The 56,166-nt window shown below is 67.5% G+C and carries 54 protein-coding genes (2 of these 54 cut by a window edge); 30 read left to right on the forward strand and 24 right to left on the reverse strand.

The features are described 5' to 3' along the window. From ACWF4Z_RS22390 to ACWF4Z_RS22420, 7 genes are all read right to left on the reverse strand, one after another. On the reverse strand, positions 1-16 hold the beginning of the coding sequence (locus tag ACWF4Z_RS22390; protein ID WP_452245053.1) for an alpha/beta fold hydrolase. Its footprint begins 809 nt before the window's first position; 16 of the gene's 825 nt are visible here — the first part of the coding sequence; its start codon is at positions 14-16; its stop codon lies off the left edge, out of view. Positions 17-816: 800 nt separating this feature from the next. Next, on the reverse strand, positions 817-1,869 hold the full coding sequence (locus ACWF4Z_RS22395) for an ABC transporter ATP-binding protein (RefSeq protein ID WP_452245054.1): 1,053 nt from the start codon (positions 1,867-1,869) through the stop codon (positions 817-819). Beyond that, positions 1,866-2,891: an ABC transporter ATP-binding protein gene (locus ACWF4Z_RS22400; protein WP_452245055.1), complete on the reverse strand. Its 1,026-nt coding sequence runs from the start codon at positions 2,889-2,891 to the stop codon at positions 1,866-1,868. Before ACWF4Z_RS22400 ends, ACWF4Z_RS22395 begins: the two co-directional genes overlap by 4 nt. After that, on the reverse strand, positions 2,872-3,804 hold the full coding sequence (locus ACWF4Z_RS22405; RefSeq protein ID WP_452245056.1) for an ABC transporter permease: 933 nt from the start codon (positions 3,802-3,804) through the stop codon (positions 2,872-2,874). Before ACWF4Z_RS22405 ends, ACWF4Z_RS22400 begins: the two co-directional genes overlap by 20 nt. Positions 3,805-3,807: 3 nt before the next feature. After that, on the reverse strand, positions 3,808-4,806 hold the full coding sequence (locus tag ACWF4Z_RS22410; protein WP_452245057.1) for an ABC transporter permease: 999 nt from the start codon (positions 4,804-4,806) through the stop codon (positions 3,808-3,810). A gap of 42 nt (positions 4,807-4,848) precedes the next feature. Next, positions 4,849-6,567 carry an ABC transporter substrate-binding protein gene (locus tag ACWF4Z_RS22415; protein ID WP_452245058.1) on the reverse strand — a complete coding sequence of 573 codons (1,719 nt, stop codon included), beginning with the start codon at positions 6,565-6,567 and terminating at the stop codon, positions 4,849-4,851. Next, positions 6,564-7,532, reverse strand: coding sequence for an ROK family protein (locus ACWF4Z_RS22420; RefSeq protein ID WP_452245059.1), 969 nt, complete (start codon positions 7,530-7,532; stop codon positions 6,564-6,566). The genes ACWF4Z_RS22415 and ACWF4Z_RS22420 overlap by 4 nt, the downstream gene beginning before the upstream one ends. Before the next feature lie 132 nt (positions 7,533-7,664). Between ACWF4Z_RS22420 and ACWF4Z_RS22425 the strand changes: the two genes are divergently transcribed. From ACWF4Z_RS22425 to ACWF4Z_RS22440, 4 genes are read left to right on the forward strand one after another with little or no spacing between them, the layout of a single operon-like run. After that, positions 7,665-8,867, forward strand: a complete 1,203-nt coding sequence (locus tag ACWF4Z_RS22425) for an ROK family transcriptional regulator (RefSeq protein ID WP_452245060.1) — start codon at positions 7,665-7,667, stop codon at positions 8,865-8,867. 59 nt (positions 8,868-8,926) lie between these two features. After that, on the forward strand, positions 8,927-9,526 hold the full coding sequence (locus ACWF4Z_RS22430) for a hypothetical protein (RefSeq protein ID WP_452245061.1): 600 nt from the start codon (positions 8,927-8,929) through the stop codon (positions 9,524-9,526). 27 nt (positions 9,527-9,553) lie between these two features. After that, positions 9,554-9,913: a VOC family protein gene (locus ACWF4Z_RS22435; protein WP_452245062.1), complete on the forward strand. Its 360-nt coding sequence runs from the start codon at positions 9,554-9,556 to the stop codon at positions 9,911-9,913. Between the two features lie 3 nt (positions 9,914-9,916). Beyond that, positions 9,917-10,324 carry a hypothetical protein gene (locus tag ACWF4Z_RS22440; protein WP_452245063.1) on the forward strand — a complete coding sequence of 136 codons (408 nt, stop codon included), beginning with the start codon at positions 9,917-9,919 and terminating at the stop codon, positions 10,322-10,324. On the opposite strand, the gene ACWF4Z_RS22445 is transcribed toward ACWF4Z_RS22440, so the two are convergent. Continuing rightward, the gene (locus ACWF4Z_RS22445; RefSeq protein WP_452245064.1) at positions 10,313-10,807 is read right to left on the reverse strand and encodes a winged helix-turn-helix transcriptional regulator; all 495 of its coding nucleotides are present in this window, start codon (positions 10,805-10,807) and stop codon (positions 10,313-10,315) included. The genes ACWF4Z_RS22440 and ACWF4Z_RS22445 overlap by 12 nt on opposite strands. A gap of 75 nt (positions 10,808-10,882) precedes the next feature. On the opposite strand from ACWF4Z_RS22445, the gene ACWF4Z_RS22450 reads away from it, so the two are divergent. The 3 genes from ACWF4Z_RS22450 (at position 10,883) to ACWF4Z_RS22460 (ending at position 15,017) form a co-directional block, all read left to right on the forward strand. Next, entirely contained in the window at positions 10,883-11,335 is a 453-nt protein-coding gene (locus ACWF4Z_RS22450; RefSeq protein ID WP_452245065.1) for a nuclear transport factor 2 family protein, read from the forward strand. Between the two features lie 96 nt (positions 11,336-11,431). Then, a complete protein-coding gene (locus tag ACWF4Z_RS22455) occupies positions 11,432-13,243 on the forward strand; it encodes an ABC transporter ATP-binding protein (protein ID WP_452245066.1) in 1,812 nt (603 codons plus the stop codon). Then, positions 13,236-15,017: an ABC transporter ATP-binding protein gene (locus ACWF4Z_RS22460; RefSeq protein WP_452245067.1), complete on the forward strand. Its 1,782-nt coding sequence runs from the start codon at positions 13,236-13,238 to the stop codon at positions 15,015-15,017. The genes ACWF4Z_RS22455 and ACWF4Z_RS22460 overlap by 8 nt, the downstream gene beginning before the upstream one ends. Here the strand turns inward: ACWF4Z_RS22460 and ACWF4Z_RS22465 are convergent. Then, positions 15,008-15,589 carry a TetR/AcrR family transcriptional regulator gene (locus ACWF4Z_RS22465; RefSeq protein WP_452245068.1) on the reverse strand — a complete coding sequence of 194 codons (582 nt, stop codon included), beginning with the start codon at positions 15,587-15,589 and terminating at the stop codon, positions 15,008-15,010. The two genes, ACWF4Z_RS22460 and ACWF4Z_RS22465, sit on opposite strands and share 10 nt — an antisense overlap. Before the next feature lie 94 nt (positions 15,590-15,683). Here ACWF4Z_RS22465 and ACWF4Z_RS22470 point away from each other — a divergent pair, with 94 nt between their 5' ends. From ACWF4Z_RS22470 to ACWF4Z_RS22485, 4 genes are all read left to right on the forward strand, one after another. Continuing rightward, positions 15,684-16,640, forward strand: coding sequence for an NADP-dependent oxidoreductase (locus ACWF4Z_RS22470; protein WP_452245069.1), 957 nt, complete (start codon positions 15,684-15,686; stop codon positions 16,638-16,640). A gap of 273 nt (positions 16,641-16,913) precedes the next feature. After that, entirely contained in the window at positions 16,914-17,585 is a 672-nt protein-coding gene (locus ACWF4Z_RS22475) for a DNA/RNA non-specific endonuclease (protein ID WP_452245070.1), read from the forward strand. Between the two features lie 5 nt (positions 17,586-17,590). After that, positions 17,591-18,004 carry a hypothetical protein gene (locus tag ACWF4Z_RS22480; RefSeq protein WP_452245071.1) on the forward strand — a complete coding sequence of 138 codons (414 nt, stop codon included), beginning with the start codon at positions 17,591-17,593 and terminating at the stop codon, positions 18,002-18,004. Positions 18,005-18,129: 125 nt separating this feature from the next. Further along, positions 18,130-20,166: a HelD family protein gene (locus ACWF4Z_RS22485; RefSeq protein ID WP_452245072.1), complete on the forward strand. Its 2,037-nt coding sequence runs from the start codon at positions 18,130-18,132 to the stop codon at positions 20,164-20,166. Positions 20,167-20,447: 281 nt separating this feature from the next. Here the strand turns inward: ACWF4Z_RS22485 and ACWF4Z_RS22490 are convergent, their stop codons facing one another. Continuing rightward, positions 20,448-21,047, reverse strand: coding sequence for a dihydrofolate reductase family protein (locus ACWF4Z_RS22490; protein ID WP_452245073.1), 600 nt, complete (start codon positions 21,045-21,047; stop codon positions 20,448-20,450). 119 nt (positions 21,048-21,166) lie between these two features. Here ACWF4Z_RS22490 and ACWF4Z_RS22495 point away from each other — a divergent pair, with 119 nt between their 5' ends. The 5 genes from ACWF4Z_RS22495 (at position 21,167) to ACWF4Z_RS22515 (ending at position 27,248) form a co-directional block, all read left to right on the forward strand. Further along, complete coding sequence (locus ACWF4Z_RS22495; protein WP_452245074.1) at positions 21,167-23,974, forward strand: ATP-binding protein; 2,808 nt, start codon at positions 21,167-21,169, stop codon at positions 23,972-23,974. 40 nt (positions 23,975-24,014) lie between these two features. Then, positions 24,015-25,298, forward strand: coding sequence for a DUF3137 domain-containing protein (locus ACWF4Z_RS22500; protein WP_452245118.1), 1,284 nt, complete (start codon positions 24,015-24,017; stop codon positions 25,296-25,298). After that, positions 25,295-25,726: a VOC family protein gene (locus ACWF4Z_RS22505; protein WP_452245075.1), complete on the forward strand. Its 432-nt coding sequence runs from the start codon at positions 25,295-25,297 to the stop codon at positions 25,724-25,726. Before ACWF4Z_RS22500 ends, ACWF4Z_RS22505 begins: the two co-directional genes overlap by 4 nt. Positions 25,727-25,885: 159 nt before the next feature. After that, positions 25,886-26,218 carry a hypothetical protein gene (locus tag ACWF4Z_RS22510; protein WP_452245076.1) on the forward strand — a complete coding sequence of 111 codons (333 nt, stop codon included), beginning with the start codon at positions 25,886-25,888 and terminating at the stop codon, positions 26,216-26,218. Between the two features lie 40 nt (positions 26,219-26,258). Continuing rightward, positions 26,259-27,248, forward strand: a complete 990-nt coding sequence (locus ACWF4Z_RS22515) for a methyltransferase (protein ID WP_452245077.1) — start codon at positions 26,259-26,261, stop codon at positions 27,246-27,248. Here the strand turns inward: ACWF4Z_RS22515 and ACWF4Z_RS22520 are convergent, their stop codons facing one another. Next, positions 27,249-28,301, reverse strand: a complete 1,053-nt coding sequence (locus tag ACWF4Z_RS22520) for a hypothetical protein (protein ID WP_452245078.1) — start codon at positions 28,299-28,301, stop codon at positions 27,249-27,251. 148 nt (positions 28,302-28,449) lie between these two features. On the opposite strand from ACWF4Z_RS22520, the gene ACWF4Z_RS22525 reads away from it, so the two are divergent. The 3 genes from ACWF4Z_RS22525 to ACWF4Z_RS22535 are packed head-to-tail and all read left to right on the forward strand — an operon-like array spanning position 28,450 to position 31,636. After that, on the forward strand, positions 28,450-29,568 hold the full coding sequence (locus ACWF4Z_RS22525) for a sugar ABC transporter substrate-binding protein (protein WP_452245079.1): 1,119 nt from the start codon (positions 28,450-28,452) through the stop codon (positions 29,566-29,568). Further along, positions 29,568-30,353, forward strand: coding sequence for an ATP-binding cassette domain-containing protein (locus ACWF4Z_RS22530; RefSeq protein WP_452245080.1), 786 nt, complete (start codon positions 29,568-29,570; stop codon positions 30,351-30,353). The genes ACWF4Z_RS22525 and ACWF4Z_RS22530 overlap by 1 nt, the downstream gene beginning before the upstream one ends. Beyond that, positions 30,350-31,636, forward strand: coding sequence for a sugar ABC transporter permease (locus tag ACWF4Z_RS22535; RefSeq protein WP_452245081.1), 1,287 nt, complete (start codon positions 30,350-30,352; stop codon positions 31,634-31,636). Before ACWF4Z_RS22530 ends, ACWF4Z_RS22535 begins: the two co-directional genes overlap by 4 nt. Here ACWF4Z_RS22535 and ACWF4Z_RS22540 read toward each other — a convergent pair. The 4 genes from ACWF4Z_RS22540 to ACWF4Z_RS22555 all read right to left on the reverse strand — a co-directional run bounded on the left by ACWF4Z_RS22540 (position 31,628) and on the right by ACWF4Z_RS22555 (position 34,862). Next, complete coding sequence (locus ACWF4Z_RS22540) at positions 31,628-33,037, reverse strand: CHASE3 domain-containing protein (protein WP_452245082.1); 1,410 nt, start codon at positions 33,035-33,037, stop codon at positions 31,628-31,630. The two genes, ACWF4Z_RS22535 and ACWF4Z_RS22540, sit on opposite strands and share 9 nt — an antisense overlap. A gap of 23 nt (positions 33,038-33,060) precedes the next feature. Next, entirely contained in the window at positions 33,061-33,441 is a 381-nt protein-coding gene (locus ACWF4Z_RS22545; protein ID WP_452245083.1) for a response regulator transcription factor, read from the reverse strand. A gap of 12 nt (positions 33,442-33,453) precedes the next feature. Beyond that, positions 33,454-34,071: a signal peptidase II gene (locus tag ACWF4Z_RS22550; RefSeq protein ID WP_452245084.1), complete on the reverse strand. Its 618-nt coding sequence runs from the start codon at positions 34,069-34,071 to the stop codon at positions 33,454-33,456. Between the two features lie 137 nt (positions 34,072-34,208). Beyond that, positions 34,209-34,862, reverse strand: a complete 654-nt coding sequence (locus ACWF4Z_RS22555) for a response regulator transcription factor (RefSeq protein ID WP_452245085.1) — start codon at positions 34,860-34,862, stop codon at positions 34,209-34,211. Between the two features lie 195 nt (positions 34,863-35,057). On the opposite strand from ACWF4Z_RS22555, the gene ACWF4Z_RS22560 reads away from it, so the two are divergent. Further along, the gene (locus tag ACWF4Z_RS22560) at positions 35,058-35,579 is read left to right on the forward strand and encodes a hypothetical protein (RefSeq protein WP_452245086.1); all 522 of its coding nucleotides are present in this window, start codon (positions 35,058-35,060) and stop codon (positions 35,577-35,579) included. A 7-nt stretch (positions 35,580-35,586) separates the two neighbouring features. Here the strand turns inward: ACWF4Z_RS22560 and ACWF4Z_RS22565 are convergent, their stop codons facing one another. The 6 genes from ACWF4Z_RS22565 to ACWF4Z_RS22590 form a co-directional block, all read right to left on the reverse strand. Next, positions 35,587-36,024, reverse strand: a complete 438-nt coding sequence (locus tag ACWF4Z_RS22565) for a universal stress protein (protein ID WP_452245087.1) — start codon at positions 36,022-36,024, stop codon at positions 35,587-35,589. Positions 36,025-36,241: 217 nt separating this feature from the next. Next, the gene (locus tag ACWF4Z_RS22570; protein ID WP_452245088.1) at positions 36,242-37,201 is read right to left on the reverse strand and encodes a D-2-hydroxyacid dehydrogenase; all 960 of its coding nucleotides are present in this window, start codon (positions 37,199-37,201) and stop codon (positions 36,242-36,244) included. Further along, a complete protein-coding gene (locus ACWF4Z_RS22575) occupies positions 37,198-38,340 on the reverse strand; it encodes a hypothetical protein (protein WP_452245089.1) in 1,143 nt (380 codons plus the stop codon). Before ACWF4Z_RS22575 ends, ACWF4Z_RS22570 begins: the two co-directional genes overlap by 4 nt. A 4-nt stretch (positions 38,341-38,344) precedes the next feature. Next, entirely contained in the window at positions 38,345-39,181 is an 837-nt protein-coding gene (locus tag ACWF4Z_RS22580) for a carbohydrate ABC transporter permease (protein ID WP_452245090.1), read from the reverse strand. Beyond that, a complete protein-coding gene (locus tag ACWF4Z_RS22585) occupies positions 39,181-40,179 on the reverse strand; it encodes a carbohydrate ABC transporter permease (RefSeq protein ID WP_452245091.1) in 999 nt (332 codons plus the stop codon). Before ACWF4Z_RS22585 ends, ACWF4Z_RS22580 begins: the two co-directional genes overlap by 1 nt. Continuing rightward, a complete protein-coding gene (locus ACWF4Z_RS22590; protein ID WP_452245092.1) occupies positions 40,176-41,672 on the reverse strand; it encodes an ABC transporter substrate-binding protein in 1,497 nt (498 codons plus the stop codon). Before ACWF4Z_RS22590 ends, ACWF4Z_RS22585 begins: the two co-directional genes overlap by 4 nt. A gap of 291 nt (positions 41,673-41,963) precedes the next feature. Between ACWF4Z_RS22590 and ACWF4Z_RS22595 the strand changes: the two genes are divergently transcribed. The 3 genes from ACWF4Z_RS22595 to ACWF4Z_RS22605 all read left to right on the forward strand — a co-directional run bounded on the left by ACWF4Z_RS22595 (position 41,964) and on the right by ACWF4Z_RS22605 (position 43,853). Next, complete coding sequence (locus ACWF4Z_RS22595; RefSeq protein ID WP_452245093.1) at positions 41,964-42,278, forward strand: hypothetical protein; 315 nt, start codon at positions 41,964-41,966, stop codon at positions 42,276-42,278. Next, positions 42,275-42,835, forward strand: a complete 561-nt coding sequence (locus tag ACWF4Z_RS22600) for an HD domain-containing protein (RefSeq protein ID WP_452245094.1) — start codon at positions 42,275-42,277, stop codon at positions 42,833-42,835. The genes ACWF4Z_RS22595 and ACWF4Z_RS22600 overlap by 4 nt, the downstream gene beginning before the upstream one ends. A gap of 283 nt (positions 42,836-43,118) precedes the next feature. Continuing rightward, positions 43,119-43,853 (forward strand): sigma-70 family RNA polymerase sigma factor, encoded by a 735-nt coding sequence (locus ACWF4Z_RS22605; protein ID WP_452245095.1) that lies wholly within the window; start codon positions 43,119-43,121, stop codon positions 43,851-43,853. 72 nt (positions 43,854-43,925) lie between these two features. On the opposite strand, the gene ACWF4Z_RS22610 is transcribed toward ACWF4Z_RS22605, so the two are convergent. Next, positions 43,926-44,924, reverse strand: coding sequence for an SDR family oxidoreductase (locus ACWF4Z_RS22610; RefSeq protein ID WP_452245096.1), 999 nt, complete (start codon positions 44,922-44,924; stop codon positions 43,926-43,928). A gap of 87 nt (positions 44,925-45,011) precedes the next feature. On the opposite strand from ACWF4Z_RS22610, the gene ACWF4Z_RS22615 reads away from it, so the two are divergent. The 3 genes from ACWF4Z_RS22615 (at position 45,012) to ACWF4Z_RS22625 (ending at position 50,006) form a co-directional block, all read left to right on the forward strand. Beyond that, positions 45,012-46,685, forward strand: coding sequence for an alpha-amylase family protein (locus tag ACWF4Z_RS22615; RefSeq protein ID WP_452245097.1), 1,674 nt, complete (start codon positions 45,012-45,014; stop codon positions 46,683-46,685). Positions 46,686-46,758: 73 nt separating this feature from the next. After that, positions 46,759-47,511: an ANTAR domain-containing protein gene (locus ACWF4Z_RS22620; RefSeq protein ID WP_452245098.1), complete on the forward strand. Its 753-nt coding sequence runs from the start codon at positions 46,759-46,761 to the stop codon at positions 47,509-47,511. Positions 47,512-47,795: 284 nt separating this feature from the next. Continuing rightward, on the forward strand, positions 47,796-50,006 hold the full coding sequence (locus ACWF4Z_RS22625; protein ID WP_452245099.1) for a carbohydrate-binding protein: 2,211 nt from the start codon (positions 47,796-47,798) through the stop codon (positions 50,004-50,006). Here ACWF4Z_RS22625 and ACWF4Z_RS22630 read toward each other — a convergent pair. Together ACWF4Z_RS22630 and ACWF4Z_RS22635 are read right to left on the reverse strand one after the other, a co-directional pair. Next, a complete protein-coding gene (locus tag ACWF4Z_RS22630) occupies positions 49,978-50,538 on the reverse strand; it encodes a DUF305 domain-containing protein (protein ID WP_452245100.1) in 561 nt (186 codons plus the stop codon). The genes ACWF4Z_RS22625 and ACWF4Z_RS22630 overlap by 29 nt on opposite strands. Positions 50,539-50,611: 73 nt before the next feature. Continuing rightward, complete coding sequence (locus ACWF4Z_RS22635) at positions 50,612-51,541, reverse strand: DUF1996 domain-containing protein (RefSeq protein ID WP_452245101.1); 930 nt, start codon at positions 51,539-51,541, stop codon at positions 50,612-50,614. 252 nt (positions 51,542-51,793) lie between these two features. Between ACWF4Z_RS22635 and ACWF4Z_RS22640 the strand changes: the two genes are divergently transcribed. The 4 genes from ACWF4Z_RS22640 to ACWF4Z_RS22655 all read left to right on the forward strand — a co-directional run. After that, positions 51,794-52,174, forward strand: a complete 381-nt coding sequence (locus tag ACWF4Z_RS22640) for a discoidin domain-containing protein (RefSeq protein ID WP_452245102.1) — start codon at positions 51,794-51,796, stop codon at positions 52,172-52,174. Between the two features lie 10 nt (positions 52,175-52,184). Next, on the forward strand, positions 52,185-53,939 hold the full coding sequence (locus ACWF4Z_RS22645; RefSeq protein WP_452245103.1) for a discoidin domain-containing protein: 1,755 nt from the start codon (positions 52,185-52,187) through the stop codon (positions 53,937-53,939). Positions 53,940-53,950: 11 nt separating this feature from the next. After that, positions 53,951-54,979 carry a LacI family DNA-binding transcriptional regulator gene (locus tag ACWF4Z_RS22650; RefSeq protein WP_452245104.1) on the forward strand — a complete coding sequence of 343 codons (1,029 nt, stop codon included), beginning with the start codon at positions 53,951-53,953 and terminating at the stop codon, positions 54,977-54,979. A 142-nt stretch (positions 54,980-55,121) separates the two neighbouring features. Beyond that, positions 55,122-56,166, forward strand: partial view of a discoidin domain-containing protein gene (locus tag ACWF4Z_RS22655; protein ID WP_452245105.1) — the 5' portion only. The gene runs 1,154 nt beyond the window's last position; only the first 1,045 of its 2,199 coding nucleotides appear in the window; it begins with the start codon at positions 55,122-55,124; its stop codon lies off the right edge, out of view.

The following is a 56,166-nucleotide window of genomic DNA, read 5'->3' on the forward strand; positions in this document are numbered from 1 at the left end:
TTGCGATCGTTCCCACTGTCACCACCTCCGCGTCACTCTAACTCCGCACCCGCGCGCCGCGGAACCCGCGATTTCAGCCTCAGGTGGGGTGTGTGGAGCCGACACGAACACCGCCTCGCGGCGGCTCGGGTCGGCACCGGCTGTTCCCGGCCCGGAATCCCGCCACCCGGACAATCCCGGCCACATCACGAGACCGACCGACCCAGCGCGGCATCTCCGGAAACTTCTGGTCGATATCCGCAGATTTTCTTCCGGAGACCGGCGCGGCCGGACCCCAGCCACTCACCAACCACCGACCCGGCCCTGCCGGGCGAGGTCGTGAGCGTGGACAGGCGTTCGACGGTCTGATTGGTGAGTGATGCAGGTCCGCTCACCAACCAGGCGACGCCCGGCGCCACCACCCCGGCTCCCCCACCCGTCAGCCTCACCACAGCCCACCACCGTGAACACACCGGCGACCCACCCACACCGCCCGTCAGCCTCACCACAACCCACCACCGTGAACACGGCGGCGACCCACCCGGACCCGGCTCGTCAGCCTCACCACAGTCCAGCACCGTGATCGCACCCAGCACGCGACCACTCGGGTCAGCGGCTCCGGAATAGCTGCCGATTTCCCTGGTCGCGGTGGTGTGGGTCAAGGGTCGAAGATCGCGCAGCGACGCCGAAGGCGCCCTTGACGCACGCCGCCGCGACTGGCACGATCACGCAGCCCGGAGACCGCGCCACCACATCCCCGACGCGCAAACCGGACGAGCGGCGTACCAGCACTTCGCGCCCCCGCCGAAGGCGGCAGGAGTCAGCGGTGGCCGATGTTCAGGCGTCTACCTCGGGTGGTGTGCGGAAGCCGGGGTCGGGGTCGGCGACGTGGCAGGCGGCGTCGTGGGCTTCGCCGAGGAGCCGGCGGGTCGGCGTGATCTGGTGGCACTTGTCGATGACGAGCGGGCAGCGCCAGCGGAACCGGCAGCCGGGGGTCGGGTCGATGACCTTCGGTGGTTCGCCGGTGTCACCCTCGACGGCCGGGGACAGCGGCGCCCGGGGATCGGGCACGGCTCCGAGCAGCAGGTCCGTGTACGGGTGCTTGGGATTGGCGAGCACCGACTCGACCGGGCCGGCCTCGACCAGGTGACCGGCGTACATGATCATCAGCCGGTCGGCGACGTACCGGGCGCTGGCGATGTCGTGGGTGATGTAGAGGAACGAGACGCCCTCGGACTCGCGCAGCTCGGCCATCAGGTTGAGCAGCCCGATCCGGATCGACACGTCGAGCATTGAGACCGGCTCGTCGGCCAGGATGAGCTTGGGTTTGTGCGCCAGCGCCTGGGCGAAGCCGATCCGCTGGCGTTGGCCACCGCTCAGCTCGTAGGGATAGCGGTTCATCACGTCCCCGGCGGGAGTGAGGCCGACGGCTTCGATCACCCGCTCGGCTTCGGCGTACCGGTCGGCGCGCGTCGTGAGGTCGGGTCGGTGCAGCTTGAGGCTGCGCAGGACGCCGTGGGAGACCCGGAACGCCGGATTCAGCGAGCTGAAGGGGTCCTGGAAGACCATCGGTACGTCGGCACGGTAGGACAACTGATCGCGCCGGGAACGCCGTTCGACCAGCGACTTGCCCTGGTAGAGGATGTCGCCGGTGGTCGGCTTGTAGACCCCGGCGAGCAGCCGCGCGATCGTGCTCTTGCCGCTCCCGCTCTCGCCGGCGAGAGCGACGATCTCCTGCCGGCCGATGGTGAAGTCGACGTCGTCCACCGCGTGCAGCAGCTTGGGGGAGAAGCCACGGCCGACCCGGAAGTGCTTGGTCAGCTTCTTCGTCTCGATCAACGGCGCGGTGTCCACCGGGGGAGCGGTCCGATCCACATCGGCAGTCGTCATGAGGAGACCTCCCGCAGCTTCTCGGCCGGCTTGTGGTCAGGGGCGTGCAGCAGGCAGCGGGCCTGGACGGCTCCGACCTGGTAGAGGTCGGGCTCGATCTTCGGGCAGTCCTCGAACGCCTTCGGGCAGCGTGGCTGGAAGCGGCAGCCGCTCGGTGGGTTCGCGAGGTTCGGTGGGCTGCCGGGGATGCCGGTCAGCGGCACCTTCGGCCCGCGGATCGACGGGAACGCGTCGAGCAGGCCGGAGCTGTACGGATGGGCGGGATGGTCGAAGACCGCCCGGGTCGCGCCGAACTCGACGACCTGACCGGCGTACATCACGACGAGCTTGTCGGAGAAGTGACTGACCAGCGACATGTCGTGCGTGACGAAGATGACCGCGAAGCCGAGCCGCCGCTGCAGTTCCTTGATCTGGACCATCAGCGAGCGCTGCGCCACCACGTCGAGCGCCGAGGTCGGCTCGTCCATGATGATCAGGTCGGGCGTGAACAGCAGCGCCATCGCGATCATTGCCCGCTGCCGCATCCCGCCGCTGAGCTGGTGCGGATAGCTGTTCAGGTGGATCGGGTCGATGCCGACCAGCCGCAGCACCTCGGCGGGACGGTCGGCGGCGACCGCCTCGTCGTGCGCCATGATCGCGTCCTTGAACTGGGCGCCGATGCTCTTGACCGGGTTGAGGGCGTTCATCGCGCTCTGCATCACGACGGAGAAGTTCACCCAGCGCATCGCGGCGAGCTTCTTCTCGTTCATCGCGACGAGTTCCTGCCCGTTGAACTTCACGCTTCCGCCGGTGATCGCGGCCGGCGAGCTCAGCAGTTGGGCGATGGCGAACAGCAGCGTCGACTTGCCGCAGCCGGACTCGCCGACCACTCCGACGAACTCACCGGCGTGAACGTCGAGGTCCACCTTGTCGACCGCGACCACCGGCCGGTCGCCGGTGTCGTACTCGACGGTGAGATTGCGGACCTCGAGAATCGGCCGGTCCTCAAATCGTGGCTGGTCCTCAGACTGATGACTTGGCACGTCGCCTCCGAACCGGCCGCAGTGCGGGGTTGCTGATCTCGTCGAACGCATAGTTGAGCAGGGCAAACGAAACACCGAGCAGCGCGACCGCCAGACCCGGCGACAGCGCCCACGCGGGCAGGCCGTTCACGAGGGCGCCTTGGTTCTGTGCCCAGTAGAGCATCGTTCCCCAGCTCAGCGAGTTGGGATCGCCGAGGCCGAGGAACTGCAGGCCGGCAGCGGTGAGCACCGAGTACAGCGCGGCCCCGAGGAAGTTGGCCACGATCAGCGAGATCATCGTCGGCAGGACCTCGACGACGATGATGTACGACGACCGCTCACCACGGACCCGGGCCGACTCGAGGAAGTCCCGGTTCCGTAGCGACAACGCCTGCGCCCGCATCTGTCTGGCGCCGTACGACCACCCGGTGAGAATCAGCACGATGATGATCACCGTCAAGTTGCCCTTACCGGCGTACGTCGCCAGCACGATGATCAGCGGGAACGTCGGAAGGACCAGGAAGATGTCCGTGAACATCGACAACACGTCGTCGGCGAACCCGCCGAGATAGGCGGCCGAGACCCCGATGATCACCGACAGGATGGTTGCTCCGAGTCCGGCGACCACCGCGATGACGAGTGACTCACGCGTGCTGTAGACGAGCTCGGCGTACACGTCCTGGCCGAGTCCCGTCGTACCGAGCCAGTGCTTGCCGGAGGGATGCGCCAGCGGGGTGTCGCCGATCGCCCGGGGATCGCCGTGCAGCCACGGTACGAACAGATGCGGGAACGCCGCCAGCAGGATGAACAGGAGCAGCAGGGCCGCACCCACCATGGCCTTGCGGTTGCGCAGGACGGCCCGCAGCAGTCCACCCCGCGGGCGTCGGGTCGTGGTCGCGACGGGCGCGGCGGTGCCGGCAACGATAGCGCTCATCGTCTATCCCTTCGTCCGGGCTCGTGGGTCGAGCAGGAACACCGCGAAGTCGCAGAGCAGGACACAGATCAGCACGGCCAGTGTCACCAGCAGGAAGAGTGCCTGCAGCAACGGATAGTCCGTACTCACGGTGGCGTTGTAGAACATGTAGCCCAGGCCTGGGTAGTTGAAGACGTATTCGACCAAGATCGTCCCGGAGATGACGAAACCGAGCGACATCGCGAAACCGGACAGGTTCGGCAGGAACGCGTTCCGGCCGGCGTAGCCGAACATGATCCGCCGGTTCGGGATGCCTTTCGCGCGGGCCATCCGGACGTAGTCCTCGGCCAGCGTGGTCACCATGTTGTTCCGCATGGTCAGGATCCATCCACCGACCGCGGTGATCAGGATCGTCGCGGCCGGCAGGATGCCGTGCTTGAGGACGCTGAGGACGAACTCGCCGCTGAACCCCGGCGTCAGTCCCTGGTCGTAGTTGAAGTCGTTCGGGAGCACCGGATTGTTGCCGATCGCAAACAACGAGATCAGCAACAGCGCCACCCAGAAGTACGGCAGCGCTGAGGTGACGATGAAGACCGGCGGCACGATCCCGTCGATCAGACCACCCCGCCGCCAGCCCGCGACGGTGCCGATCAGCGTGCCGATGACGAAGGCCAGGATCGTCGCGATCCCCACCAGCCCTAGCGTCCACGGCAGCGCGTCCCCGATGAGCTGGGTCACCGGGACACCGAGGCTGCTGCCGATCGACACCCCCCAGTGCCCCGTGACCATCGCCTTCAGGTACTCGACGTACTGCAACATGATGTTCTTGCCCGGGTCGAACCCGAACTCGGCCAGCACCGTGCGCAGCTGGTCCGGCGAGACCACCGAACCACCCTTGCTGAACCGCTCCCGCAGCGCCTCCTCGGGGCTGCCGGGCATCAGCCGCGGGATGAAGAAGTTCAGCGTCATCGCTGCCCAGAGAGTGAGCACGAAGAACCCGAGACGACGGATCAGGTACCGCACGACAACCCCCTCGTGCCTACTCTCCTCACAGCTGCCCTTCCCTTACTTCTGCGCGGACTTCGAGTACAGGTTGGCCAGCACCTGACCGACATCGGGGATGTTGTACGGCGCGGGCTGCGCGTAGGGATCGTCCTGCGTCGGCCAGCCCTCGAGGTCCTTGGTGTTGTACTGGTACCAGTCGACCGACTCGGTGGTCGGGATGATCGGTACGTCCTTGAGCATGAACGACGAGATCTGCTTGATCAGCTTGACCTGCGTGTCCGCGTCGGCGGCGGCGTACTGGTCGAACAGCTTGTCGACGTCGGGGTTGAGGTAGCGCGAATAGTTGCTGTTGGCCTGCTTGCCGATCGGGGCGCTGTTCTTCGAGTACAGCAGTTGCCGCAGCTCGTAGTACGGCGAGGGCCCGCCGGAGAGGTTCGAGTACGCCAGGTCGTAGTCACCGGTGTAGAGCTTCTGGTTGTACGACTGCTGCTGCAGGTCCTGGATCGTCAACTCGATGCCGACGGCGGCAAGCTGCTGCTTGACGACCGCGAGCGAGGCATCCCAGTCGGTGTAGCCGGTGACCGTGATGACGTCGAGCTTCAGCGGGTTGGACGACGAGTAGCCGGCGCTTTGCAGGAGTTGCTTGGCCTTGTCCGGGTTCGGCTTGTCGTACCCGGAGGCGGTCAGCGCGTCCTTGTCGAAGTACTTGTCGAACGTCGGACTGACCACGCCGGTCTGGTTCGCGGCCGGCTGGTAGCCGCTCTCACCGATCTTCGAGATCTGCTCCCGGTCGAGCGCGTAGGCGATCGCCTGCCGGATCGCGAGGTTGCTGGTCACCTTGTGCGACGGGTCGTTGTTCGCCACGATCGCGACGTTGGCGGTCGGTGGGAACCAGTAGTTGTTCTGCGGCGACTTGGCCTTGTAGAAGTTGTCGATGTTCGGGATGTACTGGCCACCCCACTGCGCCTTGCCGCTGGCCAGGTCGAGGTTGGCCGGGTTGTTGTCCAGGTACGCCGGGTACTGCACCTTGGCGACGTACGGCTTGCCCGGCTGCCAGTAGTTGCCATTGGCAACGTAAGAGATGTTGTTCGCGGTGCAGGACTCGACCGTGAACGGTCCGGTCCCGACCGGCTTGGTGTCGGCCCAGGTGGCCGGCTTGGAGGCCGCCTCGCCGCTGGACCAGATGTGCTTGGGGACGATGCCGATCTGGTTGGCGAAGTTGAAGAAGTACGGCTCGGCGGCCGACTTGAACTTCAGGGTGACCTTGTTCCCGGCGGCGGTGACGCTGGTCAGGCCGGCGCCGGTCCACAGCGAGTAGAGGTCGAGGGCGGGCTCTTCCTTCATCCGCGTGAACGTGTAGACGACGTCGTCCGCGCTGAACGGCTGGCCGTCGCTCCACTTCACGCCGTCGCGGATGGTGAAGACGATCGAGTCCTTCTTCGGCGACCAGGCGAAGTCGGTCGCCAGCATCGGCGTGGTCGCGCCGCTCTTGAGCACGTTGACGAAGGTCAGTGGCTCGTAGACGAACCCGAGGGCGACCTGGTTGACCGACGGGTTGAACGGGTTGAACTGGCACGGCCAGGTCTGACCGCCGACGTTGGCGATCGTGACGGTGCCGCCCTTCTTGTAGGCCCCCGCGCCCTGGCCGGTACTGCTGCTCGTCGAGGACGCCGGGTTGCTCGACGCCGCCCCGATCGGCTTGTCGCCGCCGCCACACCCCGCGACGGCCAGCAGGCCGATCGCCACGGCGGTGACGCCGAATCGTTTGATGCCCCTCATCGGCTCTGCCTTTCACTGCTCGAACTCAGGATTCCTGCGAATGCCTCGTCGCCCAGGGCCGCGCCTGCGGCCTCGACGCCGAGGGCTAATGCCCCCACCAGCGGTGCGTCCGATGGGAAGCGGGCCACCATCAACTCCGGCGGGAAGGGAACTGCTACGTCCAGTGCCCGGCGCAGCTCGGGTTCGATCCGATCCCAGGCTCCGACCAGGCCGCCACCGGCGACGATCCGGGCCGGATCGATGGCGATCGTGAGGTTGACGAGGTGCATCGCCAGTTCGCGAGTGAACTCGTCGGTGAGGACGGCGGCGTCCGCCTGGGTGCGCGCCATCGTGAAGACGTCCGCCGCCGTCACCGGTCGCCCCAGCCGGGTGCTACCGGTGGTCTCGAGTGCCTGGCCACTGACGACATGTTCCAGGATGGTGCGCTCATCGGCGCAGATCCAAACGTCTCCGGCGGCGCGCAGGTTGTAACCGATCTCGCCGGAGGCGCCGTGCGCCCCGGAGATAACAGTGCCGCCGGCAACGATCGCGACGGCCAGACCGGTGCCGAGGTTGAGATAGATGCCCGGATCGCAGCCGGTCAGTGCACCCCAGCGTTGCTCGGCCGCCGCGGCGGCCTTCACATCGGTCCCGAACCGGACCGGAACGGTCGGAAAGGCAGCGCGGATCAACTGTCCGAACGGCAGCTCGCCCCAACCGGGGAAGGTGGGTGCGAGTTCGACGCGGTCGTCGTACGGAATGCCCAGGGTGGCCGCGCCGACCCCCGCGAGCTCCTGATCCGGTGCCACCTCGGCGAGCAACTGCTGGGCCGCGGCCAGGCCGCGATCCATCGCCGCGCGCGCTCCGGCCTCGGCCAGACTGTGAACGACACTGTCACCGAGACGGCGACCGGTGACGTCACCGACGGCGACGGCGATCTTCGTCCCACCGAAGTCGAGACCGAGAACAACCGGCGTACGGGTCATCGACTGGCACCTCCACGTGCCGTCCAATAGAATCGATAGGAAACTAACTTAACAATCACCGCGGGCACAAGGGCTAACTGTGACTGCTGTTCGAAGCGTTATCCGAAGAGACACGAACGCAAGGAGATCGACGTGACGGTTGTCGCCGGAGGTGCCTCCGCGGCGCGCCCACAACTGATCCGCTCGATCAACGAGCAGGTCTTGCTGGACCACATCAGGCGGTCCGGACCGGTATCGCGCACCGAGCTGGCCACCCTGACCGGATTGTCGAAGCCGACGGTGTCGGCGGCGCTGAGCAGTCTGGAGCGGTCCGGGCTCGTGCATGCCAGCGGTGCGCGGACGGGTGTGCCGGGCCCGGCTGCGGCGCTGTACGAGGTGCGGCCGGAGGCGGGCTTCGTGCTCGGGCTGGATGTCGGGCGCCAGTTCTTGCGGGGCGCGATCGCGGATCTGGCCGGCACCGTTCGCGCCCGGTTGAGTGTGCGGGCGAAGGCCGGCGACGCGATGGATCGAATCCAGCAGCTGTCGGACCTCGCGTCGACGCTCGCGGCCGAAGCAGGCATCACGGCAGAGCAGCTCACGCAGACCGTGCTGGGCAGTCCCGGTGTCTACGATCCCCGGGTCGACGCGCTGACGTTGACGGGACGGTTGTCCGGCTGGGATTCGCCGGCGACGCTGTCGGCGCTGCGTGATCGCTTCGGTCCGTCCTTGATGATCGAGAACGACGTGGACGCGGCGGCGCTTGCCGAGCGGGTGCACGGACATGGTCGCGATGTCGCCAGCTTCGCGTTCGTCTCGGTCGGTACCGGGCTCGGGATGGGGCTGGTGCTCGACGGCAAGCTGCGGCACGGATCGCACGGAGTCGCGGGGGAGATCGGATATCTGCCGTTCACCGAGGGCAGCGGCAGCGATCCACGCGATGCCCGCAAGCGCGGCGGTTTCGACGCATCGGCGTCGGCGGCCGCTGTGGTCCGCGCCGCGCGGCGAGCCGGGGTGCGTGGCGGGACGACGGCCGAAAAGGTGTTCGCGGCTGCCGCTCGGGGTGATGCGACCGCGGCCGCGGTCGTCGCGGAGGAGGCACTGCTGGTGGCCAAGGCGGTCTGCAGCGTGATCGCAGTGGTGGACCCGGAGCTGATCGTGCTCGGCGGTGGTATCGGCCAGGCGCCGGGGTTCCTGGAGGCCGTCGTCCGCGAACTCCGGCCGCTGGCTCCGGTCATGCCGGACGTCCGCGTCACCCAGTTGGGCGCCGAGACGGTCGTCGCCGGCTGCATCTCCGCCGGACTCGACCGAGCCTGGCAGGACCTCGTCGTCCGGGTTGGTTCTGCCGGCGTGATTTAAGGATGTCTGAAGGATCCCGGTCAGAGTGCTGATGGCAACTATCTGACCTGGGAGGCGCTATGAAGGCGAGCAGGATAGTCAGCGGGGGACTGTTGGTGGGCGGGATGCTGGTGGGTGGCGGGATCGCGACCGCGATTCCTTCGGCGGACGGCGTCGTACACGGTTGTTACACGGGGTCTGGGACGCTGCTCGGGCCGTTGAAGGGGACGCTGCGCGTCGTCGACACCGGTGAGCGGTGCCGGGCGAACGAGAAAGAGCTCACCTGGAACCAGACCGGACCGGCCGGACCACGCGGCGCAGCTGGTCCACAGGGCGCGACTGGTCCGCAGGGCGCAACCGGTCCGCAGGGCGCAGCTGGGGCGCCTGGGGCGCCTGGTGTGTCGGGGTATTCGTATGTGGAGGGCGAGCGGATCACGGCGACCAAGCAGGAGGACGGGTCGTGGTTGGCCGACGCGGATGCCAACTGCCCGGCGGGCAAGCATGCGACCGGCGGTGGGTATCGGACGGTGCAGTTCCAGGGTGGGTTGCCGAAGCTCGCACTGGCCTACGCGAACACGCCGACCGCGTTCGACGACGGCGGTCCGACGAACTGGCACGTGAGTGCGGTTGCCGACCGGGAGTTTGTGGCGGTGGCGTACGCGTTGTGCGCGAGTTCGTGAAAATGCCCGCGCTGTAGGGTGCGGGACATGGCGATTGCTCGGACTCCGACGTTTGTTTTCGACTGCCCGGACGAGGGTGTGCTGGCGGCGTTCTACGGCGAGTTGTTGGGGTGGAAGGCCGAGGGCAAGGACGGGTGGACGGAGCTCCGGCCGGAGGATCGTAGTAGCTGTATCTACTTCCAGAAAGTGGACGACTACAAGGCGCCGATCTGGCCGGGGCAGGAGGTGCCGCAGCAGGTCCACATGGACGTGGTGGTCGAGGATCTCGATGCCGGCGAGGCTGCTGTGCTCGAGCTGGGTGCGACCAAGGCGGAGTATCAGCCGGGGACGACGTTCAGAGTGTTTCTCGACCCGGCGGGACATCCGTTCTGCTTGTGCCTGAGCTGAGCTATGAGTTGGGCTGAAGAACGACGCGAGGCGGCCGCCGCGCATGCGGCCGCGCTCGAGCAGCGGAAGGCCGGCGAGACCGCCAAGGCTCGAGAGTTGCTGGTCGGGTTCATCGCCGAGCTGAAGGCGCGCGGCGTGGAGCCTGAGGAGTTGCGGGCGCAGGTGGTCGGCTCGTCCGCGAGCTACCGGACCGGAGTGCCGGGCTGGTACCTGCGGAAGAATCGTTCGCTGGGTGTCGATGCCGACGCGAACTTCTACATCCTCGGGGTCCCGGCCAGCTTGAAGTCCCGGTTGACCGGCGTACGCATCACGCCGTCCGATCCTCCGCTCGTCGTCGGCCAAGGCGCCCGCGACGGCGAATCCATGCCGCTTGCACAGTTGCTCAGCCTGCGGCTCGACTCAATGCCCTAACACCGACGCGATCAGTGCTGTCCCGGGCGCGGTCCTGCCCCCTGGACCGGCGGAGGCCGCAACCTCTTCCGCGGTCAGTGCATCACCACATTCCGAGCAGCAGACGGTTGCCGTGGTGACCTTTCCGCAGATCGTATGCGTGAACCGCATCGGCTGACCCGCCGGCGGCGTCGCCCATCGATCACCCCACGCCGTCAGCGTAAGCAGGATCGGCACGAGCTCGCGACCCGCGTCGGTCAGCTCGTAGGTGTACCGCACCGGATTCTCCTGGTACGGCGTCCGTACGACGAGCCCGCCGTCCATCAGGGTGTTCAGCCGGTCGGTCAGGAGGTTGCGGGAGATGCCGAGGTCCGTGACGAACTGGTCGAAGCGGTCCAGTCCGAGGTAGAGATCCCGCAGCACCAGGGGAGTCCACCAGTCACCGATGAGTTCGAGCGACTGGGCGAGCGAGCAGTGCATCGAGGCGAAGCTGGTGTTCCGCATGTCACCACTCTAGTCAGTTGCGTCATTGAACTCACTCTCCCTAGGGTGGTGACATCAGCCGACGAGGGGAGTCCCATGTATCACCGGATCGTGGCGGCACAGGTACGGAAGGCGTTCCGGGAGATCAGCGCCGGCAACTGGGAGGCGATGGTCGCGGGGATGGCGCCCGCGTTCACCTACCGGTTCTACGGCGACCACGCGTTGTCCGGTGAGCGGCACACCCACGACGCGCTGCGGCGCTGGTGGGAGCGGTGTTTCCGCCTGCTGCCCGACACCCGCTTCGACGTCCAGGACATCGTGGTCAACGGCTGGCCGTGGAACACGCGGGTCGCCACCGCGGTCACTGTCCACGTGGGTGTCGTCGACGGTTCGCAGTACGAGAACGTCGTACATCAGTTCTTGACGATCCGTTGGGGGAAGATCACCGAGGTGCGGACGCTCGAGGACACCGCCGTACTGGAGAAGACGCTCGATCGGCTCGCGGCCGCCGGGTACGCCGAGGCACACGCGGCACCGATCACCGACTGACCATTGCGGTGCTGACCATTGCGGTGCTGACCGAAAACCCTGCAGCTTCTGGAAACTCGGTACTTTTTGTCGGTCGGGGTCGTTACGGTCTCTGGAATGGTGACTCTTCTGCGGTACGCGTGGCGGGTGACACCTGGGAGCACGATCCTGACTGTGGGCGTTGCGATCCTCGGCGCGGTGCTGGGGATGGGCGTGACGCTGCTGACCGGACAGGTCGTCGGAGCGGTCCCGGGTGTGATCGACGCTGCCCCGGGAGCGATGTCGTTCACCGCATTCTGCTGGTTGCTCGGCGGACTGCTGACCGTGTTCGTGGTGCAGAGCCTGGTTCCGGCGGTTCAGCGGGTCTCCTCGCTGGTGATGGATGCGGCGCTCACGCGGGAGATCGGCACCGGGATCACCGAGCCGCTGCTGACTCCGCGCCGGATCGCCCATCTCGAGGACACCGAGGTGCTGGACGTCCAGGAGCGAGCCAAAGGTAAAGGCGGCTTCCATCTCGCCCAAGGACTGGGGAATCTGCCCTTCCTGCTGGGCAGCCGGGTGACGCTGATCGGCTCGGCCGTGATCGTCGGCGTGATGTTCTCCTGGTGGATCGCCGCGATGCTGGTCGCCGTCACCGCACTGCTGGAGTGGTACGGCGGGCGCCTGATCGAGCGCGAGATCGACGTGTGGTGGGGCAACACCGAGGAGCAGCGGCGAGCCAACTACCTTTTCGATCTCGGCATGCGTGACGCGCCCAAGGAGTTGCGCGTGTTCGGTCTGCACACCTGGTTGGTCGAGCGGTACGTGCGGGAGTGGACCGCGGCGTACCAGGTGGTGTGGGACCGGCGCCGGAACAACGTGAAGTGGTCGATCGCGATGGGTGGCCTGCATCTGGCCGCGAACGCGGTCGCGATCCTGTTCGTCGGCCGGGCCGCACTGAACGGCGACCTCCCGCTGACCCAGGTCGCGACCACGGTCCCGGCCATCCTTGCCGTCGCGGTGTCGATGAACTCGTACGGCGTGGTCCAGGTGCGGCGCGGGTTGTCGGCGCTGCGCGCGATGAAGGAGTTGCCGGATCGGATCGCCGAGCGGCATCCCGAGGTCGAGGCGGCCGGGGTCCACCGCGTCGAGACGATGCCGGCGCGTGAGATCCGCTTCGAGAACGTGAGCTTCCGCTATCCGGGCTCGGACGTCGACGTACTGCGCGGTCTCGACCTCACCATCCATGCGCACGAGGCACTCGCGCTCGTCGGCATCAACGGCGCCGGGAAGTCCACGCTGGTGAAGTTGCTCGGCGGTGCGTACCGGCCGACCGAAGGCCGGATCACCGTCGACGGCGTCGATCTCGCCGAGCTCGACCTGGCCGCGTGGCAGCGGCGCATCGCCGCGATCGTGCAGGACTTCCTGCGGTTCCCGCTGTCGGTCACGGACAACGTCGTGTACGGCGCGATCGAGCGCGCGGACGATGAGATCACGCTCGCCAAAGTCGCCCGGGAGGCGGGGATCGACGAGGTGGTGCGGGGGCTGCCGGCCGGGTGGGACACCGTGCTCGACAAGACGTTCGACGGAGGTGTCGACCTGTCCGGCGGTGAATGGCAGCGGATCGCGCTGGCGCGGGCGTTGTTCGCCGTACACGCGGGGGCCGGTGTGCTCGTGCTGGACGAGCCGGCGGCGGCGCTCGACGTACGGGCTGAGGCCGAGCTGGTCGAGCGGTATCTGGAGCTCACGGCCGGGGTCGCGTCGCTGATCATCTCGCACCGCTTCTCGGTGGTTCGGCATGCGAACCGGATCTGCGTGCTCGACGGCGGGCGGATCGTCGAGGACGGTACGCACGAGGAGTTGCTGGCCCGGGACGGGACGTATGCGTCGATGTTCCGATTACAAGCCGAGCGGTACGTGACAGCGCCGGAGGACCCGATCGATGCGTAGCTTCCGGATTCTCTGGTTGTGGCTGGCGACGTCGTTCCGGGCGGCGCCGCTGTTGATGGCGGTGTCGACCGTGCTCGTCGCGGTGCGCGCGATCACGGCACCGGCCTCGACGTACGGCGTGAGCCGTTTGGTCGAGGGGATTGCGTCGGACTCGTCCCGCACGATCGGGTGGGGGATCGGCATCATCGTCGGTGGTCTGGCGGTGACGTTCCTCGCAGATGTGGTCGGCTGGCCGCTCCAGGACACCGCGCAGGATCGCATGGCCGGTCGGGTGCACGCCGACCTGCTCGACGTGACCACCGGGATACCGGGGCTGTCGCATCACGAGCGGCCCGATGTCGCGGACCGGCTGGAGCTCGTCCGCGAGCGCGCGTGGCGGATGGGTCTTGGGGCCGAGGTCCTGCTCTGGGTGTTCGCGACCGTGACCAACACCGCGACGGTGTTGACGCTGCTCGGGTCCGTGCATCCATTGCTGTTGATTCTGCCGTTGCTCGGTGCCGCGCGGATCTGGTCGGCGTACCTGAGCAGCACGCGGCAGCAGAAGGCCTGGGAGGACTCACTCGAGCAGGAGCGCTTGGTCGATCGGTTGATCGAGGTGGCGAAGGATCCGCGGACGGGGTTGGAGCTGCGGGTGTTCGGGCTCGGGAAGGTCTTGCTGGACAAGATCTTCTCGTTGCAGACCGAGCGGTTCCGGCGCCGGGTCGAGGCGGCCCGATGGGGTGGAAAGGTGGACGGCTCGGTCCGCCTGGTGTTCGGGCTCGCGTACGCCGCGGCCGTCGTGTGGATCGTCTATCGGGCCCGGAACGGGCAGCAGTCGGCGGGCGACGTCGTACTCGTGCTGTTGCTGGCACCGCAGGTGGATCAGATGACGGGCGGGATCGCGCAGAACGTGTACTGGGTCGGTGAGGTCGTGCGGAGCTTCAGCCGGTACGACTGGCTGCGCGAGTACGCGAAGGCGAACTCGTGGAAGGCGAGCGTGACACCCGCACCTGCACGGCTGACGTCGGGGATCGAGTTGCGGAACGTCGGATTCTCCTACCCTGGTTCGGATTCCGCCGTACTGACCGGGATCGATCTCAGGGTGCCGGCCGGGTCGGCGGTGGCGTTGGTGGGGGAGAACGGCGCCGGCAAGACCACGCTGGTCAAGCTGCTCGCGCGGATGTACGACCCGACGACCGGGCGGATCCTGGTCGACGGGGTGGACCTCGCCACGCTCGTTCCGGAGCAGTGGCGATCACAGTCGTCGGCCGGGTTCCAGGACTTCGTGAAGTTCGAGCTGACGGCGCGCGAGGTGGTCGGGCTCGGCGACATCAAGCGGGCGTCGGACGAAGGTGCGGTGCTCGCGGCGGTGGCTCGGGGTGACGCGGGCTCGGTGATCGCGGGGCTGCCGCGTGGGCTGGATACTCAGCTGGGCAAGAAGTTCACCGATGGGGTCGAGCTGTCGGGTGGCCAGTGGCAGCGGCTCGCGCTGGCGCGCGCGTTCATGCGTGAGCGGCCGTTGTTGTTGCTGCTGGACGAGCCGACCGCCGCGCTCGATCCGGAGGCCGAGCATCGGCTGTACGAGCAGTACGCGACGGCGGCCAAGATCGCGGCCGCGGAGACCGGTGGCATCACGATCCTGGTTTCGCACCGCTTCTCCACGGTCCGGATGGCCGATCTCATCGTCGTCATGCACCAAGGCCGCGTCGAAGAGGTCGGCAGCCACGAACAACTCCTGGCGAACGGCGCCCGCTACGCGGAACTCTTCGAACTCCAGGCCCGCGCCTACCGCTGAGCCGGCCAGGGCCTGAGGCCGTCCATCAAGAGGTTGAGCAGGCGACCGGCCGTGGCTTCGCGGTCGGGCCGGGGGGCCACGGTGAAGATGCCGATCAGAGCTGCGGCGATGTCGTCGGCGGTGACGTCGGAGCGGAGGTCGCCCGCCGCGTGGCCGGCATCGAGAATCGTCGTGATGGCCGTCAGCAGTTCGGTGCGGGCCTGCCCATGGGAGATCTCGCCCGACTCGATCATCGCCACCAGCGTGTCGAGCATGCCGTTCTTGGTCGCGACCCAGTCTCCGAACAAGTCCATCCAGTGCCGCAGTGCCGTCGCCGGTGGCATCCGGCCGAGCAGTTCGCGGGCGCCGGTCGTCAACCGCACCACCTGGTCGCGGTAGACCGCGTCGACCAGCGACTCGCGGGTCGGGAAGTGCCGGTAGAGCGTGGCGATCCCGACTCCGGCCTCGCGGGCGATCGAACGCATCGACGGCTCGGTGTCAGCCGACGCGAAGACGCGGGTCGCCACCGCGAGCAGTTGGCCGCGGTTGCGGGCCGCGTCGGCCCGTGGTGCGCGCAGCTCTGCGTCGGTCAAAACGGATCACGCTCCGGCTGTGCTACGGTTGTCCATGTAACCGGAGCATAGTCCGTTTCAAGGTATTCCCTCAGCTCCTAGGAGACAGGCGCACATGCAGCAACTCAGCGATCAATCGCCGGCCGGCCAGAGCAGGGCAGTCCGGCTCGATGCGTTCGGCGGACCTGAGGTCCTCGATCTTCGTGAGGTTCCCGCTCCGGAGGCCGGCCCGGGACAGGTCCGGGTGCGGGTCACCGCGGCCGGCCTGAATCCGATGGACTGGATCATCACCGCCGACGCGGACACCGCCGCTCGGTTCGGACTGAGCCTTCCCACCGGGTTCGGGACCGACTACGCGGGCGTGGTCGACCAGATCGGTGCCGGGGTGACCGGCTTCGCTCCCGGCGACCGGGTGTTCGGGGGCGCCCTGTCCCGCGCGGTCGCCGACTATGTGGTCGTCGACGTGGCGGTGGCAACCGCGGCCGATGAAGCCCATCACACCCCCGACGGCGTCGACGACCGTACCGCCGCCACCCTCGCCATCGCCGGTCGCGCGGCATCCGCCGCCCTTGCCGCGGCCGCTCTCGGCCCCGACGACACAGTTCTGATCGGCGGCGCGGCGGGCGGGGTGGGGGTGTTCGTGGTCCAGATGGCCCGGATGACAGGAGCACGGGTGATCGGGACGGGATCACCCGCGTCGTTCGAGTTCCTGCGCGATCTCGGAGCCGAGCCGGTCGCCTACGGCGAGGGCCTGGTCGACCGGGTCCGGGCCCTCGCTCCCGGCGGTGTCACCGCCGCCATCGACCTGTATGGGGTGGAGACAGTGCAGGCCGCACGGCAGCTCGGAGTCCCGGACGGCCGCATCTGCACCATCGCCGCGCAAGTCGACGGCGTGCCGAGAGCCAACGGCGGGAGCGCGGCTCCGGGTGCCTTGGAAGAGGTCGCCCGCCTGGTCGCGGCGGGTGAACTCCAGGTGCCCATCGCAGCGAGCTTCCCGGTCGGGCAGATCCGCCGCGCGGCCGAGCTACAGGCCGGTCGGCACGTGCACGGCAAGGTCGTCATCGACCTCTAGCGATGTCGATCAGGCCCGCGGGTTGCTCTACCTGTTGGAGGAGAGCTTCAACGGCAGCCCGGCGACGCTCCGGGACGCCGTTTGCTCGATGTACGGAGTGAAGGCGGAGGCATTGAGCCTGCTCCAGCTGCCGGGCGGCGCCGGTATGAGGTTCGCGTACGTCGCCCCGAGGACCGTCGCTGATCGGAGCTGTCGACACGCTCCCCGGCGTTCCGGGTGGAGCCGGGTTTCTCTTAGGCTGTGTAGACCACTTGACTGCCGCGAAGGGGGGCCATGGCCAGCACGCCGGGATTTCAGCCGGAGCAGCCTGCTCACCCGAAGGACGTCGCGGCGGTCGGGTACGGGCCGAACGACGATCCGGTCGTGCCGGCGAAGTACGCCGAGCTTCCGGTCTTCCACGAGGACTCGGGGAAGAAGGACGCCTGGAACGCGAACCTCAGCAACCCGAAGGCGTCCTCGGTCTATGTCGTCGACAAGCGGTACATCTTCGTGACCGACGAGGCCGCGCGGCTCAAGCACGTCGAGGGCTGGCTGGACAGGTTGCCCTCGAAGGAGAACGCCGAGCGCCGTAACGAGTACGCTCAGCGGCAGGCCGGGGTGCCGGATCGGCTGCCCGGCGACAACGGCGGCCACGCTGTGCCGACCCAGTTCAGAGGCCCTGGCGAGAAGATCAACCTCACGGCCCAGGCGAGCGACCAGAATCTTGCGAAGCGGGGAGACAAGTCGAACTGGCGCAAGATGGAACAAGCCTGGCACGCGATGCGCAAGTCCGGCATCCAGGTGCATGCGTCCATCGATATCGCCTATCCGAATCGTCCGGACGACGGGTCGGACCGCCCCGCCTTGCGCCCGTCGCAACGAACGGCGGTCCACCGGCACGAGGGCAGACGATCACCGCGCCAGATCTACTCCGACAACCGACAACGAACAGGCCGGGAGACTTGACCGAGATGGCCAACGAGATGGAAACGCTCGACACGATCGGCCGGGCTCTGGTGGCCGACCTGCCGAGCGGGTGGCGATCGGTGACCGCGACGTACCTGGCGACCGCGACGTACGCCGAGTTCGACGCGGACCTGATCGGTGCCGACGGGGTGGCCGACCAGGTCGATCCGCTGCCCGAAGGGCTGGAGGACGGGTTCGAGACGCTGCGGCGACAGATGTACCAACCGGGGAAGGGCGCGTGGCTGACCGCGCGGCTGACGATCACGCCGGACGGGCATTTCGAGACCGACTTCGACTACGACCACGAGCCGGCCTGGTCGATGCCGGTCGACGACGACATCTACGCGGCCGATCTGGCCGAGTTCCCGCGTGAGGACCAGTACATCCCGGGCTGGCTGCGCGCCAAGCTCGGCAATTAATTCAGTGGCGAGGCCGGGGACACGGGTGGTAGCGTCCCCGGCCTGTCTTTTCGGGATCGAATCGAACCGGATGGGTTGACTCCGGGGCGGGACCCTGTCCATCCGCTGATTCGAGGGGTCCTCTCATGGCCGAACCAGAACTCGCGACCGAACGCGCCTTTCTCGCCACCGCCCGCGCCGCGCTGCGCCGGATGCATCAAGACGTCGAGGTCCGCGACGTACCGATCATCGGTGGCGAGGACAACGACGAACGGTTCACGAACGAGGCGAACCAACGCGCCAAGGAGCAACGCACGCAGGCGCTGCTCGACCTGCCCGACGTGCCACTGTTCTTCGGCCGGCTGAACTACGAGGCCGGTACGGTCGAGGACCACGACGAGATCTACATCGGTCGCCGCCATGTGCACGACGGCAGCGGGGTCCCGCTGGTGATCGACTGGCGTGCGCCGGTGTCGGTGCCCTTCTATCGCGCCACCCGCAGCGATCGGCAGCGGGTCCTGTTGCGGCGCCGGTACGGGTTCTCCGACGCGGCCGAGCTGACGGGCTTCGAGGACGAGCCGATGATCGGGGCCGTCGACAACAATCAGGCCGACACCTTCCTGCGGGCCGAGATCGAACGGCCTCGCACCGGTCCCATGCGTGACATCGTCGCCACGATCCAGCCCGAACAGGACGATCTCGTCCGGGCGCCGCTGCACCCGAGCGTCTGCGTGCAGGGCGCACCCGGCACCGGCAAGACCGCGGTCGGTCTGCACCGCGTCGCCTACCTGCTCTACACCGAGCGCCAGCGGCTGAGCCGCGGCGGGGTGGTGATCGTCGGGCCGAACCGCTCGTTCCTGTCGTACATCCGCAAGGTCCTGCCCGCGCTCGGCGAGGTCGACGTACGGCAGATCACGATCGAGGAGCTGATCACTCGGCCTGCCACGGTCGTTGACGAGCCGGAGGCCGAGCGGCTCAAGGGTGATGCCCGGATGGCCGGGGTGTTGCGGCGGGCGTTGTGGTCGTACGTCGGGACGCCGACCGACGGAATCCTTTACAGCAAGGGATCCCGGCGCTACCGGGTGCACGACTACGAGGTGGTCGACATCGTCTCGGACCTGCGCGAGTCGACCAGGTATGCGCCCGGGCGGAATGCACTCGCGCAGCGGCTTGCGCACAAGGTCCTGGTTCGGATGGAGGAGCGGGCCGAGTCGCCGGACGATCGGGTCCAGAACGCCGTCGCCCGCTCCAAACCGGTGAAGGATCTCCTCGACGCGGTCTGGCCCCGCGTCGTACCCGAGCAGGTCCTGCACCGGCTGTGGTCCGATCCCGAGTTCCTGGCGCAGGTCGGCGGCGATGAGCTGACGGAGGACGACCGTACGGCGCTCTTGTGGCAGAAGCCGGCGCGGTCGTGGAAGTCGGCGAAGTGGTCGTTCGCGGATACGGTTCTGCTCGACGAGCTCGAGGATCTGATCGAACGGCGTACCGGGTCGCTCGGTCACCTCGTGCTGGATGAGGCGCAGGACCTGTCGGCGATGCAGTTGCGGGCGCTGGGGCGTCGGTGTCGGACCGGTTCAACCACGATCCTCGGCGATCTGGCTCAGGCGACAACCGCGTGGGCCGCGGGTCCGTGGGAGCGGGTGCTAGAGCACCTCGACAAGTCGGACGCGCTCGTGGCCGAGCTCGACCGGGGTTTCCGGGTGCCGGCGCAGATCATCAACTTCGCGGCCCGGCTGCTGCCGGCGATCGCACCGACGCTTGGGGTTCCCACCGGCATCCGTACGGTCGCCGACGCACTCGCGATCGTCGAGACCGACGAGTCGACGTACGCGGACGCGGTCGTCGCCGCATGCAAGTCCGCGCTAGCCGGCGAGGGCTCGGTAGCCCTGATCGCCGCCGACTCGGAGATCGCAGGCCTACGAGACACGCTAACCGCGGCCGCCCTCCAGCCAAGCCTCCTAGGCGAGACCGACGACGAGCTGGACGCGACCCGCCTGGTCTGCGTCCCAGCCACCCTGGCCAAAGGCCTCGAATTCGACACAGTAATAGTCGCCGAACCCGCCCAAATAGTAGCCGCCGAACCCCGAGGCCTCCACCGCCTCTACGTAACCCTCACCCGAGCCGTAACCCGCCTACACATCATCCACGCCCACCCCCTCCCCCCAGCCCTAACCTCCAACTAGCCAGAAGAAAGAAGCCGCCGAACAGCAGCGCCGCCCACCCAACGTCCGCGGTCACGTCGACCAGCCCCGGCCCGCCCGACGTCCGTGGTTCCGCCGACTTTGTGCATGGGATCCGTGTTCTGGAGCGCCGTTCGTACGGATCTGGTGCACAAAGTCGAATCAGGTGGGCGGTGGGGTGGGGCGGGCGGGCTGGGGCTGGGGTGGGGCTTGGGCCGGGGCTGGGGCGGGGGCTGGGGCGGGGGTCGGGGTGGGGGTGGGGGTGGGGCGGGGGTCGGGATGGGTTAGCGGGTTCGGTTGTAGAGGAGGCAGAGGGCTCCGCTTTCGGTGGGGGTGGAGTGGGTGAGGGTCCAGGAGGTGGCGGGGAGGGTGTCGTCGAAGAGGCGGGAGCCGCCGCCTACCAGTTCTGGGGCGAGGGTGATCGAGAGTTGGTCCAGTTCGTCGGCGGCGAGGAGGGCTCGGATGATGCTGGAGCTGGCCAGGACGATGATGTCGCCGCCCTCTTCGCGGCGCAGGTCCTTGACCGTCGTGGCTGGGTCGGTTGTCGCGATGCGGCTGTTCTGCCAGGGGGCCTCGGTCAACGTCGCGGAGAAGACGACCTTGTCGACCTCGTTGAGCCAGCGGGAGAACGTCCGGCTCTCCTCGGGTGCGTGCTCGTCGTCGGCGACCGTGGGCCAGTAGCCGCCGAATCCCTCGTAGTTCTTCCGGCCGAGCAGGGCCGTGGTCGCCGGCGAGGTCACGCGGATCATGTGTGCGAGCGACCCGGGGGTGACCGCGTGCGGCCCGATCCAGCTCATGTCGTAGTCGCCACCCGGCCCGTTGAAGCGTCCGTCCAGGGACAGGGTGAGGTTGCCGACCACGGTCCGGTTGCTGTTCTTGCTCATCTCGTTGCTCCGTATCTGTCGAATCGCTGTGGTCCAACCCTCGTCGTCGACGCCGGTCCCGGTCGTCACCAGATCTGATGACATCTCGACCGGGACCCCGGTGATGCGAGGATGACGGCATGCCGACCGCCGTCGTCAGCCCGGTGCTGATCAGCCGTGAGTCCGAGCTCGCTGCGCTGCGTACGGCGTACTCGCGGGTGGAGTCGGGTCAGTCGGTGACCGTGCTGGTGTCGGGGGAGGCCGGGATCGGGAAGTCCCGGCTCGTCTCGACCGCGGTCGGCGACATCGGCGGGACGCCGTTGGTCCTGACCGGTGACTGTCTCGAGCTCGGCGCGGACGGCACGCCCTGGGTTCCGTTCGTGGCGATCCTCCGGAATCTGCTGCGGGAGTGGGGCCCGGACCGGCTTCGCGCCGCGCTGCCGGTCGGCGGCTCGGCCCTCGCGGGCTGGCTGCCTGAGCTCTCGCTCCCCGAGGCTCCCGGCGGACACCTGAGGTTGTTCGGTGAGGTGCTCGCCCTCCTCCTACAGGCGGCCGCGGAGCGTCCCCTGGTCCTGGTGGTCGAGGACCTGCACTGGGCGGATGCGTCCAGTCGAGAGCTGTTCGTGTATCTGGTCCGCAATCTCGATGCACACGCCGTGCTGCTGATCGGGACCGTCCGGACCGGCGAGCTGCCGTCCGGGCATCCGACTCGGCAGTTGCTGGCGGAGATCGGTCGCCGGGCCGAGGTGGTGCGGCTCGACCTCGCGCCGCTCGGTCGGCAAGAGGTGAGCGCCTTACTGGCGGCGATCGAGGGACGGCCGCCGGACCCGGTTGCGAGCAGCGCGATTCATCGCCGCAGCAACGGGAACCCGCTGTTCGTCGAGGCGCTTCGCGCAGCCGGTACGGCGAACTCCGACGGACTCACCACCCTGCTCCTTGACCGCGTAGCCGACCTGTCTCCGTCGGCCCGGAAGGTGCTCGCAACGATCGCGGTCGCGGGTGGCACGGTGTCCGACGAACTGCTGGCCGAGGTGTCCGGTGAGCCGGTGGACGACGCCGTACGCGAGCTGATCGAACGTCATCAGGTCGCGGTCCACGACGACGGTTACGCGATCCGGCACGACCTGATCCGCGAGGCCGTGTACGGCGCGTTGCTGCCGGGGGAGCGGCGACGCCTGCACTCCCGGTACGCCGAGGCGATCGCGGCTGGATCGGATTCGTCCGCCGCGCTGGCCGAGCACTGGACAGTCGCCGGTGAGCCGGCCAAGGCCCTCGTCGCGGCTTGGCAGGCGGCCGCAGCCGCGGAGCGGCAATACGCGTACGACGAACACCTCAACCTGCTCGACCGCGTCCTGTCCCTCTGGACCGCCGAATCCGCCGAACTCATCGGAGTCTCCCGAGCAACTGTGCAGGAGCTGGCCACCGAGGCATCGTTCACGACCGGCCGCTCGGTGGCCGGCGTCGAGCATGCGTCCGCTGCGCTCGCCGACATCGACGCGGTCAAGGAACCCCTGCGGAGGGCAGCATTGCTGCGGCTGCGCGGCCTGCTGCAGTGCCGCATCGACGGCGGCGGAACCGATGACCTGCTGCGCGCGCTCGAGCTGGTTCCGGAAGGGACCGCTGACGCGTTGCGTGGCCGGTTGCTGGCCGGGCTGGCGTTCACCGAGTTCGTCGGATCTCCTGGGACCGCGGCACGGCAGCATGCGAAGCAGGCGCTGGAGTTGGCCGAGCGGGTCGGCGACCTTCAGGTGCTGGCCGACGCGAAGCTGATCCTCGGAGGTGTCCTCCTGCACGAAGGCGGCCCGGTCAAGGTCGCGGAACTTCTCCAGGAGGCACGGGCAGCCGCGGCGGCCGTTGGCGATCAGCACACCCAGCTGACCTCGCTGCAGTGGGAAGGCCTCGCGATGAACCTGAACGGCGAGCTCGAGCAGGCGGTCGCGTTGCTCGAGGAGGCCGAACGCCTCGCCGAGAGCTGGGGCCGGATGCGGGCCCGGGGATCGATGCTCGCGCAGAACCGGGCAACAGCCCTGATCCTGCTTGGCCGCTGGGACGAAGCCCTGAGCCTGCTCGACACCGCGCTCGCCGCCGGTCCTCCCGCCTGGTACGACGCGTCGCTGCGGCTGCTCGTGGCCGACATAGCCGCACGGCGCGGCGAGTACGACCACGCGGCCGAACAGTTCGCGTTGATGCCTGTGTCGCCCGGCACGGCCACAGAGCTGTGGCGGCAGTCTGTGCCGGTCCGGATCATGCTCGAGATCGGTCGAGGCGATCTCGCCGCGGCCGACCGGCTGCTGGCCGACCTGTTGGCCGTCCTGCCGGAGTACCTGGACGTCGATTCGACCGGGCCTGGGGTGTACCTGGCGGCGAGCCGACTGGAGTATGCCGCTCGCGGCAAGCAGCAGTTGACCGTGCGCGCCGAGGATTTCAGGCGGAAGATTCCCGTGTCGGAGCCGCAATGGCTCGATGTCGAGGCAGTCTTGCGGAGCGGTGATGCCCTCGCCGATGGATCGCTCGCCGCGTGGGACTCGGCGGTCGAGGCGTGGCGCCGGCGTGGTGACGTGTACGAGATCGCGCTGGCGTTGACGAGTGCCGCCAAGGCGGCGCTCGGGTCGAACAACAAGTCCGGTGCGCGGCGGCGGCTCGAGGAGGCACGGGCGATCGCGGCCGGGTTGTCCGCCGTACCGTTGCTCGCAGAGATCGACGGACTTTCGGAACGTGCCGGCCTGTCCGACGACGTACCGGCTTCCGCTCTCGGGCTGACGGCGCGCGAGGTCGTCGTACTGAAGACCCTGGCTCGCGGGTTGTCGAACGCCGAGATCGCGCGGGAGCTGTTCGTCTCGCCGAACACCGTCGCCACCCACGTGGCCCGGATCCTGCGCAAGCTGGAGGTGACCACGCGCACGGAGGCGGCTGCGGTCGCGCATCGGTTCGGGCTCGTCGCTCCGTGAGTCTGAACCGCCGGTGTGGTTGAGTTTCCTGGTGAACCCGATGGTTGGAGTGGCCGGCGAGGCGACGTGGATCATCGCCGCCTCTGTAGTGGGTGGCGGTGGGCTGCTGTGGGGGATCATCGCGATCGTCCGGCGGCAGCGGTACATCAAGTCGCTGCGGGACCGCGGATGGACGTTCGTGAACAGTCCGACGTTCGATGCGGTCGCGCGACTCGGGAATCCGCCGTTCGGGATCGGCTTCGCGCGTCAGCCCGACGATCAGATCACCGGGCTGACCAGCCTCGGCCGTCCGTTCCAGGTGATCGAGTACAAGTCCGACCACTGGTCCGGCTGGATCGGGATGGCCGGTCTGTCCCGGCACCTTCCGGAGCTGTGGATCACGGCCGGCGAGACGCGTCCCCGGTACGGCGTGGAGGCGACGATCATCGCGTCACCCGCGCAACTGGGACCGGGCTGGCAGATCGGCGCGGCGGACCCCGAGTTCGCGGCGGCCGTGCTCACGCCGCAGGTGTGCGAGCGGCTGAGCGCTGTCGCCGCCGGCTACACCGGTGTGAATATCAGCATCGACGGCGATCAGCTGACGTCGCTGGGTCCGCCGCACAAGGACCCGGAGTTGCTCGCGCCCTGGCTGGAGCTGCTCGGCAGTGTCGCCGCCGCGATCGATGCCGCGCCGGTCGATCGGTGGATCCAGCCGCCGCTGCCGCCGCGACTGCATTTCTACCATCACCCGGACTGGTACTGGGTCGGTGTCGACGACAGCCTGCTCGAGCTCACGGCGGTGACGCGGGGCGGGCACGATCACTCCACGAGTGAGGTGATTCGGGGTCGCGACGGTGACGGGCCGCCGTTCGTCGCGTTCACGCATCGCTGGAAGACCACCCGCACCGAGACCTATACCGACAGCGAAGGCCGGAGCCAGACCCGGACGGTGACCGACAACCACAGCGAGCCGATCCTCGGGTTCCAGTTGCCGGTCCAGATGCCGCCGCTTCAGGTCGCGCGCCGCGGGCGCGGGATCACGTTCGAGAGCCAGCAGTTCAACGAGAAGTTCTCCGTGCGCGCGCAGGACCAGAAATATGCGTACGACGTGATCCATCCGCGGCAGATGGAGTACCTGATGGCCAGCTCGCCGGCCGAGTTCAGCATCGCCGGAGAGTGGGCGTGGTTCTCGGCGGGTGTCCACAACCATCCGACGATCGCTCATCATTCCCTGTTCCTGCGGGGATTCCTGGCCCGGATCCCGCGGTTCGTCTGGCGCAACATCGGTCTGCCGGAATCGCCGTACCCACCGCTGGAAGCAACTCCTCAGGAAGGACGTAGATGACTGTTCTGGACTCACCGATCCCGAGGTTCCACCTGGCCATGCCGGTCGACGATCTGGAGGCGGCGCGACGCTTCTACGGCGAGGTGCTCGGGCTGGAGCAGGGCCGCAGCTCGGAGACGTGGATCGACTGGAATCTGCGCGGGCACCAGTTCGTGACGCATGTGGCGCCGGAGCGGACCCGGGCGATCCACAATCCCGTCGACGGTCACGCCGTACCGGTGCCGCACTTCGGATTGATCCTGAGCGTGCCCGAGTTCCAGCAGTTGGCCGAGCGGTTGCGGGCGGCGGAGGCCGAGTTCGTCATCGAGCCGTACGTGCGGTTCGAGGGGCAGACCGGTGAGCAGTGGACGATGTTCTTCCTCGATCCGGCCGGAAATGCGCTCGAGTTCAAGGCGTTCGCGGATGACTCACAGGTGTTCGCCGTCTGAATCCTGGTTGAACCGGGCGTTGTCAGTGATGGTCACGATTCGTCCACGCCTCGCGCCGACCGCTTGCAACTCAGGCCGTGGTCTGGTGGCGTTGCGCCTTGACTCCCACTGCGGAGCACTCCTACCGCTGAGCAGGTTGACGGGAGAGGACGGCGGCCGGTGTCGGAGAGCGCGGAAGACTCGTTACAGGAGGCGAGCGCGGCGTTGCGGCGCGCGGTCGAGGTGTCGAGGCGCCGCCCGGCCGATGATGTGGCGGCCAAAGCGCTGGTGGCGGAGTTCCACGAGCTCCGGACGCTGATGTCGACCGCGACGCTCCTGATGAGCTCGTTCGGGCTGCCCCGGTTCGCCGGCGTCATCCAGTCCCGCACCGATGCCGACCCCGGCGATGTCCTGGATCAGGCCGACGGCGAACTGGCCGCCGCGTCGGACCACCTGAGCCAAGCCGCCGCCCGGCTGACCGCCGCGAGACAGCACCTCGACAACCTGACCTGAGCCCCTCCTTTTCCGGGCGATCGGGCGCATCATCGGCGGTATGGATGATGGGGTGGATCTGCAGGAAATGGTGACGGGGTTCCGCTTGTCCGCGGCGCTCAGCGTCGCGGCCGAGCTGGGGGTATCGGACGCGCTGGCAGGGTCAGGGCGGACCGTCTCAGAGTTGGCGGCTGTGGTGACGGCGGACGAGGAGACGCTGGGACGGTTGCTGCGGGCTCTGGTGGCTGTCGGGGTGTACGCCGTACAGGACGGGGTGTACTCGAATACGTCGCTGGGGGAGCGGCTGCGTTCCGACGTACCGGGGACGCTGCGGCCGTTGGCCCGGATGATGCAGGATCCCGGGCTGTGGGCGGCGTGGGGGAATCTGGCGCACAGCGTGCGGACGGGCGAGAACGCGTTCGAGGCGGTGCACGGTGTCGATGTCTGGACTTATCGGGAGACTCGACCCGAATACAACGAAATCTTCAACGCCAACATGACCGGACTCAGTTGGTACGTCGGGACGGCGGTGGCCTCGGCGTACGACTTCTCGAAGGTCAACACCGTCGTGGATGTCGGCGGTGGTCAGGGAATTCTGCTGGATGCGGTGCTCAATCAGCACGATCACGTCGAGGGCGTCGTCTTCGACCTTCCGCATGTCGTGGCCAAGCAGCCAATGACCGAAGCGGTGGCGCCGCGGTGGTCATCGATGACCGGCGACTTCTTCGAGTCCGTCCCGCCGGCCGACGCCTATCTGATCAAGTCGATCCTCCACGACTGGCCGGACGACCGTTGCACCCAGATCCTCCGGACCTGCGCAGCCTCCCTCAACCCCGGCGGCGTCGTCCTGGTCGTCGAACAAATCCTCGACCGCCCCGGCCGCGAAGCCCAAGCAGCCTTGTCCGACCTCAACATGCTCGTCATGCCCGGCGGCCGAGAACGCACCACCTCCGCCTACGCTGCCCTCTTCAACACCGCCAACCTGCACCTCACCGAGGTCATCGAAACGAACACCCCATTCAGCGTCATCGAAGCCACCGCGATCACCTGACTAGGTGGTTGAGGGTTTGGGGCCGGTGGAGCGGAGGGTGTTGAGGCGGGAAAGGGTGTCGAACCAGAATCGGGCGCCGGGAACCACGGCGAGGATCATAAGCGCCCAGCCCAGCAGGATGACGAGGAAATAGGGGATGTCGTGGGACAGGCCTTTGTCGGGGTTGGCCAGACCATATCTTTCCAGCCAATTGCAGTGGGTGGGGGCGGCGCAGGTGGGGACGGTGCCCCAGCCTAGGGGGAGGCCGGAGGTCCTGACTTCGCGGATTTCCTTCTGGAGGTCGTTGAGGCAGACGGCGGGATCTTTGGTACCGCAGTCGGATGAATTCACGGCCTGGGTGACGACCGAGGCGCGGAGGGCCTGGTCGGAGTAGAGGGACCGGGTCACCTCTACGGCGTTGACGTTGAAGGCCAGGATGACGATCGTCGCGAACGCCAGGGAAATCCAGCGGACGTGGCGTTTGTACCACCCGGAGACCCTCGCCATGTGGTCGTCGTACCACTCCTCGACGCCCTGACGGAATGCCACCAGATTGTCCCCGGCCTCGGCGAGAAGGCCGAGAAGAGGTTGTTTCAGCGGATTGTCCGCAGCCATTTCCTGCACTTTGACCGAGATGTCGTCGATCGTCGTCCGGCCGGACATGTCTGGCACCAGCACCCCGATCAACGCCCGCGCGAACGAACGCCCCGAGACGTACGACGGAAGCCGCCGCCGGTCCTTCGCGCTGAGTTTCGCGTTGCCCGCGTTGGCCGGCGCTGCACCCTTGTCCGCCGACCGCGACACCATCGGCTGCGAGACGATCTTCGTGACCATCGGGTCCTGGGTCTCACCCGCTCGGGTGGCGGGTGCCTCGGACGTACGCCGAAGCAGGTCCCTCCACCGCAGTTCGAACGCGCTCTCCCCGTCGACCAGGGAGCGGATTCCGCGCAGCAGATACTCACCGCGCAGACCGATGAATCGAGCGGCCGCTTCGGTCAGCACCGAGACCAGGGCCGCGAACGCCGCGAAGACGAAGATGAGTCCGATGGCCGTCTGGAGGATCAAGCTGTCCATGAATCCCTCACAGTGTCCCTCACACCCAGCAAGGTAGCGGCCCGCAATCCCTCCAGCTACCCGGTACGGCGTCCTTCTGGCTAGCCGGTAGACCAAGATAGGCGCTCGCCAGGATGAACGACGGTCCGGCGAGGCGGAGCCTGTCCCTATGAAGGCTCCCTGGGACATGCGTAGAACTCTCCGCACCACCGTAGCCATGACCGGAGTCGCCGCTGCGATGACGGCCGGGCTGGTCGGTTGCGGCAACAACAAGACGACCTCGACGGGCAGTGCACCGCCGGCGAACACGAAGGTCGGCATCCTGCTGCCCGACACGGCGTCGTCGCCGCGCTGGGTCTCGGCCGACCCGACCGAGCTGAAGAAGCAGTGCGACGCCAACAAGCTCACCTGCTACATCGACAACGCCAACAACAGCGCGACCACCCAGCAGTCGCAGGCTCAGGCTCTGATCAATCAGGGCGTGGGCGTTCTCCTGGTGGTGAACCTGGACTCGGGCTCGGGTAAGGCGATCGAGGCTCTGGCCCAGCAGCACAACGTCGTCACGATCGACTACGACCGGCTGACCGCCGGCGGCACCGCGTCGTACTACGTCTCCTACGACAACGTGAAGGTCGGCGAGGACCAAGGCACCGCGCTGACCCAGGCCGCGGAGGTCAAGGGCAAGAGCGCGGTCAACTACGTCGAGATCGACGGAGCGCCGACCGACAACAACGCGACGTTGTTTGCCCAGGGCTACAACTCGGTCCTGTCCAAGCAACCGGGCTGGACGAAGCTCGCCGACCAGACCGGCAACTGGGACGCCGCGACCGCGCAGACCGTGTTCACCACGATGCTCGGCCAGCACCCCAACATCAACGCCGTGATGGTCGCCAACGACACGATGGCGCAGTCGGTCATCAACGTCCTGAAGGCCCAGGGCCTGGCCGGCAAGGTCGCGGTCTCGGGTCAGGACGCCACCGCCGGCGGTCTCGACAACGTCATGGCCGGCACGCAGGCGTTCACGATCTACAAGCCGGTCGCGGGTGAGGCCGATGTCGCGATCAAGCTCGCGGCCCAGATCCTCAGCGGCCAGAAGCCGACCGCGCCGACCACGGTCAAGGACCCGACGAGCGGCCGCGAGGTCCCGTCGTACCTGGCCGACCCGACCGTCATCACGAAGGCGAACGTCGCCCTCCCGGTGACCGATGGTTACGTGCCGGCCTCCGCGGTCTGCCCCACCCCCGCGCTCGTGACGCTCTGCGCGGCCAACGGCATCAAGCTGCCCTGATGGGCGACCAACCCACCCTGGAACTGCGGGGTGTCGACAAGTCCTTCGGCCCGGTCCACGTCCTGCAGTCGGTGAACTTCACCGCCTACAGCGGCGAGGTGACCGCGCTGGTGGGGGACAACGGCGCGGGCAAGTCGACGATGGTGAAATGCATCGGCGGTACGTATCGCGTCGACGCCGGTGAACTGCTCTTCGACGGTGTGCCGCACGTGGTGACCGGACCGAGGGACGCGGCGCAGCTCGGGGTCGAGATCGTGTACCAGGACCTCGCGCTCGCCGACAACCTCGACGTGGTCGAGAACATGTTCCTCGGCCGCGAGAAGACGACCAGGTTCCGCACGCTCGACGAGAACGAGATGGAGAAGCTGGCTCGCCAGGCATTGACCTCGCTGTCGGTGCGGACGGTCCGCTCGGTGCGGCAACGCGTCGCCAGCCTCTCGGGCGGCCAGCGCCAGACCGTGGCGATCGCCAAGTCGGTGCTCTGGCAGTCGAAGATCGTCATCCTCGACGAGCCGACGGCCGCGCTCGGCGTCGCGCAGACCGAGCAGGTTCTCGAGCTGGTCCGGCGCCTGGCCGAACAAGGCGTCGCGGTGATCCTGGTGTCGCACAACATGAACGACGTGATGAAGGTCGCCGACTCCATCGGCGTCCTGTTCCTCGGCCGGATGGCGGCGCAGGTCAGACGCGCCGACGTGACCCAGACCCAGGTGGTCGAGCTGATCACCGCGGGCCGGTCGGGCGACCTCGGCCTGTCGCGCGAAGAGTCGACCGGAGCGGCGGTATGAGCGCCTCGACCGACGACCTCGTCAAGCAGGACGAACCCCGTAAGGACGCACCCGCTGCGGGGGTAGGGGCCCTGGGCAACTACATCAAGGACTACGTCGGGCGCGTGCGTGGTGGCGAGCTCGGATCCCTGCCGGCACTGGCAGGCCTGGTCGTCATCACGGCCGTCTTCTCCCTGGTCCACCAGGGATTCCTGAGCGCCTACAACTTCGAGGCGCTGGTGATCCAGGCCGCGCCGATCATCGTGATGGCGATGGGGCTGGTCTTCGTCCTGCTCCTCGGCGAGATCGACCTCTCGGCCGGTACGACGGGCGGCCTCTGCTCGGCCATCACCGCAGTACTGATCCTGCGGCACGGGCAGACCTGGTGGCTGGCGGTCGTGGTCGGCCTGGTCGTGGGCTTGCTGATCGGCTTCGGGATGGGCTGGTTGCGGGCGCGGGTCGGAATCCCGTCGTTCGTGATCACGCTGGCGACGTTCCTCGCGTTCCAGGGCATCACGCTGATCCTGATCGGCGGCCAGGGGTCGGTGATCCTGCCGGACAACTCGCCGATCATCAAGCTCGAGAACAGCTTCGTGCCGATCTGGCTCGGCTGGGTGCTGCTCGCGGTGGTGGTCGTCGGCTATGCGGCGGTCAAGCTCAACGACGCCCGCGGGCGCGATCGGTCCGGGCTGTCCCGGCCGCCGTTCGTCGTGATCGCGGTGAAGGTCATCGTGCTTGCGCTGCTCGGTGCGGGCTTCACGTACGAGATGGGCGTCAACCGCAACCTGACCACGAACGCGTTCTTCAGCAACAAGGCCCAGGGCATGCCGTGGGTCGTCGTCCTGCTGATGATCCTGTTCGTGGTGTGGAACTTCCTGCTCAGCCGGACGAAGTACGGCCGGCACCTGTACGCCGTCGGCGGCAACGAGGAGGCCTCCCGGCGGGCCGGCATCGTCGTCTCCCGGGTCCGGATCTCGGTCTTCGTGATCTGCTCCGGCATGGCGGCCATCTCCGGCCTGATCGCGGCGTCACTCCTGCAGTCGGTCCAGTCGAACGCGGGCGCGGGCAACACGCTGCTGCTGGCGGTCGGTGCGGCGGTCATCGGCGGTACGTCGCTGTTCGGCGGACATGGCCGGATCATCGACGCCGTACTCGGTGGCCTGGTCGTCGCGGTCATCATCAACGGCATGAGCGACCTGATCCAAGGCTCGAACTCGGCCGGTTACGAATGGGTCGTCACCGGTGCCGTGCTGCTGCTGGCGGCCGGATTCGACGCCGTCGTACGACGGGCCCGGTCAAGCTGAGGTGTGCCCGGCGAGGGGAAGAACCACTTCCAGCGTGGTGCCCTCGCCGGGCGGGCTGGTCACCGACATCGTGCCGCCCAGCGCCTCGACGCGGTCGACCAGCCCGATCAACCCGGACCCCCGGGCGGGATCGGCACCGCCCTTGCCGTCGTCGCGGACCGACACGTCCAAGCCGTCGGCCGTGACCGCGGCGTTGATCCACACGACCGATGCCGCCGCGTGCTTGGCGGCGTTGGCGAGCGCCTCGGACACGACGTAGTACGCGCACACCTCGACCGGCTCGCGGAGTCTGGCCGGGATGTCCACGGTGACCTCGGCGGCCACGCTGCTGCGGCGAGCGAGCGCCTTGAGGGCCGGGGCGAGGCCGCCTTCGGTCAGGATCGCGGGGTGGATGCCGCGGGAGAACTCGCGCAGTTCGTCGAGCGCGACCGTGAGCTCACGCGCGGCGCTCTCGAGTTGTTTGCGCAGCTCCGGCTGCTCCGGCGGCACGGTCTCCTCGATTGCGCGAAGCTGCAGGGCCAGTGCGACGAGCCGTTGCTGGGTACCGTCGTGCAGGTCGCGCTCGATCCGCCGACGGGCCCGGTCGGAGGCTGTGACGATCCGGATGCGTGACCCGGCGAGCTCCCGCCGGCTTTGCTGGACGGCCGCGGCCATCGTGTTGAAGCTCCGCTGCAGCACTCCCAGCTCGCCCACCCCGTGCTCGGAGACGCGCGCGCCCAGATCGCCTGCGGCGAGCCGACCGGCCATCGTGGCGGTACGACGAATCGGGTGCAGGATGCTCCGGTTCAGAATCCAGGTGTACAGCGCTACCAGCAGGACCGATCCGGTCAGGCCGCCGGCGGCGGCGATCATCGCCCGGTTCTCGACGTCGTCCGCGCGGTCCTGCCGCTCCATCGCCAGCCGGTGCTCAGCGGTCAGTAGCTGACCGAACTGCGTGCGCATCGCGTCGATCCGCCGCTTTCCCTCCGCTGTCGCCGACTGGATGTCGATGGACGCCCTGTTCCGCTGGGCGGCTGCGACGAGAGGGATGGAGTAGTCATTCAGGTACGAGTTGCCTGCCTTGGTGAGAGCGACAGCCAGGGCGTGCTGCTGAGCGCTGCCGGCCACGAGGCCTTCCAGCGCGGTCGCCTGCTCCGGGAACTCTGTCCGGCCGACCTCCCAGGGCTGGAGGAACTGATCGGATCCGGTCAGCAGGAAGCCGCGCTGGCCGTCCTCCATGTCGACGATGACGCCTTCGAGCCGGTTCGTCGCGACCAAGACGTCCTCGGACTGCTTCGCGCGTTGCTCCAGACCCCGCAGCTCGGTGACGGACGAGAACAGCACGGCGAACGCGGCTCCGATGATCACGGCGAGCAGCGCGCTCGCGATGATGTTACGGCCGCTGAGGCCGACCCGTTTCATCCGTCCTCCGGTCGCTGGAGCAGTCACCGCCCGGTTGGCTCGGCGGCGCCACCCAGCGTCGCTCTGATGGCCGCACCCGACAAGGCGGTCTTCGGCAGGAACCCGAGAGCGGGACTCGCGGCGACCAACTCAGCGTAGTCCTCCTCCGAATGCGTCGAGATCATGATCATCGGTGTCGACGATCCGCCGTCCTGTTCGGCCAGGCGCGCTGCCAGCCGGAGTCCGCTCTCGCCGCCGAGATCGATGTCGACCAGCGTCACGTCCGGGCGTAGCCGCGCGACCAGGGCCAACGCCTCCGCGCCGTTCGACGCGGTACCGACCACGTCGATACCGTCGCGCTCCAGCAGGACCCGGGCGACCTCGAGGAAGCGGGTGCTGTCGTCAACAATGATGCAGCGAAGCATGGCCTCAGCATTTCAGCGATGTGATCCAACGGCATTCCGGCTACCTGCACTCCTCGTCATCGCTGCGATCACCCTGCGTCGTTGCAGTGCGATCTCACGGGCGGAGCGGAGGCGACGATACAGCGCAGTGGTGGTCAAGCACGCGATCGCCAGGCCGAGGACGAGCGTCGCCGCGACGATCACCAGATCCGCGAGGTTGTAGCGATAGTGGCTGAAGGCAATGAAGTCGACCGCGCCGCGAACACTGCCGGGGGCGGTCCAGGTGTGGAAGCCGATCCGGTCGAGCTGGTTGCTGCTCCACCCACCGATCACCAGGGCGCCCGAGATCAGTACGACGGCCGGACGGCGACGTCGTACCAGCAAGAAGGTGGCGGTGGTCAGCGCGCCGACGTCGAACAGATCCAGGACCGAGCCGGTGAAGGGATCGGAGTACCAGTCGTCGACGCGCGGGCCGGTGAGCATGTCGCTGCCGCGGTTGATGAACGAGCCGTCGACGTGACGCCACCCCCACCACTTGGTCGCCTGGTCCAACGCGATGACGATCGCGAGCAGTGCGATCACGAGGACGGTTTGCCGGAACCCGGAGGTCGCCTCGGGTCTCGCGGACGTGGGTGGGCGAAAGCTGGACATGGCGCTCCCTCGGGGTGGACGGGCGTCCGAGCGTTGCGACGCACTCCCACCCTCGCGGGCGGATCCGGATCAGACCTCGGCGCCAGCGGCCATCCTGCCTACCGGCTGCCTGCAATTTTCCGCCGGTGGCGGGACTGTCAGCGGCCCTCGAGATAGGTGAGGACCGCGAGAACGCGGCGGTGGTCGTCGTCGGCCTCCGGGAGTTGAAGCTTGGTGAGGATGCTGCGGACGTGTTTCTCTACGGTGCCCTCGGTGACCCATAACAAACGGGCAACGCCCGCGTTCGAGCGTCCCTCGGCGACGAGAGCGAGGACTTCGCGCTCACGGTCGGTCAGAACGGCGAGCGGATCGTGACGATGCCGTGCGTCCACGAGCTCCTTCACCAACGCCGGGTCCACCACTGATCCACCCCGCGCCACCCGCTCCAGGGTGTCGGTGAACTCGGTCACATCCGTGACCCGGCTCTTCAGCAGATATCCGACGCCCTGGCCGCTCGCGAGGATCTGCATCGCGTGCTCGACCTCGACGTGCGCCGACAGCAGCAGCACGGCGATCTGGGGGTACTCGCGACGGATCGCCTGCGCCGCGACCAGGCCCTCGGTGGAGTGGCCCGGCGGCATTCGGATGTCGACCAGGACCAGATCCGGGAGTTCCTCCTTGACGAGCGCGACGAGCTCCGGACCGTTGCCGGCCTGGCCGACGACCTCGAACCCGGAGCGCTCCAGCAGGCTGGCGAGGCCCTCCCGGAGCAGGACGTCGTCGTCCGCGATCGCCACTCGGGTCCGACCCATCAGTGCCCCACTCTCTCCCTGTTTCAGATTACCGCGTGGTCCGGCGGGCACCGTCAAGCCGCGCTCGCGGCGTACCGGCTAGCTGGAAGAGGTCCTGGGGGCGAACCGTAAACCTGCCGAGCAGGGTGAACCCATCGCCTCGCACCGGCCGTGTGCGGAGTGTCGAATGATCAACAGATCAAGGAGAAACCAGAGATGAAGCGCATTGCCTTCGTCATCGGGACGGCCGTACTCGGACTGTCCACCCTGACAGCCTGCGGCGGCGGTGCCAGCGCCGCGAGCAGCACGCCCAGCCCGACCCCCTCCGCCACCGCGACACCGGCGGCCAGTACGGCGCTGTCCACGGCTACCGCCGGGAACCTCGGCACCATCGTTGTCGACGGCACCGGTCGCACGCTCTACGTGTACGACGTCGATACCGCCAACCCCTCGAAGTCCAACTGCAACGGCGCCTGCGCGACCGCGTGGCCCCCACTGCTGGCCGGGACCGGTACGCCGAAACTCACGGGCGTCGATGCTTCACTGGTCGGCACTGTGACGCGGGCGGACGGTACGAAGCAGGTGACGCTGGCCGGCTGGCCGCTGTACTACTACGCGAACGACGCCAAGGCCGGCGACACCACCGGTCAGGCCGTCGGCGGCACGTGGTGGGTCGACGCCCCGGACGGCAAGAAGATCACCACCCAGGCGTCCACCTCGAGCAGCTCCGGCTACTGAGCCGGGATCACGGTACGACGGTGACCGGCCAGCGGGCGTCTCGGACCAGACGAGAGGCGAGGGAGCCCACTAGCCGGTGCCCGGCGCGCATGGACGCGCCGATCACCACGGCATCGACGCGGAGCTCGTCGGCCAGGCGGACGAGCTCGACGTACGGATTGCCGTGGCGTTCGTGGAAGGTGATGGGGACGCCGAGGACGCCCGCCCAGTGCTCGGCGTCGGCGCGGAGCTCGGAGACGACGGTGACCTGTGCCTCGCGCTGCACCTCGATCAGCCCCGCACTGAGGATCCCGGCGCCCGGGGGAGTGTGGACGAACAGGACGATGATCTGCGCGCCCTGGCGTCTGGCCAGTCCCGCGGCGTAGGACCCGGCGCGCAGCGACGTCTCCGAACCGTCGACCCCGACCAGGATCGAGTGAGGACCATCGGTGCCGAGCTCGAACATTGCCCAACCGTATCGACTCCGGGCTCACTCTGGGCGGTCCGGGGTTTCGGCCCGGCCCGGGACAGTCAGGTTCGGGGAGGATCTCTTCCCTGATCAGGCGATATCCTCCCGAACCTCCTTCCCGCCGCCGACCTCAGCCAGGGACCCAGTTCCCTCTCTATTTTTCTGTCCCTGTCTTCCCCTGCTTTTGTTCTTTTCTGTATGGGCGATCTTCCTCTCAGAACCACTTGGTTTTGTCGACGGTGTGGATCAGGGCTCGGCCGGTGGTGAAGCGGCGGCAGTTCTCGACGAGTACGGCGTAACGGCGTTCGTCGGCATGGGGTCCGGCACCGGCGACATGAGGAGTGATCAGTACGCCGGGGCGCCGCCACAGCGAGTGGTCAGGGGGGAGTGGCTCGGTTTCGAAGACGTCGAGGGCGGCTCCGCGGAGGGTGCCGGACTCCAGCGCGGCGTCGAGCGCGTCGAGTCGGACGGTCGGACCGCGGCCGACGTTGACGAGGAACGCTTCGGGTTTGAACAGCTTGAGGAGGGCGGCGTCGACCATGCCCTCGGTGTCCGGAGTGTGGGGGACGGTGAGGATGACCAGCTCGGCTGTTGGGAGGTGTTCCGGCAGCGCAGCTGCCGGGTGGATGGCCGTGAATCCGTCTGGTAGGTCGGAGCGGCGAGCGTCGATGCCGACGACCCGGACGCCGAAGGCGGACAGCAGCCTGCCGATCTCGGCGCCGACCGCTCCGACACCGACGACCACAGCGGTTGCCTCGGACAACGGAACGACCGATGCCGGATCCCAGTCGGGGTGCCATTCGGCTCGCTGTTGATCGTGGAGGTAGCGGGGGAGTCCTCGGGTCAGCGCCAGGACCATCGCGAGCGTGTGCTCGGCGACGTGGTCGGTGTAGGTGGCCCGCATGTTCGTCACCTGCACGGGATGCGCGACCAGCTCGGGGTAGTAGTACCCAGGCGGTGGCGCGGCCTGTTGTGCTTGGAGCCAGCGGAGGCGGGTGGTGACTGCGAGCAGTTCGGGCGGGAGTACGCCGTACGCAGCGTCGGCTGTGCTGAGCGCGGTCGCAGCGTCGTCGGATGTCGGCCGGACCACGGTCAGCCCGGGGACGTCGGACATCAGGCGGCGCGGCCAATCCGCGGTGGCGTCGGCGTGTGGTGGTATCAGGACGAGCTTCATGCGGTCTCCCGCACGGCGGCCCGGATCGCCGCTTGACGCGCCGGCGAGGCCAGCCCGGCGTGGTAGTACCGGACTTCGGCTGCGCCGGCCGCGATCAGGCGAGTGACCAGCGACGGGAGCTCGGACGGGCGTTCGCCGAGGGCGTTGACGTTCGCGATCAGCGGCACCGACGTTCGTGCGGCCGCCGCCTTGACCCTGGCGATGGCCACCTCGTCGTCGTCCCAGCACTTGATCACGAACGCATTCGGCTGCGGGCCGGAAAATTCGACGCCGACATCCGGGCCGGTCACCTGTGGATCATCGGTTGCCATCAGCAACAGATTGCGATCGTTCGCGAGCGATGCAACCGCTGTGACCAAACTCGTGATGACCTCGCGACGATGGCCGAAGAGCGCCTCCGTGCGCTCCCGGCCCAGCGCCTCGACCAGGCCGGCCGCGGCGGGTACGCCGTTCCGCATCTCCTGGTCGACCGTCGTCCGGATATCGGCCGCCAGCTCGATCACATCCAGGCCGCGCCCGGCCAGCGCCGCGGAGCATGCCGGGCAGAGGCAGATGGACAGCAGATCCCGGGCACCCGACGACAGGTCTGCGCCGTCGGTCTTCTCGTGATGACTCCCGTGCTCGAACCCGAGCCACCCACACGCCTCCAGCATCAACGCGGGGACGTCGTACTGCTCGCACACCTCCTGGACCAGCGTCAGTGCGTAGTCCCGCACCTCCGCCTGCGCCGGGCACAACGCATAGCCGAAACGCTCGCCGAACGCGTTCCGAACCGTGAGGTCGGGCGCCAACCGGCCCAGGCTGGACGAATGGGTCAGCACCAACCACGCCTCGGTGTCCAGGCCCGCGGAGGTGAGGGCGGCGTTCGCCGTACCGAAGCGGTCCGGGTCGTCGACACCCCACGCCGGTGCGGCCGGGCGGAGGCGCCGTCCGACCCAGCGCTCCGGGCGAAACCGGAAGTAGGCCGCCGCGTAGTCGGCGTGTACGACGCGATGCCGCGGATGCCAGGCCGTCGTGGCCCGGACGGAGTGGTACGCCGCCTGCAGCGTGACCGTCTCCACGCCGAGCGAGGCGAACCGCTCGGCCGCGGCCGGATCGCCGACCAGGTCCCAGGTGTAGGCGAAGACGCCGTTGCGCATCGGATCACCCCTTGGTGGCGCCGGCCAGGCCGCGCACGAAGTAGTTCTGGAAGAGCAGGAACACGATCAGCATCGGTGCGAACGAGATCGTCATACCGGCCGCGAACCCGGACCAGTCGACCGAGTGCTCGCCCTTGAACGACAGCATCCCGACCGCGAGATTCTGCAGGTCCGGCTGGCCGAGCGTGAAGACCAGCGGGATGTTGAACTCGTTCCAGTTGCTGACGAACTGAAAGATCACCACCACCGCGATCACCGGCTTCGCGAGCGGTAACACCAGCCGGAACGTGCGCAGGAAACCCGCGCCGTCGATCTTGGCGGCGTCGAAGAGCTCGGTCGGCACGGTCGAGAAGAACCCGGTGAACATCAGCACGTACAAGGCCCCGGCCGACCCGGACATCGCGAGGATCACGCCGGCCCGGGTGTTCAGCAGGCCGAGCTGTTCGACCAGAACGAACTGCGGCACGATGATGGAGGCCACCGGGATGAACAGCGTCGCGATGATCATCCGATGCAGGAACTGCCGGCCCGGAAAGTCGTATCGGGCCAGCACGTACCCGCACAGGGCCGCCTTGACGACCTCGACCAGCGTCGAGACCGAGGAGTACAGCACGGTGTTGGCGAAGAACCGGGAGAACCCGGCGTTGACCCAGGCGCGCTCGAAGTTGTCGAAGTTCAGCTGGTCCGGGATCAGGTTCGCGCCACCGGTGAAGACGCCGATCTGGGTCTTGAACGACGCCGAGATCGTCCACAGGAACGGATAGATCCAGACCAGCGAGATCACCAGCAGGATCGGGATCGCGATCAGGTTCAGCCGCAGGTGCCGTCGGTTGCCGGTCATCAGACGCCGTACTCCTTCCGCAGCTTCTGGGCCCGGCGGACGAAGACACCCTGGCTGGTGACCAGGACGAACGCGATCACCGAGAAGAGCAGCGCGGCGGCGGACGCGTACCCGTACGAGAACGGCACGCTGCCGAACGCCTCCTGGTAGATGAAGTACGAGACGACGTAGGTGCTGGTGCCGGGACCTCCGCCGGTGAGGGTGACGACCAGGCCGAAGACGTGCATCGCATTGACCAGCGCCAGCAGCAGGATCACGACCGCGACCGGCTTGATCATCGGCAGCGTGATCAGCGTCGCCTTCTGCCACTCGTTCGCGCCGTCGATGTCGGCGGCCTCGTAGACCTCCTCGGGCACGTTCTGCAAGGCCGCGATCCAGTAGATCAGGTACTGACCGAAGATCTGCCAGATCGAGACCAGCACGATCACCAGCAGCGCACTCCACCGGCCGGCGAACACGTCGACCGGGTGGTCCACGAGGTGGAGGTCGAGCAGCAGGGCGTTGAGCGCGCCGTTCGACGGGTTGAGCAGGTAGGTGAAGACCAGCCCGGCCATCGCGACCGGGATGATCAACGGCGCGAAGAACACCGTCCGGAACAGCTTGCTGCCCTTCAGCCACTTCCGCGTCAGGACGATTGCCATCAGCAACGACAGGGGTAGTTTGATGGCGGTGTTCAGGACGGCGAAGATCAACGTGTTGGCCACGGCCAGCCAGAACAGCTTGTCGTTCAGGATCGAGCCGTAGTTGCCGGCGCCGACGAAGTTGTTGATCGGCCCGATCCCGTCCCAGTCGAAGAACGAGTAGTAGACCGTGGCGACCAGCGGCCACAACGTGAACCCGAGATAGAGCAGCAGGAACGGCACCAGGAAGACGAACACCCAGAACTTGTCGAACCCACGGACCTGCTCGCGGTTGGGATCCGCCGTACGGCGTCGGGCCCGGCGTCGAGGCGGTTGCGCCCCGGTCTCGGGCGCCGGCGCCTGGAGGGTGGCGGTCATTTCTTGTACTTGTCGAGGCCGTAGTCGGACTGGTAGTTCCAGTCGGGGAACGTGTAGCAGTCCTTCGACACCTTCAGACCCGAAGCGGCCTCCTCGGCCAGGGTCTTCTCGAAGATGTCCTGGCGCTCCTTGACGAGTTGGGCCGCGAGCGGTTGCAGCGGCTTGTTCCCCACGAGCGCCTCGACCATGACCTCGTACTCGCCCGACGGGCGCTTGGCGGTCGCCTTCAGATACGCCTTGGACTTGGCCAGGTCGGGGCACTTCAGTACCGGGATCGGGAGGTTGACCCGGTAGCCGGGCGTCTCGGCGATCTTCATGATCTGCAGCAGCGCCGGGTCCGTGACGAGCTTCTTGTTGTCGGCGAAGGCGAGCGTGCCGAATCCGGCCTTGTAGTACTCCTTGACGAAGAAGCCGTTCGGATCGGTCATCCAGTTCATGAAGTCCCAGGCCTTGTCGGGCTGGGTGGTCTTGGAGCTGATCCAGTACTTGTTGCCGTCCGGCTGGCGGGAGAGGGCGCCGGTCGCTCCGGTGTCGGGGTTCGGGTGCGGGGCGACGACGTACTTGTCATGGTCGAAGCCCTGGCTGTTCCAGACGCTCGGCATCCAGGTGCCGTCGAAGTAGATCGCGGCCTGGTTCGCGGCGAACTGCTGACGGGAGAAGTCCTTGTCGTTGGTGCCCGGCGCGAGGTAACCGGACCTGTTCAGGTCCTCGACGAAGTCGAACGTCTTCAACGACGCGGCATCGTCGAGCGCGAACCTGCCGGTCTTGAAGTCGAAGAATTGCTCGTTGCGCAGACCCGGAGCGAGGGCTCCGAGGATCCGCTGCAGCTCCTTGCCCTTGCTCGGCGAGGCGATGCATTGGGCCTTGGTCTTCGACTTCACTGCGGCACAGGCGTTCTTGAGGTCGGTCCAGGTCTTCGGCGGGTTGTTCACGTCCAGCCCGGCGTCGCCGAACACCTTCTTGTTGACGAACATGTAGCCCGGACCCCAGTAGAGGTTCTCCGAGAAGGGGAAACCGTAGGTCTTGCCGCCGGACTGGTTGATGCCCTCGATGAACGATCCGGCCGGCCAGCGCTTGAGGAAGTCGTCGGTCACCGTGCCGCTCGGAGTCAGCGGCTTGATCCATTGCTGCTCGAGCAGTTGGTTCATGTTGTTCGGGCCGGAGTCGCTCCAGTAGAAGATGTCCGGGGCCTGGTTGCTCTGGAAGGCCAGCGGCAGCGTCTTGGTGTACTCGGACTGCGTGATCGATCGCCACTCGACGGTCACGTCCGGGTGCTGCTTGTGGTACTCGGCGGCGACCTTCTTGTGGAAGTCGACCTGCTCGGCGGAGAAGTCCCAGATCTTCAAGGTGACGTTCTTGCCGTCACCAGTGCCGTTCGAGGCGCGGTCCGGGTCCGTGCCGCAGGCTGCGGTCAGCAGCGCGATCGCCGCCGCCAGGCAGACGGTCGTCGTAGCCGCACGTCCCAGTGACTTCAGGGGGAGTAGTGCCTTCATGGGAGCCCTCCTCGGGCAGGGTCGCCGGCGTTCGCCGGTAAGCGCTTGCCCAGGGACCGTAGCTCCTGGGCGGATCGCTGACAAGACCCTGGCTGAAAGCGATTTCAGAAAGTGTCGTGACGAAAATCTGACCTGATCGCGTCGATCGCTAGACAAGGCTGCAAGCGCTTTCTCGCCTCGCAGGTGGGGTCGGCCCGACCGGTCGCGGGCAGGGGATCCGCTCGGCGGCAAGCGTGAGTACTGTGGTCCACGAGTGAGGCACATCAGTCGTGTGGTGCTTGAGGAGGAACGATGACGCAGGAGCCCTTCGAGACGTCCGAGAACGCGCGACGCGACCGGCGTGAGCACGGCGGTGCCTCGTCGCTGCGGCCCGATGACGACGAGCTGGCCCACCGCACCGAGCAGGAGCGGGTCGAGGCGGGCATCGACGCCTACGACCCGGATGACGTGCCGGCGGCCACCGACGAGCCGGTGCCGACCGACCTGAGCGACACCGAGGAGTACCAGGAGGCCGAGGCGGAGCTGCACCGGGAGGAGTCGGAAGGCGAGATCTACCCGCTGACCGACAAGCACCCGTTCCCGCCCAGCCACTACGACCGGTCTTGACCCCTGGCCTCTCGGTCGGCAGCGTCGATGAGCTGATGACGCTGCTGGCCGACTGCGCGGACAAGTGGGACATGCCCGACCGCAGTGGCGACCCGGTCGACATCCTCGACCACGATCGGCAGTGCGCCGAGTTGTTGCGTCGCGACTACCCCGACGACGAGGAGCTCCAGGCTGCCGGGCTCGTTCACGACATCGGTCATACGCTGCAGCCTGGCGACGACGCAGGCCACGGCCGCAACGGCGCAACGGCCGTCCACGGTCTGCTCGGCGAGCGCGTCGCGCGCCTGGTCGAGCTGCATGTGGTCGCGAAGCGCTACCTCGCGGCGACCGACGCCGCGCATGCCGAACGGCTCTCACCGTCGAGCCAACGCACCCTCGTCGCCCAAGGCGGTCCGATGACCCCCGACGAGATCCGTGCCTTCGAAGGCGATCCCGACTTCGCAGCCGCGGTGGCTCTGCGCCGGGCCGACGACGCGGGCAAGATCGTCGGCCTCACCGTCGCGCCGCTGGACTTCTGGCGCCCCGTCGTCGAACGGGTCGCACGCACCGGTCAGTAGCCGTCGGCAACCTTCTTCCAATGGTTGCTATGAGCAACCAAACTGCGAGGTGTGACACAGTGCCACAGATCCGTTGGACGACTGTTACACAAAGTTAGGGTTTATGGCCCTGCGTGGACGGGGTAGGGTCTGAAGTACTGCTGACCGTGGTTCAGAGATGTGCCACGCCGTGACGATACGTCGCGAGGTCGGAAACATGGTTTCTCTAGTCAGTCCAGTCCAATCGGCAACCCAGAGCCGCTCAGCTGATGCTCGAGCCGCCCGGGAAGCAGCAACCAGAGAGTTGCTGGAACGCCGGGAACGCAGTACGAACGAGGCGGAGCAGCAGCAGCTCCTCTCCGAAGTGATCGAGCTCAACATCGAGATCGCCCGTGGCATCGCGCATCGTTTTCGCCACCGCGGTCCCGATGCGGAGGACCTCGAACAGGTCGCGTATCTGGGCCTGGTGAAGGCTGCCCACGGTTATCGGCTCGACGCCGATACGCCGTTCATCGGGTACGCCGTACCGACGATCCGGGGTGAGGTGAAGCGCTACTTCCGGGACTGTGCCTGGACGGTGCGGATCCCCCGCCGGCTCCAGGAACTGCAAGGATTGATCGCGGCGAAGTTGCCGCAGATCGAGCAGGAGCTCGGGCGCGAACCGACTCCGGCGGAGATCAGTGCGTACATCGAGGCAGAGCCCGAAGAGGTCGAACAGGCCTTGGCTGCAAGGGGTTGCTTCAACGTCTTGTCGCTGGATCGTCCGGAGGCGGACGCGGGTCTGACCCTGGCCGAGACGGTGGCCGATGAGGACGACAAGTCCCTGGACCAGCTGGAAACGATCGACATGCTCCAGCCGGTTCTGAACGATCTGTCCCCGCGGGATCGGCAGATTCTCCAGCTGCGTTTCGTGGAAGGCCGCAAGCAGGCCGACATCGGCGCCGAGATCGGCGTCAGCCAGATGCAGGTTTCGCGCCTGCTCCGGCAGATCCTGGACGACCTCCGGGATCGGCTCGCACCTCAGCAACTCGCTGCTTGAGTAGCCTGTACGCCCGCCCGGTATCACCCGGGCGGGCGTACTCCGCCGTACCGAACAAACCTGCGCAAGAGATCAGCGCCGACGGATGGCTCGGGTGATCAAAGCGCCGGCGGCGCCGACGGCGGCCGTGCCGAGCAGAGCGCGATGCTGCGAGGCCCACAGCTGATAGCTGCGGGTGGTCGCCTTCTCGTCGAAGATGCCGTGCGCGCCGTAGTCGTGTTCGGTCTCGCTGTCGGCGGGGCCCCAAAGATTCGCCACCGCGTCGTCCGGCTTGTCGGTCTGCTGTGACTGGTAGCCGGTCGCGGCGAGGTAGTGATCCAGCACCCCCGGTATGAACTTGTTGGCGATCAAGGTGGCCATCGTCGGTCCACCGACCCAGTACTCGCGTCGGCGCGGATGGTCCGCGGCAAAGACAACGGCGTCGGCCGCCAACTCGGGTTGGTAGATCGGCGGCACCGGTTGCGGATGCTTGGGCAGCCGGGACAGCACCCACGAGAACTGCGGGGTGTTGACGGCCGGCATCTGCACCATCGTCACGTGCACGTTCGACTTGTCGTGCAGGAGTTCGCTGCGCAACGAGTCGTGGAATCCCTGGATGGCGTGCTTGGCGCCGCAATAGACCGACTGCAGCGGGATGCCGCGATAGGCCAACGCGGAACCCACCTGGACGATCGCGCCACGATCACGCGGCTTCATCCGATCCAGGGCCACCCGCGTCCCGTACACATAGCCGAGGTACGAGACCTCTGTAGCCCGCTTGAACTCTCTCGGTTCGATCTGCTGGAACGGCGCGAACACCGTCGCGAAGGCGGAATTGACCCAGACCTCGATCGGCCCGAGCTCCTTCTCGACCCGCTCGGCCGCGGCTTCGACCTGGTCGTAGTCGGCGACATCGACCGAGAGGGGGAGAGCCACGCCGCCTGCGTTCTCCACGTCTTCGGCCGCGCCGCGCAGACCTGCTTCGCCGCGGGCGAGCAGCGCGACCTTGGCACCGCGCCGGGCGAAGGCGACGGCGCTGGCGCGGCCGATCCCAGCGCTCGCGCCGGTGATGACGACGACAGGAGCATTCATCGGTGTCCCTTCGGTTCGATTCGGTCGTCGATCCGGTACCCGGGTTGCTCGAGCACATGCTGTCGGGGTGGGTGGGCACAGGGAGGAATGCGGCTTACTGAGACTGCGGATGTCTGGTGGAAGAACGCGGTGATCTACTGCCTCGACGTCGAGACGTTCTTCGACACCAACGGCGACGGACGAGGCGACCTGCGCGGAGTCGGCCAGCGGATAGATCACCTGGCCGAGCTCGGCGTGACCTGCCTGTGGCTGATGCCGTTCTACCCGACCCCGGATCGTGACGACGGCTACGACATCACCGACTTCTACGGTGTCGATCCGCGGTTGGGGACCCATGGCGATCTGGTCGAGCTCATCACGCTGGCCCAGGACCGCGGGATCCGCGTGATCGCGGATCTGGTCGTCAACCACACCTCCAACCAGCATCCCTGGTTCCAGAGCGCGCGGTCGTCGCGGGAATCGCCGTACCGGGGTTGGTACGTCTGGCAGGACCAGCCGCCGGCGGACGCGACGAAGGGCATCGTCTTCCCCGACCAGGAGGACAGCCTCTGGCAGTACGACGAAAAGGCCGGCCAGTACTACCTGCATCGGTTCTACAAGCACCAGCCGGATCTCGACATCGCCAACGCGGAGGTGCGTGAGGAGATCGAGCGGGTGATCGGCTTCTGGGCCCAGCTCGGCCTGTCCGGCTTCCGGGTGGACGCCGTACCCTTCCTGCTCGACACCGCCGGTTCTCCGGATGCGGCCAACCTGCCGGATCCGCACGACTACCTGCGCGATCTCCGGTCGTTCCTGGACCGGCGGCGGGGCCAGTCGATGCTGCTCGGTGAGGTCAACCTGCCGTATCCCGACGTACGGCGCTTCTTCGGTGACGAGGACGGCGACGAGTTGACGATGTGCTTCGACTTCATCGGCATGCAGCGGCTCTACCTGTCGCTGGCGCGCAGCAGCCCGGCCGAGCTGATCAAGGCGCTGCGGCAGCGGCCCGCGCCGCCGGAGGAGAGCCAGTGGGGCACCTTCGTGCGCAACCACGACGAGCTCACGCTGGACAAGCTGTCCGACGACGAGCGTCAAGAGGTCTTTGACGCCTTCGGACCGGACAAGGACATGCAGCTCTACGGTCGTGGTCTGCGCCGGCGGCTGCCGCCGATGCTGGGCAACGACCAGGCCCGGCTGAAGATGGTTTACAGTCTGCTGTTCTCGCTTCCCGGTACGCCGGTGCTGTTCTACGGCGAGGAGATCGGCATGGGGGAGAACCTGGCCGTACCAGGGCGCAGCGCCGTCCGGACGCCGATGCAGTGGACCGCCGGCGTGAACGGCGGCTTCTCGACCGCGGATCCCGATCAGCTCGCGGCTCCGGTCGCCGTGGGCGAGTTCGCGCCGGAGCATGTCAACGTCGCGGCCCAGCGGCGCGATCCGGATTCGCTGCTCAACTGGATGAAGTTGCTCATACGGCGTTATCGCGAGTGCCCGGAGCTGTCGTGGGGCGAGTGCACGATCCTCGAGTCCGATGTGCCGACCGTGTTCGCGCACCGGACCGATCACGAGGACGGGACGATCGTCACCGCCCACAACTTCTCCGCCGACCCGGCCAAGATCACGGTGGCGGTTGCCGGTGCCGGCGTCGGCGTACAGGCGGTCGATCTGCTCCGGGACGGTTCGGCGGACGTCAGCTTGGACGGCCTCTTGACACTGGAGCTGGAACCGTACGGATGCCGCTGGTTGCGGGTCGTGCGACCTGGTGATCGCTACATCGTCTGACCTGCGGCGACCAGCGGAAGTCGACTCGTGGCGCGGTTGGCTCGGAGGTGGCTCGGCCGTGCATCATGTACCCATGGAGATCGGTGAACGGACAGACGAGGTGGGCGCCGACGTCCTCGGTCTGGAAGCTGCCGCATCGGGCCTCGTTGCGGACGACGACGCGTTGGCCGATGTGTTCGCGCGGTTGGCTGTCGAGCTGCACGAAACCGATGGCGTCGAGGAGACAGTGCAGGCCGTGGTGGAGTTCGCTCTGCAGGCCGTGAACTGTTCCTATGCCGGTGTCGCGCTGGCCACCCGCGGGCGCCCCGAGGTCCCGGCGGTCACGGATCCGGTGGTGGAGGAGATCTACCAGTGGCAGATGGCGAGCCGCGAGGGCCCTCTCGTCGAGTCGATGAGCGACCACCGGACAGTGTTGATTCGTGACACCGTGACAGACGGCCGGTGGCCGGACTGGGCGTCGAAGGTGCTGTCGCTGGGGGTCCGCACTGTGCTGGACGTCCCGTTGACGACCTCGGCCGGCACGGTCGGCGTGCTGGGGTTGTACAGCTCGGTGCCGGATGCCTTCGACGCCGACGACGAGGCGGTCGCGGAGATCCTGGCGCGCCATGCTTCAGTGGCGGTTGCCAGCGCCCGGCGCGAGGCGAGTCTGGCGCAGGCGGTCGACGCCCGAAAGCTGGTCGGGCAGGCGATGGGGATCCTGATGGAGCGCTACGACGTGGACGGCGACCGTGCGTTCGCGATCCTGAAGCGGTATTCCCAGGACACCAATACGAAGCTCCGCGACGTCGCGCAACAGTTGATCGACACACGCAAACTACCGAGCTGATCCGACCGAGCGCGGGGCGGTCGCGCGCGCTGTCTGTTCAACGCGCGCGACCTCGGCAGCGTTTCCCGCGGGCTATCTGAGGCCGCCTGGTTGCCCTGTGCCCCACCGGCCATCAACCATGTGTGAACGCGGGCTAAATCTGGCGATTCACCAGCACGCCGAGGCGAGCCCGTGAAACAGCGCTGAAACAAACCGGACGCGCGGTCGAGCTGTTCGGGTTCGGGGTTCGGAGCAGTAGAGTCGCGGTCGAATGAAAGCGCTCTCCGCCGCCCTGAGGAGGCACCGTGAGGCGATCTCTGCCCGTCGCAGTCGTGATTGCTGCAGCCGCCGGTAGCTTGGTGGCCGCCGGCCTGCCCGCAACAGCCAGTAAGCCCGAGTCCCAGCATGGTGCCCTTGTCACGGGCACCTACTCCAGCGGCGCCGCGCACGCGTGGGAGCCGCTGCCCAGCACGCACGTCGGAAGTGACACCGGCGGAACAGCTGACGCCACCGTCGTCATCGACCCGAGCACCCTGCGGCAGCGCTACACAGGAATCGGATTCTCGCTCGACGAGACCAGCGTTTCGAACCTGTGGAAGCTGACCCCGGCCGAGCGAGACCGGGCGATCCGCCTGCTGGTCGATCCGAAGACCGGCGCCGGGCTGGACCGGTTCCGCCTGACCATCGGCAGCCCGGACCTGATCGAGCACCTGCCGTTCTGGTCGTACGACGAACCGCCCGCCGGCGTCGAGGACTGGGACCTCAAGTACTTCTCGATCAAGCGCGACGTCGACGCGCACATCATCGACACGATCAAGCTGATCCAGCGCTACAACCCGCGGGCGACGTTCTTCGCCTCCGCGTGGAGCGCCCCGGCGTGGATGAAGACCAACAACAGGTTCACCGGCGAGGTCGCGCTCAAGCCCGGCAGCACCACGTCGTACTACCAGGTCGGCAAGCTCCGCGACGATGCCATCGATGTCTTCGCCCGGTACTACGTGAAGTACGTGCAGGCCTATGCGAAGCAGGGCATCAAGGTGGACGCCCTGACGCTGCTGAACGAGCCGGGCATCGACGTCGTCTACCCCGCGATGGACATCAGCATCCCGCAGCAGCAGAAGCTGGCGGTCGCGGTCAAGCGCGAGGTGAAGCGCGCGCACCTGGACACCCAGTTGTACGTGCACGACTTCAACTTCTGGGACTGGCGCGACCCGAACAGCACGGAGACGAAGAACTACTACCGCATCCTCGACGATCCGCAGGCCCGCAAGGCGGCCGACGCGATCGCCTTCCACCCGTACTGGGGTGACCCGACGGTCATGCGGGACGCGTACGAGCAGACCGGCAAGCCGGTGCACATGACCGAGACCAGCGACCTGTCGGCGGCCACGATCCTGAGCTACTTCCGGCTCGATGCTTCGTCGTACGTGATGTGGGCGCAGACCACCGACCAGGACGGTGGCACCCTGCACTGGACGCCGCTGCGCGACAACAACGTCGACTGGGAGGAAGTCGGCCGGACGACGAAGTGGCCGAACCGCCTGGTGAAGGTCGACACCACCACGCGCACGTTCAGCGTCCGCGACGAGCTGTACGCGATGGGTCAGTTCGCGAAGTACCTCGGCCCGGAAGACACCCGGGTCGAGTCGAGCGCGACCGCGAACGGGATCAGCAACCTGGTGTTCAAGGACCGCGGCGATCGGTTTACCGCGATCGTGGGCAACGCCAACGCGACGCCGAGCACGGTTCGGGTGGTGCTGGCCGGGAAGTCCTTCACGGTGACGGTGCCGGCCAACTCGTACGCGACGTACCGCTGGCAAGGCGACGTGCCGTCGTCGCACCGCAACCACGCGCCGGTGCTGGCGGCTGTGCCGGATGTCGTCGCCGATCAGTTCGGTACGACGACCGTCCAGCTGTCTGCAACGGATCGGGACCGCGACCGGCTCGCGTACTACGCCACCGATCTGCCGGACGGGGTCAGCCTGGACGCGCAGACCGGGCTCGTGACGCTGCGGCCGACCTCGGCCGGTGCGCAGGACCTGCGATTCCGGGTCACCGATGGCGCGGCCCATGACGAGGTGAGCGTTCATGTGACCGTGCGGCCGCATGGCGCGCCGGTCGGTGCGCGAGTCGAGGCCGAGTCGTACGTCGCTCAACACGGGTGGACCGACGGTGGCGCGAACTTCATCGAGAACAACCCGGCGGCGAGTGGCGGTAAGAACGTCGGATGGACCGCGGCCGGCAACTGGCTGCAATACCGGGTGGATGTCGCCCAGGCCGGTACGTACGACCTGGAGTTGCGGGTCGCGAACGGTACGGGCGCGATCGCTCCGGACGCTGTATCACTGCGTGACGCCTCGGGTGCGGTGCTGGCGAAGGTGTCGGTGCCTGATACCGGCGGGTGGGCGTCGTACCAGTCGGTGCATACGCAGGTGACGTTGCCGGCCGGCGATCAGGTGGTGACGTTGTTCTGCGAGACCGGTGGGTTCAACGTCGACTACCTCCGGCTGAGCTGAGTTGGGTGAGCTGGCGGCCTCGGGTCTGCTTGATCGAGGCCGCCAGTTTCTTGAGGTCGGCCGCGTGACCGGCCGCGATCACGCTGGTGGTGACGAGGGCCGACTGGTCGAGGTGGTCCTTGATCTCGGACCGCAGGACCCGGTCGAAGGCCGGGCCCTGGTCATTGCCGAGGGCAACAATCTCGTCCTCGGTCATCATGCCGGGCATGTCGTGGCCCTCGTGCGGGTTGCCGGTCGGCAGCCCGGCGCGGTCGCGCAGCGCCACGAGCTGCGTCAACTCCGCTTGGTGGCTGGTGGAGAGGTTCGTCGCGAGTTGCCGGAGGGCGACGTTCGAGGAGCGGGTGGACGCGAGGCCGAGGATCCGGACGAACTGTTCGTCCATCGGGATCATCAGCTCGAGCCAGGCGGCGTCGGTGGGGTTGAACTCCGACTGGGTCGTGGCGGGAGCCGGCGGCAACGACGCCTGCGGGTGCTGGGCGCCGCAACCGGCGAGGACTCCGGCCACCAGTGCGAGCGTGAGGAGGGATCGCATGGGTGACTCCAGGGTTGGGTGATCGACCTGCGGTGCCGGGGCCTGCCCGCCGCTCGGCACCGCAGGAGACTGGTCAGGGGCGTCCGGGGAGGCGGTAGTTGTCGCCGAGGACCTGTCCTCGGTCGGGCTTGTAGAGGTCGAAACCGCGGGAGTTGCACTGCAGCCCGCCGTTGATGCAGTGGCTGACCAGCGCGGCGAGCGTGGGCGGATCCCACGCGTTGAAGAAGTCGTAGTGCCAGGAGTACCCGCGGCCGCTGGCCAGATGAATGGCGGACTCGTCACCGTCGGCCGGGAACGCGATCTTGAACTCCAGCATCGGCACCGGGACCGGATGCGTGGCGGGACAGACACCGTTGACCGGGTAAGCCATGTGACTCTTGTGGTCGGCCGAGTCGAGGTCGTGCCCGTTCCAGCAACTCGGTGCCTGGTAGCGGACGTTCAGTTGGGTCCCGGCCGGGCAACTGGCCGGGAAGTCCCAGTTGTGCGAGCTGTCGCCGCACTCCCAGCCCTCGACGGCGCCCGGCGCGGTCCGGAACGCGTCCAGCGTCGCACTTGGGCTCCCCACGACGAACCGGATGCCCGGCGGGAACGGCTGGACCTTCGTGTAGTCGAGGATGCCGGACTTGTAGTAGATGGTCTGTGCCCAGGTCTGGATGATCGGCTGATCGCCGCGGAACATCGTCGGCCACCAGTACGCCGATAGATCGTCGGGATTCAGGCAGGTCGTGGAGTACGCGCCGGCCGCGGTCAGGCTGTTCAAGGTGGTCGCGGCGTTGGTCGTCGTGTTGCCGACGAAGCTGTGCTCGTGCGAGGCGCCCGGCAGGTTGGGGAACACGATCGGGTCGTCGGGCGCGCGGTGGTGAACGGTGCAGTTGACCTGGAACTCGTGGTGGGTGACCAGGTCGTCGGCCTGCGCGGACGACCCGGCGAGGGCCGTCAGCAGAGCAGCGATGACACCGGCGCTGGTCGCGCCGGCGAACAGGACTTTTCTTCTCGTGAACACGGAACTCCTCCGGTCGGGGGGATTCCGCGGGGGCGGTGGATCGGGCAGCCCGCGGGTGGACGAATCGCGGGAGAGCGCTCTCTGGGACACCTTGATCCGGTCCACCGTTCGTGTCAACACCTGAGGAGTTCCGGAACCGACTGAGCGTGACCAGGCCGTAACAAGGTATTGACAGCGCGGGAATCCGGCGGCGACCATCGGTCCGTGAGAGAGCGCTCTCCCAGTCTCTCTCCACTGAAGGAGTTCGCCCAGATGAAGCTCCGAAGTCCGCACAGGACGGTCGCCGTGCTGGTCGCGGCAGGCCTGTTCCTCCTTGGCAATCTGGTCCTGCTGACCGAGCCGGCGCAGGCCGCAACCCTGCTGTCACAGGGGAAACCGGTGACGGCCTCGTCCGCCGAAGGCGCCGGTACCCCGGCGACCGCAGCCGTGGACGGTGACCTCGGCACCCGATGGTCGAGCACGTTCGCGGATCCGCAATGGCTGCAGGTGGATCTGGGTGCGACGGCGACCGTCGACCAGATCGTGCTGCGCTGGGAGGCGGCGTACGCGACCGCCTATCGGGTCGAGGTGTCCGCCAACGGTCAGCAATTGGAACCCGATCTACAGCACCACCACCGGACATGGCGGTACTGAGACCCTCGCAGTGAACGGCTCCGGCCGGTACGTGCGTTTCTACGGCACCCAGCGCGTGGGCGGCTACGGCTACTCGCTGTGGGAGTTCCAGGTGTATGGCACGCCGGGCGACAGCGGTCCGCCGCAGGGCTCCGGCACGGTCCACGTCGCCGGCACCCAGGGCAATTGGCAGCTGCTCGTGAACAACGCGCCCTGGGTCGTCAAAGGCCTGACTTGGGGGCCGCCGGCAACGGAAGCCGCGCAACGCCTGCCCGAGTTGAAATCGATCGGAGTCAACACCGTCCGGACGTGGGGGACCGATGCGAGCTCCAAGCCGCTCTTCGACGCCGCGGCCGCGAACGGCATGCGGGTCGTCGCCGGTTACTGGCTCCAACCTGGTGGTGGGCCTGGTAGCGGCGGTTGCGTCAACTACGTCACCGACACCAACTACAAGTCCACGATGCTTGGCGAGATCCAGCGCTGGACAACCGAGTACAAGGACAACCAAGGCGTTCTGCTCTGGAACGTCGGCAACGAGTCCGTCCTCGGTCTGCAGAACTGCTTCTCCGGCACCGAGCTCGAGAATCAGCGGATCGCGTACGCCACCTTCGTGAACGACGCGGCCAAGGCGATCCACGCCATCGACCCGAACCATCCGGTCACCTCGACCGATGCGTGGACGGGCGCCTGGCCGTACTTCGCCCGCTACTCGCCGGATCTCGACCTGCTGGCGGTCAACTCGTACGGGCACGTCTGCCAGGTCAAGCAGGACTGGATCGACGGCCACTACACCAAGCCGTACATCCTCACCGAGGGCGGACCGGCCGGTGAATGGGAGGTCCCGAACGACGCGAACGGCGTACCGAATCAGCCGACCGACCTGCAGAAGCGCGACGGCTACACACAGGCGTGGAACTGCATCGCCGGCCACGCGGGCGTCGCGCTCGGCGCCACGCTGTTCCACTACGGCTCCGAGAACGACTTCGGTGCGGTCTGGTTCAACATCACGCCGGGTAATGAGAAAAGCCTTGCCTATTACGCGATCCGGCAGGCGTACGGCGGTCCGTCCGGTGGCAACACGCCACCGGTCATCACGAACATGACCCTGAGCCGGACCACCGACGTACCGGCCGGCGGGACCATCTCCGTCGCTGTCGCCGTCACTGATCCCAACGGGGATCCGCTCACGCACGAGTTCAAGGTCGGTGGGAAGTACGTCGACGGCAGCGGCGCGCTCGTGACCACGCCGTCGAGCGGCAACGGTCCGTTCACGGTCACGGTTCCCCAGCGGCTCGGCGTGTGGAAGCTGTACGACTATGTGCGCGACGGGCATGGGAACGTCGGGATCGAGACTCGCTCGTTCCGGGTGGTCGCACCGCCGGTCGAAGGGACGAACATCGCGCGCGGGCGTCCGGTGACTGCGTCGTCGTACCAGCAGGTCGGCAACGGCGCGCCGTACCCGCCGTCGAATGTGACGGACGGGAACGCGACGACGCGCTGGGCCAGTGACTGGTCGGATCCGCAGTGGGTGCAGGTGGATCTCGGGCAGGTGACATCGTTCGATCGGATCCAGCTGATCTGGGAGAGCGCCTTCGCGCGGGCCTACCGGATCGAGGTGTCGGACGACGGGAACGCGTGGCGACCACTGTTCAGTGCGGCCGACGGGAACGGCGATGTCGATGACGTGACCGTTGGTGGGTCCGGACGGTTTGTCCGGTTGACTGGGACCCAGCGGGGGACCGGATTCGGCTATTCGCTGTACGAGTTCGGCATTTACAAACGCTGAGAAGGGGTGAGATGACGCAACGGGCACTTCGCCGTACGCCGACCTTGGAGGACGTGGCCAGGGCGGCGGGGGTGTCGCGCGCCACCGTGTCCCGGGTGGTGAACGGGATCGCCACGGTCAACCCGAGCATCCGGTCCGCCGTCACGAAGGCGATCGAGTCCACCGGGTACATCCCGAACGCCGCGGCCCGGACGCTGGTGAACCGGCGTTCGGGCACGGTGGCCCTGGTGATCTCAGGATCCGACGGGTCGGCCGACCAGATCTTCGGTGATCCGTTCTTCGGGCGGATCACCGGGGGAGTGGTGCGGCACCTGCGATCGCAGGCGATGCACCCGACGCTGATGCTGGCCGACTCCGACGACGCCCGCCGGGAGGCGGTCGACTTCGTCCGGCGCGGTAACGCCGACGGTGCGTTGCTGGTCTCGACTCATGCGGAGGATCCGTTGCCACAGCTGTTCGTGGATGCGGGGATCCCGGCCGTGCTGTTCGCGCGGCCGGGGGTCCCGGTGCCGATCAGCTTCGTCGATCTCGCGCACGAGGCCGGCGCCGCGCTGGCCGCCGAGCGGCTGGCGGATCGGGGGTGCCGGCGGGTCGCGACGATCGCCGGCCCGGCCGATCTCCCGGCCGCGAACGACCGGCTGGCGGGCTTCCAGCGAGCGATGGAACGGCATGGAGTCCCGTACGTGGATGTTGTCCGAGGCAACTTCACGACCGAGAGCGGTGAGCGGGCGATGACGGAGCTGCTCGAGCTGGCGCCCGACGTCGACGGGATCTTCGCCGCGAACGACCTGATGGCGATCGGCGCGCTTCGGGTGCTGCACGACCACGGCCGCGCGGTGCCCGACGACGTGGCCCTGATCGGCTTCGACGACAGCGAACCGGCCCGGTTGGCCCGGCCACGTTTGACGACGGTTGCCCAGCCGGTCGAGGAGATGGCCGCTCGGATGACCACCATCCTGCTGGACCAGTTGGCCAACCCTGACATCGGTCTCACCTCAGTCGTCTTCGACCCGGAACTCGTCGTCCGCGAGTCTGCCTAAGACCCGCCTGACGGTTCCGGAACAGTTCCGGAACCGCAGGCGGCTCGTGGTCCCTTGACAGTCACAGGCAGGGTGACCACTCTGCTTGAGAGCGCTCTCTCAGTGCCACTTCAGGCCCCGCCCCTACTGATTGGTCTCGTCCATGTCCTCAAAACTCTTACGTTGTTTCGCTGCCCTGATACTTGTTGCCGCCGGCATCGGTTCTGGTGAGACCGTTGCCGCTGCAGCCGGTTGTGGTACGTCGAACGTCGCGTTGAACCGCCCCGCCACCGCGTCGTCGACGGAGAACGCCGGTACGCCCGCCTCGGCCGCGGTCGACGGCAACACCGGAACCCGCTGGTCCAGTGCCTTCTCCGATCCGCAGTGGCTGCAGGTCGATCTCGGCTCGACCACCTCGGTCTGCCAGATCTCGTTGAGCTGGGAGGCGGCGTACGGAAAGGCCTTCCGGATCGAGCTGTCCGACAATGCGACCAGCTGGAACCAGATCTACTCGACGACCACCGGCGCAGGTGGCTCGCAGACGCTGGACGTCACCGGCAGCGGTCGATACCTGCGGATCACCGGGACGCAGCGCGGCACTGGTTACGGCTACTCGCTCTGGGAGGTTGCGGTGCACAGCACGGACGGCGGCACGGGACCGGTGATTCCGCCGACGGATCCGGCGAATCCCGACTTCGGGCCGAACGTCTTCGTGTTCAGCCCGAGCACGCCCCAAGCCGACATGCAGAACCGGTTGAACCAGATCGCGAACGAGATGCACACCAACCAGTTCGGCACCCAGCGATACGCCGCACTGTGGAAGCCCGGCAACTACACGGCCGACGTGAACCTCGGCTTCTATACCCAGGTCGCCGGTCTCGGCCTGTCGCCGGACGACGTGAACCTCAACGGCCACGTCCGCGTCGAGGCGGACTGGCTGCAACAGGGCGACAACCCGAACAACAAGGGCAACGCCACCCAGAACTTCTGGCGCTCCGCCGAGAACCTGTCGGTCACCACCCCGGCCGGCCAGATCGAACGGTGGGCCGTCTCGCAGGCAGCGCCGTACCGGCGGATGCACCTGAAGGGCGCGCCGGAGATCCAGCTCTGGAACGGCGGCGACGGCTGGGCCAGCGGTGGTCTCTTCGCGGACACCAAGATCGATCACACCGTCGTGTCCGGATCCCAGCAGCAGTTCATGTCGCGCA

It is taken from the genome of Kribbella sp. NPDC055071 (assembly GCF_053608045.1).

Coding starts and splice junctions, on each gene's coding strand:
- ACWF4Z_RS22615 (WP_452245097.1), top strand. CDS start 45,012: ATGCGGCTTACTGAGACTGCGGATGTCTGGTGGAAGAACGCGGTGATC.
- ACWF4Z_RS22540 (WP_452245082.1), bottom strand. CDS start 33,037: ATGAAACGGGTCGGCCTCAGCGGCCGTAACATCATCGCGAGCGCGCTG.
- ACWF4Z_RS22445 (WP_452245064.1), bottom strand. CDS start 10,807: ATGCGGAACACCAGCTTCGCCTCGATGCACTGCTCGCTCGCCCAGTCG.
- ACWF4Z_RS22515 (WP_452245077.1), top strand. CDS start 26,259: ATGGATGATGGGGTGGATCTGCAGGAAATGGTGACGGGGTTCCGCTTG.
- ACWF4Z_RS22535 (WP_452245081.1), top strand. CDS start 30,350: ATGAGCGCCTCGACCGACGACCTCGTCAAGCAGGACGAACCCCGTAAG.
- ACWF4Z_RS22585 (WP_452245091.1), bottom strand. CDS start 40,179: ATGACCGCCACCCTCCAGGCGCCGGCGCCCGAGACCGGGGCGCAACCG.
- ACWF4Z_RS22640 (WP_452245102.1), top strand. CDS start 51,794: ATGAAGCTCCGAAGTCCGCACAGGACGGTCGCCGTGCTGGTCGCGGCA.
- ACWF4Z_RS22620 (WP_452245098.1), top strand. CDS start 46,759: ATGGAGATCGGTGAACGGACAGACGAGGTGGGCGCCGACGTCCTCGGT.
- ACWF4Z_RS22460 (WP_452245067.1), top strand. CDS start 13,236: ATGCGTAGCTTCCGGATTCTCTGGTTGTGGCTGGCGACGTCGTTCCGG.
- ACWF4Z_RS22470 (WP_452245069.1), top strand. CDS start 15,684: ATGCAGCAACTCAGCGATCAATCGCCGGCCGGCCAGAGCAGGGCAGTC.
- ACWF4Z_RS22565 (WP_452245087.1), bottom strand. CDS start 36,024: ATGTTCGAGCTCGGCACCGATGGTCCTCACTCGATCCTGGTCGGGGTC.
- ACWF4Z_RS22530 (WP_452245080.1), top strand. CDS start 29,568: ATGGGCGACCAACCCACCCTGGAACTGCGGGGTGTCGACAAGTCCTTC.
- ACWF4Z_RS22590 (WP_452245092.1), bottom strand. CDS start 41,672: ATGAAGGCACTACTCCCCCTGAAGTCACTGGGACGTGCGGCTACGACG.
- ACWF4Z_RS22520 (WP_452245078.1), bottom strand. CDS start 28,301: ATGGACAGCTTGATCCTCCAGACGGCCATCGGACTCATCTTCGTCTTC.
- ACWF4Z_RS22420 (WP_452245059.1), bottom strand. CDS start 7,532: ATGACCCGTACGCCGGTTGTTCTCGGTCTCGACTTCGGTGGGACGAAG.
- ACWF4Z_RS22630 (WP_452245100.1), bottom strand. CDS start 50,538: ATGCGATCCCTCCTCACGCTCGCACTGGTGGCCGGAGTCCTCGCCGGT.
- ACWF4Z_RS22525 (WP_452245079.1), top strand. CDS start 28,450: ATGAAGGCTCCCTGGGACATGCGTAGAACTCTCCGCACCACCGTAGCC.
- ACWF4Z_RS22595 (WP_452245093.1), top strand. CDS start 41,964: ATGACGCAGGAGCCCTTCGAGACGTCCGAGAACGCGCGACGCGACCGG.
- ACWF4Z_RS22560 (WP_452245086.1), top strand. CDS start 35,058: ATGAAGCGCATTGCCTTCGTCATCGGGACGGCCGTACTCGGACTGTCC.
- ACWF4Z_RS22610 (WP_452245096.1), bottom strand. CDS start 44,924: ATGAATGCTCCTGTCGTCGTCATCACCGGCGCGAGCGCTGGGATCGGC.
- ACWF4Z_RS22545 (WP_452245083.1), bottom strand. CDS start 33,441: ATGCTTCGCTGCATCATTGTTGACGACAGCACCCGCTTCCTCGAGGTC.
- ACWF4Z_RS22550 (WP_452245084.1), bottom strand. CDS start 34,071: ATGTCCAGCTTTCGCCCACCCACGTCCGCGAGACCCGAGGCGACCTCC.
- ACWF4Z_RS22570 (WP_452245088.1), bottom strand. CDS start 37,201: ATGAAGCTCGTCCTGATACCACCACACGCCGACGCCACCGCGGATTGG.
- ACWF4Z_RS22475 (WP_452245070.1), top strand. CDS start 16,914: ATGGCCAGCACGCCGGGATTTCAGCCGGAGCAGCCTGCTCACCCGAAG.
- ACWF4Z_RS22500 (WP_452245118.1), top strand. CDS start 24,015: ATGGTTGGAGTGGCCGGCGAGGCGACGTGGATCATCGCCGCCTCTGTA.
- ACWF4Z_RS22505 (WP_452245075.1), top strand. CDS start 25,295: ATGACTGTTCTGGACTCACCGATCCCGAGGTTCCACCTGGCCATGCCG.
- ACWF4Z_RS22575 (WP_452245089.1), bottom strand. CDS start 38,340: ATGCGCAACGGCGTCTTCGCCTACACCTGGGACCTGGTCGGCGATCCG.
- ACWF4Z_RS22440 (WP_452245063.1), top strand. CDS start 9,917: ATGAGTTGGGCTGAAGAACGACGCGAGGCGGCCGCCGCGCATGCGGCC.
- ACWF4Z_RS22430 (WP_452245061.1), top strand. CDS start 8,927: ATGAAGGCGAGCAGGATAGTCAGCGGGGGACTGTTGGTGGGCGGGATG.
- ACWF4Z_RS22490 (WP_452245073.1), bottom strand. CDS start 21,047: ATGAGCAAGAACAGCAACCGGACCGTGGTCGGCAACCTCACCCTGTCC.
- ACWF4Z_RS22455 (WP_452245066.1), top strand. CDS start 11,432: ATGGTGACTCTTCTGCGGTACGCGTGGCGGGTGACACCTGGGAGCACG.
- ACWF4Z_RS22580 (WP_452245090.1), bottom strand. CDS start 39,181: ATGACCGGCAACCGACGGCACCTGCGGCTGAACCTGATCGCGATCCCG.
- ACWF4Z_RS22485 (WP_452245072.1), top strand. CDS start 18,130: ATGGCCGAACCAGAACTCGCGACCGAACGCGCCTTTCTCGCCACCGCC.
- ACWF4Z_RS22495 (WP_452245074.1), top strand. CDS start 21,167: ATGCCGACCGCCGTCGTCAGCCCGGTGCTGATCAGCCGTGAGTCCGAG.
- ACWF4Z_RS22480 (WP_452245071.1), top strand. CDS start 17,591: ATGGCCAACGAGATGGAAACGCTCGACACGATCGGCCGGGCTCTGGTG.
- ACWF4Z_RS22405 (WP_452245056.1), bottom strand. CDS start 3,804: ATGAGCGCTATCGTTGCCGGCACCGCCGCGCCCGTCGCGACCACGACC.
- ACWF4Z_RS22450 (WP_452245065.1), top strand. CDS start 10,883: ATGTATCACCGGATCGTGGCGGCACAGGTACGGAAGGCGTTCCGGGAG.
- ACWF4Z_RS22650 (WP_452245104.1), top strand. CDS start 53,951: ATGACGCAACGGGCACTTCGCCGTACGCCGACCTTGGAGGACGTGGCC.
- ACWF4Z_RS22555 (WP_452245085.1), bottom strand. CDS start 34,862: ATGGGTCGGACCCGAGTGGCGATCGCGGACGACGACGTCCTGCTCCGG.
- ACWF4Z_RS22395 (WP_452245054.1), bottom strand. CDS start 1,869: ATGACGACTGCCGATGTGGATCGGACCGCTCCCCCGGTGGACACCGCG.
- ACWF4Z_RS22415 (WP_452245058.1), bottom strand. CDS start 6,567: ATGAGGGGCATCAAACGATTCGGCGTCACCGCCGTGGCGATCGGCCTG.
- ACWF4Z_RS22435 (WP_452245062.1), top strand. CDS start 9,554: ATGGCGATTGCTCGGACTCCGACGTTTGTTTTCGACTGCCCGGACGAG.